Source organism: Pyrococcus woesei (assembly GCF_050496105.1).
Taxonomy (GTDB): Archaea; Methanobacteriota_B; Thermococci; order Thermococcales; family Thermococcaceae; genus Pyrococcus; species Pyrococcus furiosus.
Genome location: NZ_CP179867.1, coordinates 493880 through 551550, shown reverse-complemented (window position 1 = coordinate 551550; position 57671 = coordinate 493880). Strand labels below are relative to the sequence as shown.

The 57671-nt window shown below is 39.5% G+C and carries 49 protein-coding genes, 2 other RNA genes and 1 CRISPR repeat array (2 of these 52 running past the window's edge); of the genes, 33 read left to right on the top strand and 18 right to left on the bottom strand.

The window, feature by feature from the left end:
- Together ACMFNG_RS03175 and ACMFNG_RS03170 are read left to right on the top strand one after the other, a co-directional pair.
- Positions 1 to 227 carry the 3' portion of a DNA-directed RNA polymerase subunit L gene (locus ACMFNG_RS03175; protein ID WP_011011162.1) on the top strand. 61 nt of this gene lie to the left of the window's left edge, so 227 of the gene's 288 nt are visible here — the last part of the coding sequence; its start codon lies beyond the left edge, outside the window; it ends in the stop codon at positions 225 to 227.
- The gene (locus tag ACMFNG_RS03170; RefSeq protein ID WP_011011161.1) at positions 228 to 1133 is read left to right on the top strand and encodes a DNA cytosine methyltransferase; all 906 of its coding nucleotides are present in this window, start codon (positions 228 to 230) and stop codon (positions 1131 to 1133) included.
- Here ACMFNG_RS03170 and queC read toward each other — a convergent pair.
- A complete protein-coding gene (queC, locus tag ACMFNG_RS03165) occupies positions 1117 to 1839 on the bottom strand; it encodes a 7-cyano-7-deazaguanine synthase QueC (RefSeq protein WP_011011160.1) in 723 nt (240 codons plus the stop codon). The two genes, ACMFNG_RS03170 and queC, sit on opposite strands and share 17 nt — an antisense overlap.
- Before the next feature lie 55 nt (positions 1840 to 1894).
- On the opposite strand from queC, the gene ACMFNG_RS03160 reads away from it, so the two are divergent.
- The 13 genes from ACMFNG_RS03160 to cca all read left to right on the top strand — a co-directional run bounded on the left by ACMFNG_RS03160 (position 1895) and on the right by cca (position 16649).
- A complete protein-coding gene (locus tag ACMFNG_RS03160; protein ID WP_011011159.1) occupies positions 1895 to 2563 on the top strand; it encodes a hypothetical protein in 669 nt (222 codons plus the stop codon).
- Positions 2563 to 3531: an oligosaccharide repeat unit polymerase family protein gene (locus ACMFNG_RS03155; protein ID WP_011011158.1), complete on the top strand. Its 969-nt coding sequence runs from the start codon at positions 2563 to 2565 to the stop codon at positions 3529 to 3531. The genes ACMFNG_RS03160 and ACMFNG_RS03155 overlap by 1 nt, the downstream gene beginning before the upstream one ends.
- Entirely contained in the window at positions 3518 to 4552 is a 1035-nt protein-coding gene (locus ACMFNG_RS03150; RefSeq protein WP_011011157.1) for a hypothetical protein, read from the top strand. The genes ACMFNG_RS03155 and ACMFNG_RS03150 overlap by 14 nt, the downstream gene beginning before the upstream one ends.
- A complete protein-coding gene (locus tag ACMFNG_RS03145) occupies positions 4542 to 5927 on the top strand; it encodes an ArnT family glycosyltransferase (RefSeq protein ID WP_011011156.1) in 1386 nt (461 codons plus the stop codon). Before ACMFNG_RS03150 ends, ACMFNG_RS03145 begins: the two co-directional genes overlap by 11 nt.
- 123 nt (positions 5928 to 6050) lie before the next feature.
- Positions 6051 to 8504, top strand: coding sequence for a phosphoenolpyruvate synthase (gene ppsA, locus ACMFNG_RS03140; RefSeq protein WP_430515205.1), 2454 nt, complete (start codon positions 6051 to 6053; stop codon positions 8502 to 8504).
- Between the two features lie 64 nt (positions 8505 to 8568).
- On the top strand, positions 8569 to 9312 hold the full coding sequence (locus ACMFNG_RS03135) for an amidohydrolase family protein (RefSeq protein WP_430515204.1): 744 nt from the start codon (positions 8569 to 8571) through the stop codon (positions 9310 to 9312).
- Positions 9309 to 11051, top strand: a complete 1743-nt coding sequence (locus tag ACMFNG_RS03130; protein WP_430515203.1) for a radical SAM protein — start codon at positions 9309 to 9311, stop codon at positions 11049 to 11051. The genes ACMFNG_RS03135 and ACMFNG_RS03130 overlap by 4 nt, the downstream gene beginning before the upstream one ends.
- A 22-nt stretch (positions 11052 to 11073) precedes the next feature.
- A complete protein-coding gene (locus tag ACMFNG_RS03125; protein ID WP_430515202.1) occupies positions 11074 to 11649 on the top strand; it encodes a phosphatase PAP2 family protein in 576 nt (191 codons plus the stop codon).
- Between the two features lie 24 nt (positions 11650 to 11673).
- Positions 11674 to 12135, top strand: a complete 462-nt coding sequence (locus ACMFNG_RS03120) for a phosphoribosyltransferase (protein ID WP_430515201.1) — start codon at positions 11674 to 11676, stop codon at positions 12133 to 12135.
- A gap of 43 nt (positions 12136 to 12178) precedes the next feature.
- Positions 12179 to 12769 (top strand): MBL fold metallo-hydrolase, encoded by a 591-nt coding sequence (locus ACMFNG_RS03115; protein WP_430515200.1) that lies wholly within the window; start codon positions 12179 to 12181, stop codon positions 12767 to 12769.
- Complete coding sequence (locus tag ACMFNG_RS03110; RefSeq protein WP_430515199.1) at positions 12769 to 14463, top strand: hypothetical protein; 1695 nt, start codon at positions 12769 to 12771, stop codon at positions 14461 to 14463. The genes ACMFNG_RS03115 and ACMFNG_RS03110 overlap by 1 nt, the downstream gene beginning before the upstream one ends.
- Before the next feature lie 64 nt (positions 14464 to 14527).
- Positions 14528 to 15082 (top strand): RNA 2',3'-cyclic phosphodiesterase, encoded by a 555-nt coding sequence (gene thpR / locus ACMFNG_RS03105; RefSeq protein WP_430515198.1) that lies wholly within the window; start codon positions 14528 to 14530, stop codon positions 15080 to 15082.
- 205 nt (positions 15083 to 15287) lie between these two features.
- Complete coding sequence (gene cca, locus ACMFNG_RS03100) at positions 15288 to 16649, top strand: CCA tRNA nucleotidyltransferase (RefSeq protein ID WP_430515197.1); 1362 nt, start codon at positions 15288 to 15290, stop codon at positions 16647 to 16649.
- Here cca and ACMFNG_RS03095 read toward each other — a convergent pair.
- The gene (locus ACMFNG_RS03095) at positions 16630 to 17421 is read right to left on the bottom strand and encodes a class II glutamine amidotransferase (protein ID WP_430515256.1); all 792 of its coding nucleotides are present in this window, start codon (positions 17419 to 17421) and stop codon (positions 16630 to 16632) included. The two genes, cca and ACMFNG_RS03095, sit on opposite strands and share 20 nt — an antisense overlap.
- A gap of 54 nt (positions 17422 to 17475) precedes the next feature.
- On the opposite strand from ACMFNG_RS03095, the gene ACMFNG_RS03090 reads away from it, so the two are divergent.
- The 3 genes from ACMFNG_RS03090 (at position 17476) to ACMFNG_RS03080 (ending at position 24884) form a co-directional block, all read left to right on the top strand.
- Positions 17476 to 18813, top strand: coding sequence for a glycerate kinase type-2 family protein (locus tag ACMFNG_RS03090; protein WP_288072264.1), 1338 nt, complete (start codon positions 17476 to 17478; stop codon positions 18811 to 18813).
- Between the two features lie 411 nt (positions 18814 to 19224).
- Positions 19225 to 22292: a CRISPR direct-repeat array (repeat unit 30 nt; unit sequence CTTTCAATTCTATTTTAGTCTTATTGGAAC).
- A 521-nt stretch (positions 22293 to 22813) separates the two neighbouring features.
- Positions 22814 to 23521 carry a hypothetical protein gene (locus ACMFNG_RS03085; protein WP_014835495.1) on the top strand — a complete coding sequence of 236 codons (708 nt, stop codon included), beginning with the start codon at positions 22814 to 22816 and terminating at the stop codon, positions 23519 to 23521.
- Complete coding sequence (locus tag ACMFNG_RS03080) at positions 23475 to 24884, top strand: DUF402 domain-containing protein (RefSeq protein ID WP_011011134.1); 1410 nt, start codon at positions 23475 to 23477, stop codon at positions 24882 to 24884. Before ACMFNG_RS03085 ends, ACMFNG_RS03080 begins: the two co-directional genes overlap by 47 nt.
- Here the strand turns inward: ACMFNG_RS03080 and radB are convergent.
- From radB to ACMFNG_RS03050, 6 genes are all read right to left on the bottom strand, one after another.
- A complete protein-coding gene (gene radB, locus ACMFNG_RS03075) occupies positions 24881 to 25558 on the bottom strand; it encodes a DNA repair and recombination protein RadB (protein WP_014835496.1) in 678 nt (225 codons plus the stop codon). The two genes, ACMFNG_RS03080 and radB, sit on opposite strands and share 4 nt — an antisense overlap.
- 10 nt (positions 25559 to 25568) lie before the next feature.
- Positions 25569 to 26201, bottom strand: a complete 633-nt coding sequence (locus tag ACMFNG_RS03070; RefSeq protein WP_011011132.1) for an MBL fold metallo-hydrolase — start codon at positions 26199 to 26201, stop codon at positions 25569 to 25571.
- A gap of 51 nt (positions 26202 to 26252) precedes the next feature.
- A complete protein-coding gene (locus ACMFNG_RS03065) occupies positions 26253 to 30044 on the bottom strand; it encodes a DNA polymerase II large subunit (RefSeq protein ID WP_014835497.1) in 3792 nt (1263 codons plus the stop codon).
- A complete protein-coding gene (locus tag ACMFNG_RS03060) occupies positions 30044 to 31885 on the bottom strand; it encodes a DNA-directed DNA polymerase II small subunit (RefSeq protein WP_011011130.1) in 1842 nt (613 codons plus the stop codon). The genes ACMFNG_RS03065 and ACMFNG_RS03060 overlap by 1 nt, the downstream gene beginning before the upstream one ends.
- Positions 31885 to 33147 carry an ORC1-type DNA replication protein gene (locus ACMFNG_RS03055; RefSeq protein WP_430515196.1) on the bottom strand — a complete coding sequence of 421 codons (1263 nt, stop codon included), beginning with the start codon at positions 33145 to 33147 and terminating at the stop codon, positions 31885 to 31887. Before ACMFNG_RS03055 ends, ACMFNG_RS03060 begins: the two co-directional genes overlap by 1 nt.
- Before the next feature lie 881 nt (positions 33148 to 34028).
- Positions 34029 to 34802, bottom strand: a complete 774-nt coding sequence (locus ACMFNG_RS03050) for an S-methyl-5'-thioadenosine phosphorylase (protein WP_011011128.1) — start codon at positions 34800 to 34802, stop codon at positions 34029 to 34031.
- A gap of 101 nt (positions 34803 to 34903) precedes the next feature.
- Between ACMFNG_RS03050 and ACMFNG_RS03045 the strand changes: the two genes are divergently transcribed.
- Both ACMFNG_RS03045 and ACMFNG_RS03040 read left to right on the top strand, forming a co-directional pair.
- Positions 34904 to 35632, top strand: coding sequence for a proteasome assembly chaperone family protein (locus tag ACMFNG_RS03045; RefSeq protein ID WP_011011127.1), 729 nt, complete (start codon positions 34904 to 34906; stop codon positions 35630 to 35632).
- A 14-nt stretch (positions 35633 to 35646) separates the two neighbouring features.
- Complete coding sequence (locus tag ACMFNG_RS03040; RefSeq protein WP_011011126.1) at positions 35647 to 36033, top strand: DUF473 domain-containing protein; 387 nt, start codon at positions 35647 to 35649, stop codon at positions 36031 to 36033.
- Here the strand turns inward: ACMFNG_RS03040 and nucS are convergent.
- Positions 36020 to 36778 (bottom strand): endonuclease NucS, encoded by a 759-nt coding sequence (gene nucS, locus ACMFNG_RS03035; protein ID WP_048192937.1) that lies wholly within the window; start codon positions 36776 to 36778, stop codon positions 36020 to 36022. The two genes, ACMFNG_RS03040 and nucS, sit on opposite strands and share 14 nt — an antisense overlap.
- Before the next feature lie 65 nt (positions 36779 to 36843).
- Here nucS and ACMFNG_RS03030 point away from each other — a divergent pair, with 65 nt between their 5' ends.
- Positions 36844 to 37638 carry a DUF63 family protein gene (locus tag ACMFNG_RS03030; protein ID WP_014835499.1) on the top strand — a complete coding sequence of 265 codons (795 nt, stop codon included), beginning with the start codon at positions 36844 to 36846 and terminating at the stop codon, positions 37636 to 37638.
- Positions 37631 to 37686, top strand: an RNA gene (locus ACMFNG_RS03025) — C/D box small nucleolar RNA. Before ACMFNG_RS03030 ends, ACMFNG_RS03025 begins: the two co-directional genes overlap by 8 nt.
- A 2-nt stretch (positions 37687 to 37688) precedes the next feature.
- Here ACMFNG_RS03025 and ACMFNG_RS03020 read toward each other — a convergent pair.
- The 7 genes from ACMFNG_RS03020 to ACMFNG_RS02990 form a co-directional block, all read right to left on the bottom strand.
- Positions 37689 to 38678 (bottom strand): pyridoxal-phosphate dependent enzyme, encoded by a 990-nt coding sequence (locus tag ACMFNG_RS03020; RefSeq protein WP_011011122.1) that lies wholly within the window; start codon positions 38676 to 38678, stop codon positions 37689 to 37691.
- A 29-nt stretch (positions 38679 to 38707) separates the two neighbouring features.
- Positions 38708 to 39022, bottom strand: an RNA gene (gene ffs / locus ACMFNG_RS03015) — signal recognition particle sRNA.
- 57 nt (positions 39023 to 39079) lie between these two features.
- Entirely contained in the window at positions 39080 to 39781 is a 702-nt protein-coding gene (locus tag ACMFNG_RS03010) for an IS6-like element ISPfu1 family transposase (protein WP_011011522.1), read from the bottom strand.
- Positions 39782 to 40153: 372 nt separating this feature from the next.
- Positions 40154 to 40846, bottom strand: a complete 693-nt coding sequence (locus ACMFNG_RS03005; RefSeq protein WP_011011121.1) for a ThiF family adenylyltransferase — start codon at positions 40844 to 40846, stop codon at positions 40154 to 40156.
- Positions 40836 to 41330, bottom strand: a complete 495-nt coding sequence (locus tag ACMFNG_RS03000; RefSeq protein WP_011011120.1) for an HIT family protein — start codon at positions 41328 to 41330, stop codon at positions 40836 to 40838. Before ACMFNG_RS03000 ends, ACMFNG_RS03005 begins: the two co-directional genes overlap by 11 nt.
- Before the next feature lie 102 nt (positions 41331 to 41432).
- The gene (locus ACMFNG_RS02995; protein ID WP_011011119.1) at positions 41433 to 42920 is read right to left on the bottom strand and encodes an AAA family ATPase; all 1488 of its coding nucleotides are present in this window, start codon (positions 42918 to 42920) and stop codon (positions 41433 to 41435) included.
- Positions 42921 to 43083: 163 nt separating this feature from the next.
- Positions 43084 to 44076 (bottom strand): ABC transporter ATP-binding protein, encoded by a 993-nt coding sequence (locus ACMFNG_RS02990; RefSeq protein WP_011011118.1) that lies wholly within the window; start codon positions 44074 to 44076, stop codon positions 43084 to 43086.
- A 176-nt stretch (positions 44077 to 44252) separates the two neighbouring features.
- On the opposite strand from ACMFNG_RS02990, the gene ACMFNG_RS02985 reads away from it, so the two are divergent.
- From ACMFNG_RS02985 to ACMFNG_RS02945, 9 genes are all read left to right on the top strand, one after another.
- Positions 44253 to 44411 (top strand): hypothetical protein, encoded by a 159-nt coding sequence (locus ACMFNG_RS02985; RefSeq protein WP_020953572.1) that lies wholly within the window; start codon positions 44253 to 44255, stop codon positions 44409 to 44411.
- A gap of 46 nt (positions 44412 to 44457) precedes the next feature.
- Positions 44458 to 45261, top strand: coding sequence for an ATP-binding cassette domain-containing protein (locus ACMFNG_RS02980; RefSeq protein ID WP_004068668.1), 804 nt, complete (start codon positions 44458 to 44460; stop codon positions 45259 to 45261).
- A gap of 164 nt (positions 45262 to 45425) precedes the next feature.
- Positions 45426 to 46031 (top strand): hypothetical protein, encoded by a 606-nt coding sequence (locus ACMFNG_RS02975; protein ID WP_223208989.1) that lies wholly within the window; start codon positions 45426 to 45428, stop codon positions 46029 to 46031.
- Positions 46032 to 46043: 12 nt separating this feature from the next.
- Positions 46044 to 47144: a ThiF family adenylyltransferase gene (locus tag ACMFNG_RS02970; RefSeq protein WP_004068674.1), complete on the top strand. Its 1101-nt coding sequence runs from the start codon at positions 46044 to 46046 to the stop codon at positions 47142 to 47144.
- Complete coding sequence (locus ACMFNG_RS02965) at positions 47141 to 48445, top strand: YcaO-like family protein (protein WP_004068676.1); 1305 nt, start codon at positions 47141 to 47143, stop codon at positions 48443 to 48445. Before ACMFNG_RS02970 ends, ACMFNG_RS02965 begins: the two co-directional genes overlap by 4 nt.
- An 11-nt stretch (positions 48446 to 48456) precedes the next feature.
- Positions 48457 to 49290, top strand: a complete 834-nt coding sequence (locus ACMFNG_RS02960; RefSeq protein WP_004068677.1) for a SagB/ThcOx family dehydrogenase — start codon at positions 48457 to 48459, stop codon at positions 49288 to 49290.
- A 164-nt stretch (positions 49291 to 49454) separates the two neighbouring features.
- Positions 49455 to 51224, top strand: coding sequence for a M1 family aminopeptidase (locus tag ACMFNG_RS02955; RefSeq protein ID WP_004068683.1), 1770 nt, complete (start codon positions 49455 to 49457; stop codon positions 51222 to 51224).
- Between the two features lie 566 nt (positions 51225 to 51790).
- Positions 51791 to 53140, top strand: coding sequence for a radical SAM protein (locus ACMFNG_RS02950; protein ID WP_430515195.1), 1350 nt, complete (start codon positions 51791 to 51793; stop codon positions 53138 to 53140).
- A 57-nt stretch (positions 53141 to 53197) separates the two neighbouring features.
- Complete coding sequence (locus tag ACMFNG_RS02945) at positions 53198 to 54952, top strand: M1 family aminopeptidase (protein WP_011013211.1); 1755 nt, start codon at positions 53198 to 53200, stop codon at positions 54950 to 54952.
- Positions 54953 to 54957: 5 nt separating this feature from the next.
- Here ACMFNG_RS02945 and ACMFNG_RS02940 read toward each other — a convergent pair whose 3' ends face one another.
- Together ACMFNG_RS02940 and ACMFNG_RS02935 are read right to left on the bottom strand one after the other, a co-directional pair.
- Positions 54958 to 55242 carry a helix-turn-helix transcriptional regulator gene (locus ACMFNG_RS02940; RefSeq protein WP_011013210.1) on the bottom strand — a complete coding sequence of 95 codons (285 nt, stop codon included), beginning with the start codon at positions 55240 to 55242 and terminating at the stop codon, positions 54958 to 54960.
- A gap of 3 nt (positions 55243 to 55245) precedes the next feature.
- Positions 55246 to 56061 carry an ABC transporter permease gene (locus tag ACMFNG_RS02935; protein ID WP_011013209.1) on the bottom strand — a complete coding sequence of 272 codons (816 nt, stop codon included), beginning with the start codon at positions 56059 to 56061 and terminating at the stop codon, positions 55246 to 55248.
- A gap of 369 nt (positions 56062 to 56430) precedes the next feature.
- Between ACMFNG_RS02935 and ACMFNG_RS02930 the strand changes: the two genes are divergently transcribed.
- Positions 56431 to 57024 (top strand): radical SAM protein, encoded by a 594-nt coding sequence (locus ACMFNG_RS02930; RefSeq protein ID WP_014835502.1) that lies wholly within the window; start codon positions 56431 to 56433, stop codon positions 57022 to 57024.
- 182 nt (positions 57025 to 57206) lie between these two features.
- Positions 57207 to 57671, top strand: the 5' portion of a protein-coding gene (locus tag ACMFNG_RS02925; protein ID WP_011013207.1) for an SPASM domain-containing protein. Its footprint extends 129 nt past the window's final position; only the first 465 of its 594 coding nucleotides appear in the window; its start codon is at positions 57207 to 57209; its stop codon lies beyond the right edge, outside the window.

Here is a 57671-nt window from a genome sequence, read left to right as displayed (position 1 = left end):
ACCATACATTTGCAAACTTATTGGTCGAGACCCTAAGAGAAAATCCACACGTAAAGTTCACAGCATACACAATAGAACACCCAATAACAATGGCAAGAAAGCCCAGGTTTAGGGTAGTTACCGATGGGGAAATAACGCCAGAAGAAGCCCTAGAAGAGGCAGCAAAGAAGATTTTTGAAAGAGCAAAAGAAGTTTTAGAGGCATGGGAGAAGGCGGTGAAGAGCTGAATGCCTTCTGTTATTGATCTTTTTGCTGGAGCTGGAGGCTTTTCTCTTGGATTTAAACTTGCTGGATTCAAAATTATCTCTGCAGTTGAAAATTTTAAGCCAAAAGCCAAGACTTACTCCTTTAATTTTCCCGAGGTTAAAGTGTACGTTTCCGATATAAAGGCTCTAAACCCCAAAGATTTTCCAAAAGCTGATGTTATAATTGGAGGGCCCCCTTGTGAGCCATTTACAGCTATAAATTCCAGAAGAATGGAGAATCCAAAGGATAGGCTGTACAGAGATCCAATAGGCAGGTTAGTTTTAGAATTCATACGGTTTGTAAAGGAAATAAAGCCAAAGGTCTTTGTGATGGAGAATGTCCCCCAGATTATGGAACTCGAAGATTACCTCATAAGAGAGTTCGACAAGGCCGGATATCCCATAGAATTTAACATTTTAAATGCCTTAGACTACGGAGTTCCACAAATTAGAAGAAGAGTCTTCATTTCTAACGTTAAGATAAGGCCAGATAAAGTTAAAGGGCCTAAGAAAGTGTGGGATGTACTTAAAGATGTTCCCTTTGATGCCCCCAACAACGAGCTATTCAATCCCCCCTCCAAAGTGGCAAGAAAAATTCCTTACCTAAAGTGGGGAGAAGGAGCACAGAGATTTGGAAGATTCATGAACTGGGTGAGGCTCCATCCCTACAAGTCAGCCCCGACGGTGAGAGGGAGTAGTAGATTCGTTCATCCGTTTGAAAATAGACCACTAACAGTCAGAGAACAGGCGAGGATAATGGGATTTCCAGACGATTTTGTATTCCTCGGTGGTAGGAACATACAGTTCGATAGCGTAGGAGAAGCTGTCCCACCACCACTGGCAAGGAGTATTGCAGAATTCTTGCTTAGGACTATATCCTGGGAGTAATTGCATAAACTGTTTTATCTTCTCCAATCCCCTCAATAAGACCCTTATGCCTTCTCACACAACTCTCACATTCTCCACAGTGAATTGGCCTTCCATCTTCAGTGAAACCCTTTGGGTTATAACAGGAGTTTGAGTACTCATACTTCGCATTTAGCTCTTTAAGCAACTTTGCAATTCCCCTCTTGTCCAAATCTATTAGAGGGGCAACAACTTTTACCGGATTTAGGGTTGCAAACCTTAGAGCCTCGTTTAACTTTTCCACGAATTCTCTCGAGTTGTCTGGAAATGTTGTAGCTTCCTCAGCATTGAACCCTACAATTATATCTCCCCCACCCAAGGCATCCAGGAGAGATGCAGCAACACTTATTAAAACAAGATTTCTTGCTGGAATCCAGACACTTCTTGCCGTTTCGCTCGCTTTCTCAATATCCTCCAGCTCTTCTGCAGTTACTCTTGGAACTTCTCCACCCACAAGAGAGCTACCCCTTATTTCCGAGAATTCCTTCAAAAAATCCAGCTTAACAATTTTTAACCTTACGTCTAACTCTTTTGAGAAGTACTCCGCTACCTTGTTTGTAACTCTTTCCTCGTTGCTTCCATAGTTTACGGTGAGCATAATGACCTCATCATACTGCTTTTTAGCCCAGTACAGGCATGCTGTACTATCCAATCCTCCAGAAAACAGAACAACTGCTCTTCGTTTCATGGCAATGATTAAGTTTTAATATCTTTTTATGCTTTTTCCATATAGGGGGTAGTAAATGGACAAGCTAACGAAAGTAGTTCTTATTGCCATAGTTATTATTGGAATAGTAGGAGTTGCCATAACGCTCTCGGTAAAGCACTATCAGGGTGGAGAGATTTACGAGGCTTCAAATGACGCTATGAATTATCTCGTGAGAGGATTTAACGTCACTATTAAAGTTGAAACTGTTGATGGAAAGATTATCTCAGGAGAATTATTTTCCGCTCAGGGATCAACGATCACGATTATTGTAAATGGAACTAGAGTAACAGTCGGGGGGCCAGCCGCCACAAAAGAAAATTTCAGGGCAAAGCATATAGAGGTAATAAAGAGGGGAAAAGTTTACGTCTATGAAGTCCCAGGAACTGAGGGAGAGGGATATGAGGAGTTCTCTAAATATATAAAGGAAGAAACGTACTCAGAGAGGTTCAGCGGAACTATATACGTTGAGAACATAAGCATAATAGAAATTGGGAAGCTAAAATACCTTGCCGATTACACAACTTATGGCTCAATAACAATAAATAAAATTTCTGGAAACAATGCAATTTTAACTGCCAGCATGGTTCCTGTAGAGATACTTAGAGACAACTTGAAAGGAAAGAGGGTATTTTTCTATGGGATCTTGCTTGTAAACTCCGAAAACAGGACACATAAGCTTACTTTAATAGAGGTGAGAAGCTAATGAGAGGACTGCCTCTAGCGATTCCAATTTTCCTCACGGCCTTTGTTTCCCTGGGATTGGCTAGGATTAAGACCATAGGGGTAGTTAGTTTATTTTCAATTCTGTTTGTCTATGGATATAACCTCGGAAGCAAGAAGGGTGGAAAACTTAAGCTGAATCCCATTAAGGAAGAAGTTTGGTGGGGATACATAGGATTAATCCTCTCCCTCCTGGCAATAGTTGCAAATCTCGTTAAAGTTGGAGACATACCAGTTTTCCATCCATATTTGAGAACCTCACTAAATCCAAAGCTAACAGCACTTACCTATCTCTTTGGAGTTCCCTCCTCAGTATACTTAGTTTTAAAGGGAAAAAAGATTGGATTCTCATTTCCTTTTCTAGTTGCTCTTTACGGATATAGAACTCCTATACTAACTTCAGCAATAGCCTTAGCCCTCCCATACTTGTATGAGATGAAAGAAGGAACTATAAAGAAAGGTCTCCTAGTGGGAGTTATAGGAGGCATAGTTGCGCTACTTCTCTCAATACTTAGGGGAAGCACAGAATTCCTAGTTCGAATTCAAGGGACAACTTCTGTTCTCGACGTTATAGTGAAAAGGTGTAGCCTAGTAGGGTTTTATCATGGAGAGCTACAATTTTCTGGAATAACCTCTTACTTAACTGGAGGACTAGGGCCCAGGATGCTGATCTCTAGATATTTAGGTGTTTCTGGAGTTACAACAACGGCAACTCTCATAGGAGGAATGTATCTAGATTTCGGAATCCTTTCGGGAATTGAAATGTTTTTCCTGGGAATGTATTATGGAGCCATGGAAAATTTGAAGTCAAATGTGGGGAGGGCCCTCTACTATTCTACCTTAGCCTACGGGATAGTTGGAGTTGAAACTGGAATTTTGGATCTTCCCGTTTATCTGATGTTTATTTTAGCCCTCATAGTTTTCTGGAGGGAAAGTCATGCTAAAGCTTGAGAAAACATTCATATTTTTTAACCTCCTATTTCTTCTTTCAGCTGTTATTGGGGAAGTTCTTTGTTTTCATGCCGTACCAAAAATCTTTCCACTTTTGTATGCCCTAGCGTTTATAGGAGCAATAATCTTGGGAATTAAGTCTAACTTTAATTTTCCCAGGTATGGATGGATAATTCTGAGTATTTTGGTTGGTATAAAGATAGGGCTTGAATGGATAGCTTTCATAGCTTTTGGAGCAATCTGTCTTCTCCTATTCTCAAAGAAAAAAATTCAAGAAAAAGACAAAATGCTCTTCACATTGTCTGTTCTCATTGCGATTATTCTCCCACTAATTCCAGCTTTCTATGGGATAGTCCCAATACTAGAGCCTCAAAAAAGGTTTGAGCCCCTTGCAATCTCTTACGTTCTCTCAGGCTATTCCTTAGCTCTCGCAATTTCAATTTACCCCTCTCTAACTTTACTAGTCCTAGGCATAATTATCTCGGCAATCTCAACCTTTAGAATCGTGGCCCTCTTAGTTTTATTGGCGTATGTCTATTCTACATATCCAAAGCTTAACAAAAAAGCATTGGTAATCGGGGGGATAGGTGTCATTGTAGCGTTTTTACTCAGGGGAATGGCCGAACCGAGTTACAACTTTATTCAAGGAGCTCTCTGCAGACCTGCCTTTACTTATCTCGTCTATGAAAGAATTTTCCACATAACGATGCCCTGGGGGAAGTTGCTTATCCTCCCCACACTAATCCCCGGATACAAGGTAGCCTCATTCTTTGGTACAAACGTTAGGTATACATACACAATTTATGGCCAGCCTGCATTTGATTTTGGAGTGCTTGGACTGCTAGAAGGTTTAATCTTGGGAGTTGCAATCAGGGAAGCTCGAGGAGTAAAGTGGGCTCATGCATTTTTACTCTCGATTTTAACAGTATTCATTGAGATAGGATTAGATGTACCTAAATTGACCACAATATTTTTATTGGCATTCATTAGTAAAGCTTTTGTGATGAAGAATGAAAGATAAGATAAGATTACTAGCGGTAGTAATCCCCCTGATAATAGGAATTTTAACGTTTCCCCCAAACTCAACGCTCACATATGATGGAGCCCTCTATATAAATATTGCAAGGAGCATTGCTCGGGGTGAGGGGTTTACTTATCAGGGCGTTTATATGATGTATAGGCCACCTCTGTATCCATATACTCTAAGTTTATTTTTCAAATTCCTTCCCTATGACTTCCACCTGCCTGCAAGTAGGATTATCTCCCTTCTGTTTTACACCCTAACAGCACTATTAACCTATGAAATTGGAAAGATGTTATTGGGAAGTAGAAAGTTTGGAATAATTGCATCACTTCTCTATGTCTTCAACCCTTTGGCATTTACAATGGCTAAGAGAACCCTCGTTCATTCTGAATTCACTTTCTTCTTTACGCTTTCCATGTACCTCTTTTATTTGGGGGAAAGAGAGAATAGGGAACTTTATACTGTTTTATCGTTTTTCTTCGCTGGACTGACAATATTAGCGAGATATACTGGACTAGTGATCCTGGGAGTTTTTGTTGTGTACCTATACCTAACAAGGGAGTGGAATTGGATAAAAGAGAGAAGGTATATAATCGGCCTCCTAATACTACTTCTTACTCTCTCTCCCTGGCTCTATCTTGGCCATCTCCACTATGGAGGAGCATTTAGGCCCTTTAAGATAGCCTCTAGAGTAGTGACACTTGACAAGCCAGTTTCGACTTTTGAATTCTTTGAACTACTTGTAAAGGACATAGGTTATATCCCCCTTTTCCTTTTGGCCCTGGGAATATTCTTCACAAAAAGAAATGAAAAAGGGTTGCTAGTTCTTTCCTGGTTTTTTGTGGGCTTAATGGGAATACTCACCGTGACACATAAAGAGACGAGATTTATAACATTTACAACCCCTGCTATGGCCCTAATAATGGCAAAAGGTATCCAAGGAGTTGTGGAAAAAACAAAGAACATTCCCCATAAGGCAATTTTTGAGGGTATTGGGGTAGGTGTCATTTTAATACTCTTATTCAATGCCTCATATAACTTGCAAGAATTTTGGAACAAAACTGGTAGAGGAGAGACAGAAGTTCTCTCCTGGGCTTCCAAGAATTATAACGCGAGAACGGTTCTAGTAACACCTTACCTATATACATATGCTGGCTATTTCTTCCCTGAGTCCAAAGTAGAAATGATAACGGAGAGAAACTACAACGAAGTTGTCGAAAAAATTAAACAAGGCTATTATGACCTCGTGATCATTAAGGGCGGGACTATAATTTTAGAAGGAGAGAGACTTAAAGGAGACGTCAACAATAGATATACATTAGTCAAAACATTTTACGATGGCTTGTACAAAATTTTTGAAAGGAATAGATAGTCAAATGCTCATCATTTAGTTTTATGACAATAATGAACATCAAACCCCTTCTTGATTCACGTTAATTTTAAATATAGCTCACCTTTATCACTCACGGTTATTTTAAGGCGGAGGTGAACTGAAATGGCATACAGATTCATAAAGTGGTTTGAGGAGCTAAGCAAAAATGATGTCCCACTTGTTGGTGGAAAGGGTGCAAATCTTGGTGAAATGACAAATGCTGGAATTCCAGTTCCACCAGGATTCTGTGTTACCGCTGAAGCCTACAAGTACTTTGTTGAAAACGTAAAGGTAAGTAAGGAAGACGTTAAGAGAATTCTCGGCGAAAAGGTTAACAAGGGAACAATTTCTGAGGTTCTTGCTCAGGCTCCCGACGAACCAAGACCCCTCCAGGACTGGATTATGGACATAATCAGCAAGACCGATGTTGATGATTCAAAGATGCTTCAAGAGAACACTGAGGCAATAAGGACCCTCATAAAGAGCCTTGACATGCCATCAGAGATAGCAGAGGAAATTAAGCAGGCTTACAAGGAGCTCAGCCAGAGATTCGGGCAGGAGGAAGTTTATGTTGCAGTTAGATCCTCCGCTACAGCAGAAGACCTACCAGAGGCTTCATTCGCTGGCCAGCAGGAGACATACTTGGACGTTCTCGGTGCTGACGACGTTATAGACAAGGTAAAGAGATGTTGGGCATCACTCTGGACAGCAAGAGCTACATTCTACAGAGCCAAGCAAGGATTTGACCACAGCAAGGTCTACCTCTCAGCTGTCGTCCAGAAGATGGTCAACAGTGAGAAGAGCGGTGTCATGTTCACAGCTAATCCAGTTACAAACAACAGAAATGAGATCATGATCAACGCCTCCTGGGGTCTCGGTGAGGCTGTAGTTAGCGGTGCAGTTACTCCAGATGAATACATCGTGGAAAAGGGAACCTGGAAGATTAAGGAGAAGGTCATAGCAAAGAAGGAAGTTATGGTCATAAGGAACCCAGAGACAGGTAGAGGAACCGTCATGGTCAAGGTTGCAGAGTACCTCGGCCCAGAGTGGGTTGAGAAGCAGGTATTAACCGATGAGCAGATAATTGAAGTCGCAAAGATGGGTCAGAAGATTGAGGACCACTACGGCTGGCCACAGGACATCGAGTGGGCTTACGACAAGGATGACGGCAAGCTCTACATCGTCCAGAGCAGGCCAATAACAACCCTCAAGGAAGAAGCAACTGCAGAAGAGGCCGAGGAGGTTGAAGAGGCAGAGGTCATCCTCAAGGGTCTTGGTGCTTCACCTGGAATTGGTGCAGGTAGAGTTGTTGTAATATTTGACGCAAGTGAGATCGACAAGGTCAAGGAAGGAGACATCTTAGTTACAACAATGACCAACCCAGACATGGTTCCAGCAATGAAGAGAGCAGCAGCAATAGTTACAGATGAGGGTGGAAGAACCAGCCACGCGGCAATAGTTTCAAGAGAGCTTGGAATTCCATGTGTAGTTGGAACCAAGGAAGCTACCAAGAAGCTCAAGACAGGAATGTACGTTACAGTTGATGGTACAAGAGGTCTAGTTTACAAGGGAATTGTAAAGAGCCTAGTCAAGAAGAAGGAAGAGGCCAAGGCTGAAGGAGGACAGGTGGTTGTTGCAGGAGCCCCACTAGTTACGGGAACAATGGTCAAGGTCAACGTATCAATGCCAGAGGTTGCTGAGAGGGCAGCTGCCACTGGAGCAGATGGTGTTGGACTATTGAGGGCCGAGCACATGATCCTAAGCATCGGCCAGCACCCAATCAAGTTCATCAAGGAAGGGAAGGAAGAAGAGCTAGTAGAGAAGCTTGCAGAGGGTATTGAGAAGGTTGCAGCAGCATTCTATCCAAGGCCAGTCTGGTACAGAACACTTGACGCTCCAACCAACGAGTTCAGAGAGATGCCTGGAGGAGAGGATGAGCCAGAAGAGAGGAACCCAATGCTTGGATGGAGAGGAATTAGAAGAGGTCTCGATCAACCAGAGCTACTAAGAGCTGAGTTCAAGGCCATCAAGAAGGTAGTGGAGAAGGGATACAACAACATTGGTGTAATGCTACCACTAGTCAGCCACCCAGAGCAGATAAGAGAAGCTAAGAGAATCGCAAGAGAGGTCGGCCTCGAGCCACACAAGGACGTTGCATGGGGTGTCATGATTGAGGTCCCAGCCGCAGCAATCATAATTGAGGACCTAATCAAGGAAGGAATCGACTTCGTCAGCTTTGGAACAAACGACCTAACCCAGTACACACTTGCAATTGACAGAGACAACGAGAGAGTTGCCAAGCTCTACGACGAGACCCACCCAGCTGTTCTTAAGCTCATTAAGCACGTCATTAAGGTATGTAAGAGGTACGGAGTCGAGACCAGCATCTGTGGACAGGCTGGAAGTGATCCAAAGATGGCAAGAATCTTGGTAAGACTTGGAATCGACAGCATCTCAGCCAACCCAGACGCAGTACAGCTAATCAGACAAGTAGTTGCACAAGAAGAGAGGAAGCTCATGCTAGAGGCAGCCAGGAAGAAACTCTTTGAAGAAGAGGAAGAAGAGGAACTCTTCTGAAGCCTTTCTCCTTTTCTTTAAAGTTTATATTACTTTTCTCCTGAAATCTCTCTGGTGTCAGCTAATGTGGAGAAGTGATGTTAAGTTAAACGCAGATAAGTTTAGAAAGATAGATGCCCACTCTCACATTCAAGTTCTTGGATATCCTTTCAACGTTTCCATAACCCCCGAGGAGTTCCTCTCGCTTATGGAAGCTTACAATATAGAGGTAGCAATAGTTAGCGACGTGGATAATGAGAACATAGCCAAAATCACCAAGGAATATCCAGACAAGCTTGTTGGAATTTACTGGGCCAATCCCAAGGATAAGAACTCCATAAAAGAGGCAAGAAAATTTCTCGAAAAGTTTGAATTTAGAGGAATAAAGCTCCATCCCCTCCTTAACATGTTCTCTCCCGCAGATCCCAGGGTTGAAGAAATTATGAGAACAGCGGAGGAGTTCAATGTTCATGTTCAGGTTCACTCAGGTCACCCCCCAACGTCCCTTCCGTGGCAGATTGAAGAGCTAGCCAGGAAGTTCCCTGAGGTTAAGATAGTGATGGTGCACATGGGGCATGGGAACGCCTATTACATCCAAGGAGCAATAGAGATAGCTAAGAGACATGAAAACGTATATTTGGAAACTTCCGGAATGCCAATGCCAAGCAAGATAGCTGAAGCTTACAAAGTAGCACCTAGAAGAGTTGTTTTTGGAATAGACTTACCCTGTCACCATCCAGTTGTCGAGATTGCTAAGGTTTTAACCTCAGGTTTAGATGAAAAGGGAATGCAGAGAGTGTTCTATGAAAATGCAAAGGTGTTGCTATGATAGTTGCAATAATTGACGGATACACAGATGAGCCTGCAGGTTTAGGCGTTCCCCCCTATTTAGGGCTTTATCCAAGATACGCTTATGGGGCGATAAAAAAAGCCAGGAAAGATGCTAATGTATTTTACCTTACAATCGATGATTTAAGGGCAACCTTTGAGGGAGAACAAGGAATAAAGACAAAGAACAAAACACCAAACTTTCCCAACGTTAAGAAGATCTTAGAGAAGGCAGAGGTTATTGTGTTTATAGGAGGACTCCACACTCCTGGGAAATATCTTTCCGCCGTCCCAGGAAGCGTTGAAGAGGTAAGCAAGTTTATCTCCTCATACAAAGCTGTGAAGATACTTGGCGGGCCTGCTTTTATGGGCTCCGCAAAGATGGGTGGGGTAAAGATAACAACGAAAGAACTAAGATTCGCAGAGGAAGTTTTTGATCACATCGTCTATGGGGATCTCGAGGCATTTCTATTTGACTACTTCTCTGGAAAGGATCTAAACCCCTTTAGGTTTAGGGACTATGAAGAGCTTCAGCCATACGCTTTGTTAGGGGCTGAAGTGGTTAAACAGTTCCCAGGATATCCGGAGTTTGTTCTGGTGGAGATTGAAACTCAGAGAGGTTGCCCAAAAGCCATGGGAATTGGAGGCTGTTCATTCTGTACCGAACCTGTGAGATATAGGGCCGTAGAAAACAGGCCCCAAGAATATGTCGCCCAGGAAGTTGAGGCATTTTACAATCTAGGAATTAGGCATTTTAGAATAGGACGGCAGAGTTGTATATTCTCCTATAAGGCCACTCCTAATGGTAGGGTTCCAATTCCAAACCCAGAGGAAGTGGAAAAACTCTTCAGAGCTGTAAGGTTAGTAGCCCCAAATGTAAAAACCCTCCACGTAGATAATGCAAACCCGGCAGTTATAGCAAATTATCCGGAAGAATCGAGGAGAATTGCAAAGGCGATAGTTAAGTATGGAACTCCAGGGAACGTAGTTGCCTTTGGACTAGAAACTGCAGATCCCAAAGTTGCAAGGATAAACAATCTAAACGCCACACCTGAAGAAACGTATGAAGCCGTTAAGATAATTAATGAAGTTGGGGGTAAAAGAGGATATAACGGACTACCATGGCTTCTCCCTGGGATAAACATCATTTTCGGACTTCCAGGGGAGACAAAAAAGACTTATGAGCTAACCTATGAATTTCTAAAAAAGATCCTTGATGATGGGTTGATGGTGAGGAGAATAAATATAAGACAGGTAGTAGTCTTCCCAGGAACGCCACTATGGAATATGAGAGATAAGGTGAAAACAGAGAAGCACAAAGCTTTGATAGAACACTATAGGCACAAAATAAGGCATGAGATAGATTTGCCGATGCTTAAAAGAGTAGTCCCAGTGGGAACAATCTTAAGGGATGTCAGAGCCGAGATTTATAGTGGAGAGCTTACGTTTGGGAGGCAATTTGGAAGCTATCCATTAATAGTAGGAATTCCGAAGAAAGTCGAGCTTAACAAATACTACGATGTTATGATAGTTGATCACGGGCTTAGAAGCGTTACTGGGATACCAGTCCCAATAGATATCAATAAGGAAAGCTCGAAAGTTTTGAAATGGCTCCCAGGAATCGGAAAGAAAACTCTTGTAAAAATATTAGCAAAAAGACCCTTCAAAAGCGAGGATGAGTTTTTGTCCCTTCTTCCAGAAAACTCTAGAGAAATGTATAGAGGAAAAATAAAGCTTTAAAGCTCCAAGGAGAAATACAAACATGCTCACAATACTTACAGCAATACTTTTGGCAATTTTTGTGCTGCAAGTCTTAGGATCATTTAGCGGAATAAATTCCCTAATAGATAGCTCAATCACTCTTCCAACGTACTTCCCCTTACTCCTAACAAGAACAGCAGATTCATTAAGTATTGCCGCCTTTGTGGGAATTATTGTAGCCTATGAAATGAAAAAGCATAGAAAAATTTCACTTGAGACCAAAATTCTCATTCTCTCTCTACTATTTGGAACGTTAATAGTTGGGGGACTGAAAGCAATCCTCCAAGTTCCAAGACCTGAAAATCCTGAAGTTAAGATTCCACTTACAAAAGCAATCCTCCAAGCAGATAAGTTTGCCTTCCCCTCTGGCCATACAGCTAGAGCCTCTATCTTCGCCACTTACCTATCTAAAAAACTTCCCAAATTTAGAGTACTCTGGTGGGCCTGGGCAGTTGGAATTGCCCTAACCAGACTTATACTCCACGTTCACTGGTTCAGCGATGTACTGTTTAGCCTTTTCCTTGGCCCCTGGGTATATCTTCTAACACAGCGCATCTTTTTTAAAGTGGAGAGGTGAAGGGCTAAGCAAGAGGTGAGAGAAATGGACAAGGTCTATCTTACCTGGTGGCAAGTGGATAGAGCTATCTTCGCACTCGCCCAAAAGCTGAGAGAGTACAAGCCAGATGTCATCGTAGGAATTGCAAGGGGAGGGCTAATTCCAGCAGTCAGGCTTAGCCATATCTTGGGCGATATTCCTCTCAAGGTAATAGACGTGAAGTTCTACAAAGGAGTTGGGGAAAGAGGAGAAAAACCAGTTATAATAATACCAATTCACGGAGACTTAAAAGACAAGAAAGTCGTTATTGTTGATGACGTAAGCGACACAGGAAAAACTCTTGAGGTTGTCATAAAGGAAGTCAAGAAGTTGGGGGCAAAGGAAGTTAAAGTTGCCTGCCTTGCAATGAAGCCTTGGACATCTGTAGTTCCAGACTACTACGTTTTTAGAACTGATAAGTGGATAGTTTTCCCATGGGAAGAGTTCCCTGTAATTGAAAGTGAGTAACCTTTTTGTTCTTTTTCTTCTAATTAATATTTGGTGAAACTCAATGATCTATAGGATTAGAGATGGCTTTGTTAATGTGTACATTATTGACAGAGGAGACCATCTTGTCCTCATAGACACGGGAATAGAGGGAACGTGTGAGAAGATACTAGAGAAAATCAAGGAGCTCAAAAAGCCCTTAAAAACAATTATAATTACCCATCACCACCTAGATCATACCGGCTCCCTTAAGTGCGTGAAAGACGCAACGGGAGCAAAAGTTGTAGCTCATAAAGAAGAGGTAAAATCTATAGAGGAGAGAACGGACGTTAAGGTCGACGTTCCCGTTAAAGATGGTGATGTTGTCGAAGGACTTAAGGTATTCCACAAACCTGGACACACGAAGGGAAGTATATGCTTGCTTGACGAAGAAAGCGGAGCCCTTTTTGTGGGGGATATAATAATTGAAAAAGGTGGAAAACTTTACGAAGTTCCACACCAATATTCAGAGGATCCCATGAGAAACAGAGAAAGTATCAAGGAAATTCTGAACATCGACTTTAAGTCAATTTATCCAGCTCATGGGGAACCGCTTCTAGAAAATGCAAAGGAGAGAGTTAAAGAATTAATAGAAGTTCTGGAGCAAGAAAAATGATGCTCACAGAATATCTCAACTCTTGGGAATTAAAAAAGGCCGAAGAAGAAGTAAAAAGGTCAGAAGATAAGTTAAAAGAACTCCTTTCAATAATTTCCCAGGCTGAGAATAGGGAAATCGTTTACAGGGGACTTATTGTCCTTGAAAATGTTCTCAAGCAAATGAACGATATTGAAAGATTAAGAGTTATAGAAGATGTTCTCCCTACACTAGTGGGGATTCTTGAAAATGAGAAAGATGAGAAAATCATCTTGAGAACTACAAAATGCCTAAACACTTTAATTGCAGGAATCCCCGTAACTCCCTGGTGCTTTGTGAGGCTTGGGCACGCAATCAAGGATATTATAAAATCCAAACCAAGTGAGATAATTCTCTTTGAGCTGGCCGAAGTAATAAAGTCTCTTAAGACATTTTCAAAGAGCCCTTCAGTTTACGATCTACTATCTAGGCTTCTGAAGTCCCGAAACATCCAGCTTAAAATCGTTGGCCTTAGACTCCTCCTCAATTTACCTCATGATGTAAAAGACATTTTAAGGGAAATTACGTTTATATTCCCAAGTAAAGACAAGTTTGTTCTTGAATTGGGTTTGGATATTTTGGAAGAGATATCAAAGGTCAAAGTAACTCAGGAAACTTTAGATTACTTCATAGCAATATTGTCTAGGATAAAAGATATAGCTCTCTCCGGCCCTCCCGAATTCCGCGAAAAGGCAAAGGTCGTAGTAGAGAGGATAGAAGATAACCTCAAAGAATACTACAAGAACAACCTAGAGGAAGCTAAAAGAAAAATAAATGAGCTTTTAAAAGAAGAAAAATTCTACGAGGCAATAGATCTTGCCCTTGCAATTGGAGACACATACATATTGAAGTGGCTAGCTGATGTTCTCGAAAAGCTCGAGAAAAAGACCGTTGAAATAAATGAAAGAGTAATTCCAAGGCCTAAGAGTGTAGGGCAAAAAGTTAGAACTGGAGATATGAAAACCTTGAGGCCAATAGTGTTAAAGGATCTAAAGCCGCCAAAAGAGGCATACAGCGAAGCCTTAGGAAGGGCTATAGAGAGTGAGGATATAGATAAAGTTATCTTACTGCTCACAAAAAATCCAGAGCTTTTATTTGATCTTATCAAGAAGTTAAAAAGTGAGAATAAATTTGAAAGAATGGACGCGCTTTGGGCAATTTTGAAAGCCATTGAATCCCTAGATGAGAAAAGACTAGAGATCTTTCAACTAGCAATACAGCCGTTGTTCGAAATAGCACAGAATGAAAGAAATAGGTGGGCAAGACTTAGGGCCATAAAAGCTTTGGCAAAGTTAGCGGCAAAGGCAAAGTTTGGAAAGGATATAGTTGAATACTTCATAAAGGATTTACATTCAGAAAACTTCGAAATGGCCCTTACATTCTTCAGCTATTACTTCCTTGAGAGATACGACGACCAGATTGCAGATATTGTGCTGAAAAGAATAGAAGAACTCGTAGAGAATGACCACATAACAGTTGAAATACTCTTAACTCTAGAATCACTTGTGGAGGTTATGCCTGAAAAAGAGCTTCCTAAGTTAAAAGGTATAGTAAAGAACTTGATAAGACTAAAGAAAGCTGAAAAAGTTTCTCAAGAACTTCAAAAGTCAATTCTCCATCTTTTAGATTTGGTAGCTGAAAGAATGAGAGGGGTTGTGACCTTGTCAAAATACTAAGGTTTTCAGAGTAGGGAATTAAAGGACTAAAAAAAGTTATAACTCCAAAAGACTACTCGCACACATGAGAGCGTTTATAGCTATAGATGTTAATGAGAGCGTTAGGGACTCACTAGTTAGAGCCCAAGACTACATAGGATCAAAAGAAGCTAAGATAAAGTTTGTGGAGAGGGAAAATTTCCACATAACGCTAAAATTTCTAGGGGAAATCACAGAAGAACAGGCAGAAGAAATCAAAAAAATCCTCGAGAAAATTGCCAAAAAGTACAAAAAGCACGAAGTCAATGTTAAAGGAATAGGGGTCTTCCCAAATCCCAACTATGTGAGAGTCATTTGGGCTGGAATTAAAAATGATGAGATAATAAAGAAGATCGCCAAGGAAATCGACGAGGAGCTTGCAAAACTTGGCTTTAAAAAGGAAAATAATTTTGTGGCTCACATAACTATAGGGAGAGTGAAGTTCGTTAAAGACAAGCTTGGCCTGGCCATGAAGCTTAAGGAACTTGCTAATGAAGACTTTGGTTCCTTTGTAGTTGAAGCCATCGAGCTAAAAAAGAGCACTCTAACTCCCAAAGGGCCGATATATGAGACTCTCGCAAGATTCGAGTTAAGTGAATAAAAAGAAATTTTAATCATTCTCATTTTTGTTCTAACAAATACCTAGTTCCAATGAAGTATGTATAGCGAATAACTCACATCTTCTTTCTCAGTATCATATGAACCTAAATTAACACGGGAGTTGGGCAATTTCTAACAAGAACACCGTGAAAATATTGAGATCATAAAACAAAAGAGTAAAATACTTCCTGGGGGCATGTACAAACATGGATATTGAAGACGTCATTGAAGAAGTTCTCCAGAAAATAGTCCCTAGCGAGGAGGAAAAGAGATTCATCAAAACACTTATGGAGGAGATTAAGGAAAAGGCAAAAGAGACAATTGAAGAACTCAATCTCAACGCCAAGCCATACTTTGTTGGTTCTTTGGCAAAGGACACTTATCTAGCTGGGGACCACGATGTAGACCTCTTCATTGCATTTCCACTAGATACAGGCCTAGAAGAGCTTAAGGAGAAGGGATTAGAAATCGGAAAAGCCCTAGGGAATAAACTTGGGAAGTATGAAATAGCCTACGCAGAGCATCCTTACGTTAGAGCAAAATATAAAGGAGTTAAGGTGGATATAGTTCCATGCTACGACGTTAAAAGCTGGAAAGATGTAAGAACGGCAGTTGATAGGTCAATACTACATACAAAATGGGTTCTTGAAAATTTACATGGAAGAAACAACGAGGTAAGACTTTTCAAACGCTTCTTAAAGGGAATAAATGCTTATGGGAGCGAAATATATGTGAGAGGATTCTCAGGTTATCTTGCCGAAATACTGATCATAGAATTTGGGTCATTTCTAAGTGTGCTAGAGAAGGCAGATTTCATGCTCAGAAAGAAGATTATTGACCCCAAGGAGTGGATAAAGAAGGAAAGTGAAATAGCTATGAAAACCATAAAAAGGGAAGTCGAAGAGGATAAACCTCTAATAGTTATAGATCCTGTTGACCCAAGGAGAAACGTTGCAGCCAATTTAAGCTGGGAGAGATTTGGGCTCTTCTATTTTTCCTCCATACAATTCTTAAAGAAACCATCCCTGGAATTTTTCTTCCCAACTAAGAAGGGAGAGGATTACAGAGAAGAACTTAGAAGAAAGGGGACACACATAATTACCCTGCTCTTCACACCCCCGGATCTCGTGGATGATCTTTTACTCCCCCAAGTTGAGAAAACAGCCAAGGGCCTAGCAAAAGCTCTAGAAATTGAGGGTTTCAAAGTATTTGGCGTTGATTATGGAAGGAACTTCATATTTTTAGAAGTTGACAGGGTAGAAAAACCCAGGATTGAGATAAAGAAGGGCCCCCTCTACTTTACTTCTCACGGAAGAAGGTTTTACGAGAAGAACGAGAGAGTGTGGATAGAGGGAAAGGATTTAATGGCCGAGAAGAAAGTTAGTGGGTTTATAGTGGAAGTCCTCGAAGAGATATTCAAAAAGGGCCAGTTTTCAGCTGGAAAGAACGTGAAAGAAGCAATAACAAGTTCGGATATATTAATAGACTTTGTACCAAAGTCCCTGTCAAATGAAGCCTATCTATTCCTCTCTAGGGAAAAGTTCAGCGTTAAAAGGAATACTTCTTAACCTCAAACTCTTTTTCTTTTAAGCTAACCTCTAGAGAAAAGATGGTGGCATTGGGAACTTCATCCACTGGGAAATATGTGTAAAGCTCCAGCGTGGAGGACGCCAAGACGAACAAATCAAAGTCTGGAAAGGTTATCAATCTCATATAATCCCTCTCTGCCTTGTTTTCTAGAAATTCTTCTCTCATGTACGCCACTCCAATAACCTTTAATCTCCCAGGGGAAGCCAAGATTATTCCAACATTTAGAGAGGTATTAACAACTTCCTTCAGAGCTGAGATAGCTTTAACTATCTCTTCATCTTCCTGGGAAGTTACGAAAAGAGAAACATACATTCCAGCAACGTAGGAATCAGAAACATCCAAAAACTTCTCTTTTGGAAGCTTTAGGGCGTCTAAAAGCATTGACTTGTTTAGATCCCCATTGTGCATGAAATAGAGCTGATAGCCATGAGGACTTCCAAATGAAAAGGGCTGGGCGTTGAACGTTTCCACACTTCCCTGACTAGCAGCCCTAGAATGAGCCATCAAAACTGAGAAACCAGAGATATTCTTCTTTAACTCATCAACTTCCTCATCCTCAAATACGGGTTTTTTCGACTTATAGTGCTTAACGTAATCCTCAGTTATTAAAACATAACCCCAGCCATCTTTGTGGCTTTTCCCCTTTCCCCTAGCCTCTTTATAGGGATCATTTTCAGAGGCCCTAACAAAGGCCTCAATCCAAGGAACTATTCTCTGACCCTCCCCGACAGCAAGAAGAATTCTGCACATTGAATCCACCATATTAATATTTTTCTACAACCTTATATTTTTATGGTGAGTGAAATGAACAGGGAGGACCTACTCTCCCAGGGAGATGTTAGGACAAAAGAAATAGCACTTGCAATGATGGAAGAAGCAATAAAGAGCGCGGATCCTTATGAGGCCGTAAAGAGAGTACTCAGAATTGAGGGGGATAAGCTCATAGTTAACGGAAAAGAGTTTCAAATAAAAGGAGATATTTACGTGTTGGCCTTTGGGAAGGCCGCATGTTCAATGGCAAAGGCCGTGGAAGAGATTTTAGGAGATAGGATAAGGGAAGGAATAGCGGTAACAAAGTACGGCTACTCCCTACCTCTAAAGAAGATAAGGGTCATTGAAGCAGGACACCCAATTCCAGATGAAAACTCAGTGAAAGGGGCTAAGCTTGGAGTTGAACTCGCGAAAAAGGTGAAAGAAAACGATATTCTATTGGTTCTGATTTCTGGAGGAGGGTCGGCCTTGTTCACACTCCCCGAAGATGGAATAAGCCTCGAGGACAAGATCAAGACAAATGAGCTCCTCCTCAAGAGTGGGGCGAAGATATATGAAATAAACACAGTTAGAAAGCACATCTCAAAGGTTAAAGGAGGAAAACTGGCAAAGCTCGTCAAAGGAACACTGATAAGCTTGATTGTTTCAGATGTTGTAGGTGATCCCCTGGAAGCAATAGCCTCTGGGCCAACGGTGAAAGACCCAACAACGTTTAGGGATGCATATAGGATCCTCAAGCTCTACAACCTTTGGGATAAGATTCCAGAGAGCGTGAGGAGATATATAGAGCTTGGTCTTGAGGGGAAGGTTGAAGAGACATTAAAGGAGGATTTGCCAAATGTTCACAACTTTCTCATTGCCAGTAACGCGTTGGCCTGCGAAGCCGTTGAAAGAAAGGCTAAAGAGCTTGGCTTAAATGCTTATATACTAACAACAACACTTGAGGGGGAGGCCAGAGAAGTGGGGATTGCTCTTGGTTCTATAATCGAAGAGGTTTACCACAGAAACAGACCCTTCAAGAGGCCATGTGTTCTAATTGCTGGAGGTGAAACTACAGTTACAATACAGGGGGAAGCTGGGCTTGGTGGGCCTAACCAGGAGCTTGCCCTAAGTATAGCGAGGAAGATAGCAGGGCTTAGAGGAGTTGCCGTGCTGGTCATAGATACCGACGGAACTGACGGGCCCACAGATGCTGCTGGAGGATTGGTAGATAGCTACACATTGGAGGTTCTTAAAAAAGAGAACATTGACGTTGAGGAATACTTAAAGAGACACAACGCCTATGAGGCGCTGAAGAGGGCGAAGGCTCTTGTTATAACTGGGCCCACGAGAACGAACGTTAATTCCATGATGATTGCCGTGATTCTTTAGATCTTTAGAATTTTTCTAATTTCTAGTTTAAAAATTTTTATTAGAAACAATTTTAAACAAAGAATAGAAAAATATCTCGTATTTTCATTAATTTAAAAACTCGTGTTAAAAACATCGAACACATATCTTATCAGACCTCACATTCAAATATCCGAGCATGTGTCTCTTCCACCTTTGAAAAATAAATGTGCTTTTTCAATTTTATTTTTGGTCTTATTGGAACCGTAGATTTCTTTTGGCCAGTGTATCAAGGCCAACCGTCTTTCAATTCTATTTTAGTCTTATTGGAACAATTGTGGAAGTTCCATCTCAGATTAAATCAGATGTGGGGGCCTCTCTTTCAATTCTATTTTAGTTCTTATTGGAACCATGCCCCGAGCCCCCGGCTCGGGGCACTCATCTTGGAAACTCCTTTCAATTCTATTTTAGTCTTATTGGAACAATATCATTGAGAACTATATAAGAGATAACGATGTCGCTTTCAATTCTATTTTAGTCTTATTGGAACTCACCGCTAACGTGGCGAATTGCTAAAGCTGTCCTTTCTTTCAATTCTATTTTAGTCTTATTGGAACCTACTATACGGTCGGAGTTAAAAAGGTTGAAGTTTTCTTTCAATTCTATTTTAGTCTTATTGGAACTGAGGAGATAACAGGGATGTCAATAAGATTAAACGTACTTTCAATTCTATTTTAGTCTTATTGGAACATAATACGGCTTTTGCTAGGCTCTCTTTGGTTATGCTCTTTCAATTCTATTTTAGTCTTATTGGAACTAACGTTAATGTTGAGGAGATAACAGGGATATCTGTGCTTTCAATTCTATTTTAGTCTTATTGGAACCTCAATCTCAATGTTATATGCTTCAATCCTCTTCTCGCTTTCAATTCTATTTTAGTCTTATTGGAACACGTGTTTACTATAATTGAAAGCTTCGTAAAAGAAGCTTTCAATTCTATTTTAGTCTTATTGGAACTTTCAACGTTCGAGAGCATTAATTTCGAAGAATACAACTTTCAATTCTATTTTAGTCTTATTGGAACCGAAAAACTTATAAACCACGTAATTATAAATTATAAACTTTCAATTCTATTTTAGTCTTATTGGAACGTTTGACATGTGGGCTACTATTTACTATAACCAGCTTCTTTCAATTCTATTTTAGTCTTATTGGAACATCCTTCACCGCCCCCCTCACTGCTAATTACGTAATACTTTCAATTCTATTTTAGTCTTATTGGAACCTCAAACCACTCGTTTCATTCTATATGTCTTTAGTTCCTTTCAATTCTATTTTAGTCTTATTGGAACTGACTGAAATCCCAGTAGACGGACTTGTAGTATCGCCTTTCAATTCTATTTTAGTCTTATTGGAACAATGTTTTTGATGTTCGATGAAGAGTTAGTACCAACTCTTTCAATTCTATTTTAGTCTTATTGGAACACTCCTGGCTCAATCTCCACAATGACTTTTGAGCCCTTCTTTCAATTCTATTTTAGTCTTATTGGAACAGTTTATCGGCTGGGCTGGTTGCCCTTTTGGTTATAGTCTTTCAATTCTATTTTAGTCTTATTGGAACCTCATCGTAGTAGATGTTAGAACTTGAAAAGTAGTATCTTTCAATTCTATTTTAGTCTTATTGGAACGCAATAAAGCTGAGGAGCATCGCATTGAAAATTTTATCTTTCAATTCTATTTTAGTCTTATTGGAACGGTTGGGAATCTTGAAGAGTTGGCTCATTGGCTCGATGCTTTCAATTCTATTTTAGTCTTATTGGAACAGGGAGTTCCAAGGAGACTTAGTGATAGCACTGAAAAATACTTTCAATTCTATTTTAGTCTTATTGGAACCCTGCTCGACGACTACAAGATGCAGGTGGAAAAGTACACTTTCAATTCTATTTTAGTCTTATTGGAACAAGGTAAGTTGGATTTTCAAGCCGCCTTTATACATCACTTTCAATTCTATTTTAGTCTTATTGGAACTCTGGGCAAGAGGTTGGGGCTTGATGTCGTCCTCGAGTTCACTTTCAATTCTATTTTAGTCTTATTGGAACCCGAGCTGATGCAGGAAAAGTTTGAGAGGCCAGAAGTACTTTCAATTCTATTTTAGTCTTATTGGAACCTCGTGATGACTCCACCCACCTTGATGTAGCCGTTCCCCTTTCAATTCTATTTTAGTCTTATTGGAACGAAGCCAAAGAGACTCCTGCAGCGCTAAATATAATCTTTCAATTCTATTTTAGTCTTATTGGAACTTCTGTGATGGATTATCAGCAAATAGAGCGAGATCGTTCGTAACTTTCAATTCTATTTTAGTCTTATTGGAACATAGTTTCTGTCGACATCATAACTAACTCTAAGACATTCTTTCAATTCTATTTTAGTCTTATTGGAACTCGTTGATCAAAGACCTGTAAGTCATATAGTCCTTGCTTTCAATTCTATTTTAGTCTTATTGGAACTCAGAAACCCAATCGTCCAGAAGAAGCTTGGCCTCTTTCTTTCAATTCTATTTTAGTCTTATTGGAACTTTTACGGGGGTAGGCAAGTTGTCATCATTGGAAAGACTTTCAATTCTATTTTAGTCTTATTGGAACTGGCGATAGAGACATACAGAGTGAGGGAGTATTTCAACTTTCAATTCTATTTTAGTCTTATTGGAACACTGTCTTCACATATGCTGTTCTCAACTACTTTGCAGCTTTCAATTCTATTTTAGTCTTATTGGAACCTGGCCAGATCAAGTTACTTAGAGCAAAAAATGAATCATACTACTTTCAATTCTATTTTAGTCTTATTGGAACGTGGAAGTAGAAGTATTAGGGCATGTCTTTCATTTGCTTTCAATTCTATTTTAGTCTTATTGGAACTTTATCCTGAACACGCTCGGATATATCGAGATATCCGTCTTTCAATTCTATTTTAGTCTTATTGGAACCCTATCTCGGACGTCGCACACTTGGGAGAGTTATCAGGCTTTCAATTCTATTTTAGTCTTATTGGAACCTGAACGGTGAAAGCGCCGTTTACTCGACGATCCTCACTTTCAATTCTATTTTAGTCTTATTGGAACTCGCGGAGACGAACCAGGCACTGGCCAGCGTTCCTCCTTTCAATTCTATTTTAGTCTTATTGGAACTTTCATATTTTGACAATTTAAAGGAGAGTGGATAGGACTTTCAATTCTATTTTAGTCTTATTGGAACTGCCGCGATCCTCGGTGCACTCGCCTTGAGGGGAGGTCTTTCAATTCTATTTTAGTCTTATTGGAACACGTCTCTTACAGCGAACCGAATCCAGTCACTTACACTCTTTCAATTCTATTTTAGTCTTATTGGAACAGCAAACGTTGAGATCCAAAACGCACAGCTTAACGTGCTTTCAATTCTATTTTAGTCTTATTGGAACATCCAAAAGCGCTTATACCAGCTCGGCTATCCGACTGACTTTCAATTCTATTTTAGTCTTATTGGAACAGGGGGCTTTTTCGCCCCAATACTCCTACGGAGTAACTATATCACTCGAATTTATAACCTTTACGGGGCATCCAACTTACCCAGCAACCCCCCATTTATAAACAAACCAACGCCCCCTGAGACCCTAAATCAAAAATACTCCCAGGGTAACCCTGGGAAAAATCAACCCTTTTCACACCCTATCCCAGAGGAATACCTAACTAACTCAACCAAGCAAACTCCTACCTAATTATAATAATCCAACAGAATCTCTCAAACTTCTTACAAAAATCTATATTTAGCATGCTATTCAAAAAATTTCGAAAAACTTTCGTAACAAATAAGTAGCAAAACTGTAACATGCTGCAAATAATAACTTCAAGTTACTAAATTAAATCCTAACCCCTTAAAAACCTTTATTTCAAGAATAAAGCTCAAAGAAAACCAAGAATCAAAAAATAAGCCCAAACATCGTGTACCGAAAAATCTTCAATATAACTATCCTTAAATATTCCCTGGAAGATATATTATGGGGATATAAAATGCTATCTGAGAAGGTCAAAGAACTCCAAAGTCTCCATAGGGACTTTGAAGATTTAATCCCCCGACTTCTTCTCGAAAAGGACATAAAAGACATCTGCAGATCAGCTTATGAAATTGAAAACAAGAAAATTAGGATTCTTTTTGACCTCTTGAGTGAGAGCCCAAAAATCGGAAGAGAGTTTGAAAATCTCGTCAAGGAGATGCTTAGATTAGAATCCAGGATGAAGGGAATAATAGAAGACATAATAAGGAACATGGAAGATCCCGATGTTTACATCAAAACTCTTGCAAACTTCAACAGAAACTATGACTACCTCGTAACAGAAAATCTCAGTTCTCTCCTTCTCTATGCAGAATTTTCAGATCTTCTCCAAAAAGAGGGGGGAATCCCAGAACCGATTCTTAACAGGATAATGAAAGCCGAGGAAGTAAGTGAAAAAATTGGAGTTTTGGTAAAATTCTTAAGCATACTCTACAATAAGCCATCGGCACTTTTCAAGGTGGAAACCTCCTTAAGGAGTCTTAATCAGCTTGGGCTTAGATGGGTTGAAATAAGGCATTTGGAGAGAGAAACTGGTATCAAGAGAGAAGAACTGGAAGAGATCCTAGAGGGACTCACGCTCATTGGAGTCGTGGAAAAGATGAATAGGGGTGGTGAAAGTGTCTACAGAATCAGAAATAGCGGTGAGGATAAGGGGAATATATAGCACGGCCCTAACAAAGCTCCTAATGGACAGGGGTTTCAAGATAGTACAGCCAAGCGACGTGATAGCTGAGAGGTTTGGAATTGAGAAGAGCTATGAGGACTTTGACGTCGACATCTACGACAAAAACCACGGTGTGACAATCGTTGGAACCAAAGTGGAGGCGGTGAAGAAGGTCTTTGAGGAGGAGTTTATTGACGTCTTTTTTAGAAAGCTCCCCTATAAGCTCCATGGAATTTACAAGGGGCTTGTGGTGAAAAGAGATGACAGGTTTGTTTATGTAGATATTGGGAATGTTATTGGAACGGTTCTCATAGAGGAGCTTCCAGATGCTGCCGAAGGGGATGAAGTTGTTGTTCAAGTGAAGAAGCACAACGTCCTCCCACACCTAAGCACCTTAATAACAATCCCGGGTGACTATGCAGTGCTGATTCCAAAGCCCATAGGAGTTCAGAGACACGTGAAGATTTCCAGAAAGATAAAGGATCCCGAGGAAAGGGAAAGGTTGAGAATCCTGGGACTAAGTGTTGATCTTGGAGAGTGGGGTGTTCTCTGGAGAACTGCTGCCGCTTACAAGGATTGGAACACGTTAAGGGATGAACTAGTGAGGCTTTCAAAAATTGCAGATAAGCTGAAGGAGGCAGAGAAGTTCTCAGCTCCAGCAGAGATAATAGAGGGGAGGGAAATTTACGAGATTGAATTCGGTGGTGGAGTCAAGAAAAAGCTTGATGAGATTAGGAATGAAGTTGTTCCCACAATTGAAGGGCACCACCAGTTCAAGTCCTACGACCCAGAGTTTACATTAGCTGTAGATGTCGCAGAGGGGATTCTGGCAAAACTCCCGTCCCAGAGGCAGAAGATAAGTAAAGGATTTCTAGAAGCTATAATTACCAGTAAAGGACCAAAGGTTGGTTGGATATTCACGCTGAACCACGTGAAACCTGATGGGCAGATAATAAAGATTGGCCCAGGGGAAGTAATAGAGGTATCCACGGATCCTTTAAAAGTGACAATAAAGAGATATCTAAGGCCAGGAAAGTTCTATGATGGACTGGAAGTGCCAATAGAGAGTGGAGATTACGCAATAACTGAAATAGAGGCTGGAAAGTGGTGGTTTGTTCACAGATACTATGATAAAGATGGCAACCTTAAGGGAGAGTTCTACAACATCAACACCCCTGTGGAGATCTATCCAGATAAGGCAAGATATGTGGATCTAGAGGTCGACATAGTGAGGTGGCCAGACGGAAAGAAGGAGATCATAGATAAGGAGAAGCTAAAGGAACACTACGAGGAGGGAATTATTAGTGAGAAGCTCTATAAGGCAACGCTGAGGATTGCCCAGGAGGTCTACGACAGGCTCTAATCTTCGTTTTTTACATCCTCCAATCCTTTATCTGTTATTTTGAAGTATACCATCCCACCCTCTGGCCTAAACCTATGCCTTTCCAGAACTGCAATTCTCACTCCAACCCTAAGCCTTTCAAAGCGGAGGATGTCCTTTGTTTTGTACCCCAGGGTGTGCTCAGCTATTGGTTTAAGAATTCCTGAGTTTGAATCGTAATAAACTTGATTGACAACTATAACGGCAACGTTTTTTCTTCTGGCAATCCACTGAAGAACTTGGAGTTGCTTGGAAAGTTCTCCATACTCTCTACTCCCCTCCGCTCTATAATGGGCCGTAAAGGAGTCGACCACAACTAAAGAAAACTTTTCATTCACGATATTTTTCAACCTCGCAATTACCTGTCTTTGCTCGTTTAAATCCATAGGTTCGAATATCACGAACTTTTCAAGTGCTTTCTCCACATCCAAGTTCCTTGATTCTGCCATTTGAGCTAACCTTTCGGGGGAGAATCCCCCCTCAGTATCAACATAAGCCACTTTTCCCTCATTCAATAATCCAACCTGCATTGCAAAAGTTGTCTTCCCGGTGGCAAATGGCCCGTAAACTTGGAGTATTACTCCCTTAGCAACTCCACCACCTAAAAGCTCATCTAACCCCTTGACTCCAGTGGTTAAGAGCTCAGTATTTAGCATTGAAACACCTTCAGATTTCAAAACCCTCATAGGGCTTAAGATCCTTTACTAAAACCCATATGCGCCTTTTTTGGAGCTCCTTCTTGAACTCTTCAGGATCGGCCTCGCTGTACGTTCCATAGTGCATTGGAACTGCTATCCTGGGCCTTATCATCTCCACTATATCCGCAGCCTCCCTTACACTAGCGGTGGACTTCCCACCTATTGGAACCAAAAGAACATCAACCTTTCCCCTCAACTCTGTAAAAGCTGGACTGTAGTATGTATCTCCCAAGTGAGCCACTCTTTTGCTTCCTTCAATTAGATATCCCAGGGGATACTGGCTTGTTGGATGCTCTGTGAAAAATGCCCTAACCCTAATATCTCCCAGCTCGATTTCCTGTCCCACCTCTATCTCTCTGACCTTTGTTAGCCCATCACTTATTGCCATGAGATAAACTGTTTTCGGCCCTATAACCTCGGCATCACTGAGCTTTGCTATTAGTGGGGTCTTACCGTAGTGATCCATGTGCTCGTGGGTAACTAGAATGTAATCGACCTTGCCTATTCTGTCTTCATCAACGTCTGGGTATGGATCGATTAGTATCTTAGTCCCCCTATCCTCCACCAAGAAGCAGGCATGACCACACCACACAATCTTCATTCTCTAAGCCACCTGGGAATTTATTCTCAAGAAAGAACTTAAAAGTTGTGGTCAGCGTTTGGAGAAGAAGTCGTCCAAGCTTATAACTTTCTTCTTTTTAGGCTTTTCCTTTGCCTTTTTCTCCTTCTTCTCTATTTTCTTCCCATTATTTCCAGAGGAATTAAAGTTCTCAAGCAGGCCTCCTTGAACTGTTTCCCCCGTTCTTTCCTTGATCATTTTCATACAGATGTCGTTTGGATCTACAATGAGCGTTAACTGGGCTTCTGGGAATAAGTACTCAAAGAGTGAATCAATATCCTTCTCCGTCAAGCATATTCTCTGCCTTGTATATGGCTTTACGTTGTAGTTAGCTACGAGCATCTTGGCAGTCCCCAAGTACTTTTCAATGGCTCCTTTGCTAACTGTCAGCACTATCTTTCCTCCACAGACTGGGCATTTTCCATCCAAGGGCGGCCTTCTGTACTTTGTGTTACACTTCACACAGCGAAATTCTTGTCTAGTAAAGCTCCTTAGGTTACCCCTCAAGTCGGGAATTAAGTGGGAGTTGAGGATTGTTTCAGCAACATAGTGTTGATCCACAGCTCTAATTCTCTCTGCCAATGTCAATTGCCTCTTCACTTTCTCCTCCATATCTCCCAACTGCTTGTAGAGGCTCATCTTTGGTCCTAGAGCTATGTCGTCGGTATCGTGGGTGAACTTTATTCCGTAATACATTTCAGGCTTTCCTAATCTATCTTCAACTCTCTCTATAACTCCCACAAGTTCCTTTGGTGATTTAAGCTCGTAAGTTGCTTCATAGAACTCTAATGGATAGTATCTAACGACATCCATGTTGTGCACTTCACTGTCCACCTCTCTTGGATCAAGCCTCGTGGTTATGACAAGAGGAGCGTCCATTTTTCCTCCTCTTTTTTCGGGGAGGTAGTATCTGGAGAAGTTCAATAGGGCATCAAGGAGTAGCATTACACTATCCTCATCTCCATCACAGTTCCTTCTCTTGGCCGCATGGAAGTAGGGGTGAGCGTAGCCAACCAGAGCATCTACAAAGCCTATTATCCTCCCCACGATTCCGGCTGAAGTGTGAGGGGCCAATCCTATCACTAGGTGACCAATTAAATCCTCCATTTTTTCGGCGTTGTAGAACCTGGGAAGTCCGTAGAACTTCTCAAGAAGATCATCAACAAACCTGGCCACTCTTAAGAGGTACTTGCCAGCCTCCTTTGAGAGGATTACATCTTGGGGCTTAAGCTCAACTATCTGGTCTTCACTCACCAGAGGTTTCCCTTCGAAGTCATGGGTGTAGCCAAGCTCTCTCAGCTTTTCCACTGAAACTCCTATCTCCCTAGGCCTAAAGTGAGTTATTGGAGCATCTGTGGCATCAAATCTTATGGTTCCATCCTTAAAGACGTAAACTTCATTTTTTGCTCTCAAAAGACCTTTCTCCAGCGGCTCTGCAATCTTCCAGCCAGAAGTCATTCCCATTACGCCCTTAAGCTTGTCAACTCCATAAACCTTCACGTTTTCCATGGCCCTGTTTAAGAGCTCTGAGGGCTTTATCTTCCTCTTTGTGAATGGCTTTAGCTTCACATTGCACTTTGGACATGAATACGAGTACCCCTCAGCCTGGGAATTGGTGTATTCAGCCCCACACTTGGGACATGTCCATATCAACTCTTTCCTAATCCCACACTCGGGACAGAGAGTTTCAGGCCCTACATGGCCACACTTCGGACACTTGAAGAAAGCAATCTCAACTTCAGCTATTTTTCCCTCTTCAGCAGCCTTCTTTATATCTCTGCTAGAACCCCCTGCCAAGCCAATTGGGAAGAGGACTTGAACAGGTGGCTTCATTTTTCTTTCTTTTGCCTTCTCTGGCCTTCCCATTCTTGCCCCTATCCAGCTTATTCCCCTGTCCCTGAGCTTTATCTGATTGTTCTCGTTAATGATGTCTATTACAGTGTAGAAGGGCTTGGCCTTAAACTCCCATTCAAGATTGCCCAATGGAGTGAGAAGAGCTGCACTCCACGGATAATCAACCACTACAATCCCTTCTCTTACCGTATGAGGAAGTCCCAGGAGCTCTAGGGTTCTCTTAAGACTTCCCAGGTCGTCCAGGCTAATTTCAATTTTCTTTGCAAACTTTATACCTCTGAAAGTGCCCCATTCTATGGTGGCCTTGTCTTTTAATACTCCCCAAAGTCTTTCAACATCTTTAGGATTTACAGTATTCCAATAAAGGGTGTAGTATGGGTGGAGAGGAATTTCCAGGATTTCCGAGAAGTGTATGGCTAGCTCCACGGGAGGCTTAACCCTTAGAGGATCGTAAAGCATCTTAGCCAAGAATTCTGGGTCAACTTCAAGGTACTCTGCTGCTTCCTCAACGCTCTCCCTGGGATTTTCCTCAAAGGGTCTAAGCTCAACTTCATATGCCTCATTAACGGCCTTTACGAACTCTTGGATCCACCACTCCTCTACATAGTTTGCAGGAAGGAGAGTTTGATTGTTCTCCACAAAGTCTCCAAAGGCTATGATTGCATCTCCCAAATAAAGTATCTCTTCGACTTCATCCCTTATTTTGAGGGCCAAGTTGTAATCATCAACCCTAACAACACTCCCATCCTTTAGCTTAACAATCGGCCCTTCAGCGGTTGTTGCTGGAGTCACTACTGCACCTTTCCCAGGCCTCTCGGTTTTCATTTGAGTTCCAATGGCCAAGAACTCGTCAACCAAAACCATTGTTGCTGGATTTATGCTCCATGTTGCAAATCCACTCACCCTACTTCTACCATATCTAAGCCTAAATCCCCCATTTTCCGAGGGTCCAGCGAATAACGGCCTCCCACCAATTATTTCCTTTGCATACTTTTCGCTTGGGGCAATCTCAGCCCTAAATTTCTCATAGAGCTTGTAGTAGAATCCCTTCTCTACCTCCACCCTTGTTTCAACTTTTGACTCCTCGGCTTTACTTTCACTCTCTTCGATTTCTTCACCTTTTTCTTTAGCCTCTACAAACTCTTTAAGCCACTCCCATCCATCAATCCCCATCTTGTCAATGTATTTCACGAGCTTTTTAGCCTTCTGGAGAACACCCTCCGCCAAAACTAGGATCGCTCCTCCTCTCAGCTGATTTGTCTCAACTCCCTCTACATCTCTATGGGAAACCTCCACATCGTCAGTGGCTTCACCAGTGATTTCTATGGGAATATTCCTCATTGCTAATCTCACTTCATCAGGTGAGGGATGATATTGAAGCCTTGAAACAGCTCTATGATAGAGGTCAACTTCCTCAACCATTCTCTCTATATGCTTCCCACTTGGCTTAAACCTATCAAGGCCAAGCTTTCGCCTAACGTAATCACCAACAAGTACACTGAGAGCTTGAGCAGTTCCACCAGAACTCCTAATTGGCCCAGCATAGTAAAGGGCGAGGTATTCAGAGTTATCAGCCCAGGTGTTTCGCTTGATTTTAACATCAGCTATACCCTCAAGTGGAGCAGAAACAATACCCTCAGTTAATATTGCCAAGGCTGTCCTTACAGCCTGTTCAGCGTACTTCTCTTTACTTCCAAAATCACCAAATTTGCCCTCAATTATCTCATCAACTATCTTTAAAGCAACAATTTCCTTATCATACTCTTTTAAAAGCTCCCTAATTCTCTGAGCAACTCCGGGAGGGCCAACTAAGCTCTCAACTCTTCCAGCCATGTCTGTAGCCTGGGGAATCTCAACATCGGTTGAGGGGTCTTTACCCTGACTCCTAGCCTTCTTAGCAATCTCGTAAGCTTTGTCAATTTCCCTTTGAAGCATCTCAAAATACTCCTCAATTTCCTTTGGAAGCTCCATCAGCACCACCCACTAAAGTCCAAAACCTTGACAACTTTTGCAGTATCAATATCAACAACGGGAACCTTTGCAGGCGTTGGAACTATGTTCACCATCTTCTGGAACTCGGTCTGAGCCTGCCAGGTGGCGGAGTTAACCAGCTGAACTCCCCTATAAACTACCGCATCGTAAACGTGAACGTGACCCATGTGAACTACATCAGGAACTTCTTCTATAACAAGCAAATCTTCTGGATCAGGAGCTATTGGAACCTTTCCTCCAAACATTGGAGCTACATGCCTCATCTTCAATAGTTCAACCATTGGGAGGCCGGGCTTGTGATGGGTCAACCCAGGAACACTTCCAACGACATCCTCTATCCCCCTACCATGAGCTATCAGAAAGTCCCTACCATGTAGTCTTATTACAGCAGGATTGCTTATTATCACGGCGTTCTTGAGCTTGTATATAGGTTTTGCATACTCTTTGTAGAATTCTGGTTGGGGAATAGCTTGCCTAGCAGCATCGTGGTTTCCTGGGGCAATGAACATTGTTATGTGCTTAGGAACGTGAGAGAGAAGGTTTGCGAGGGCCTCATACTGGTCGAATATATCTGGAATCGTCAAGTCGGCATACTGGCCCGGATAAACGCCAACACCATCAACAACATCTCCTGCAATGATTAGATACTTAACCCTACTCACGATTTCTTCCTCTTCCTTAGTTTCAACGTTTCCATTGAGCCACTCTAAGAACTTTATGAAGGCATTTTCGCAGAACTCTTTACTTCCGACGTGTATATCACTTATGAGAATAGCATAAACTTTCTCTTCCAGTGGAGGCTTTTGTCTCCTATAGAGGGGAACGTCTGGAAGGTAAAACTTGTTGGCGTACAAAATTCCCCTCTTTGAATACACCCCCTTAAAAGCGACGACGGCATCTGGAAGAACCTTAAATGCCTCCCTATAATCTTCCGAATCTTTCGGCAAGAAAACTTTAACCTTTCCTGTGAGATCTTCTATTTCAAATATCAATCCTTTATTCACTTCCCTCTTGGAATTGACAAGCCCTATTATTGTCACGGTTTCATCTTCCTTCACATACTTCAGCTTCCCAATATCAACAACATTGTCCAATTCAGGATTTTCCCTTAGTATTTTCCTTAACTTCTTCAACCTACTCCTGAAGAGAGAAGCATAAGCTTCAACAATTATTTCACCTTCCTTCCCATTACCGTTCTTTACCTTAGGAGGCTTCAGCTTTACATTCCTAACATCGAAGACAACATCATAATCTTCCTTTATTTCCACATAATTGAAGTCGGGGTTCATGGGTATTGTCAGATCTTCATACTTCGAGTACTCCTTCTCCTCAACCTCTATTTCTTCTGGAGCATATACCATTGGATAGCCATATTTGTCAAAGACAATTGCCTCTCCACCATTGTCATTTCCATTAGAAACTAACTCTTCATTTGCCCCAATTTCCTCAATTCCAATGCTATTGAGCTCCTCTTCAAGTGGTTCACTTCCAGTGGAAATAAAACTCTCTCCTTCTTTAATCTCCTGGGAAATTTCTTCTTTAGTCCCAAAAGACTCTTCATAAGACTGCTCTTTTTGGGACTCTCCAGTGGAAACAAAACCCCCCTTTGTTTCCACTGGAAGAATTGGTTCAAGGCCTTTAACTTTAAGGAATTCTGTTGCTAAAGCATCAGTAATTATGTAGCTCTCTCTTGATCTTGCAAATTTTACCAGCTCCACAATTGAGAATTCACCTTTTTCATAGTATTCTCTCAAGAGATAGTAGGCAGAGGGAGTTATTAGATAGTTAGCTTTTAGAAGTGATTTTACAAATTCATCCATTAGATCAACCTCCTCTGCTCACTCTTAAGGGAAATTGTGAGGAGGGGCTGAATAGAGTAATCATATCTCAGCACATTTCTTATCTTATATGAGGTAACGTTAAGCCTTATTTCCTTTGTCCTCCCATATCTCCCCTTACTAACAACTTTTGCATTTATTATTCCAAGCATGTCAAGCTCATTAATTAGATCACTTATCCTTCTTTGGGTGAGAGGTTCCAAGTCAATGTACTCGCACAATTCCCTATAAACAGCGTAAACATCCCCAGTATTTGCTGGTAAATCGCCGTTTTCGTCCAAAAGAACTATGGCATAGAGGAGAACTTTTGACTGAAGGGGTAGAGTTTTTATTACCTCCTCCATCATGTCCTGTTCAATCTTTTCCTGGGCTTTCCAAACATGCTTTTCAGTTACTTTACTTGCCCCTTCTCTTTCCGCTATTTCCCCTGCAACTCTTAGAAGGTCAAGTGCCTTTCTTGCATCTCCATGCTCTCTAGCAGCTAATGCTGCACAGAGGGGAATCACACCTTCGTCTAAAACCCCAGGATAAAAGGCCTCTTCAGCTCTTTGGGTCAGTATATCCCTAAGCTGATTTGCATCATAGGGTGGGAATACCACCTCTTCCTCACTCAAACTTGAGAGAACTCTTGGATCTAGATACTCTTTAAATTTAAGGTCGTTTGATATACCAATTACACTCACTTTAGCCCTTTTAAGTTCAGTATTTATTCTTGTTAATGAATAGAGAACCTCATCACCACTCTTCTTTACCAACTTGTCAATTTCATCCAACACAATTATCACAAACCTCTCCTTCATATCTATAACCTGCTTAAGCTTTGCGTAAACTTCATCGGTAGGCCAACCTACCATTGGAACTTCAATCCCAGTCTCATCTTTGAAGTAGTTAACTATGTTAGCAAGAACTCTATAGTGAGTATCGACAATCTCACAATTAATGTAGATCACATCAACTGGAATGTTGTATTTTTCAGATATTCTTTTCAGCTCTTCAGTTACAAATTTTACAGTTACAGTCTTTCCAGTTCCAGTCTTCCCATAAACGAATATGTTTGATGGAGTTTCTCCTCTGAGAACTGGTACTAAAATTTGGGCGAGAGTTTCTATTTGCTCATGTCTGTGAGGTAGATCCTTGGGAATATAGCTATGCCTAAGGACATCTTTGTTTTTGAATATCTTCCTAGCTCGGAGCAACTTTTCGAATAGCTCGTCAAGCTTTATTTGATGTTCACCTTCGTTCATTGATGACCCTCCATTGGAAATTGTGCTCCTAGATTATTATAGATCAATTTTCCAGAGGAAACATAACACATGTTGTTAATTTTTCCCCCATCCATATAACTAAATGTAATAATTTAGTTATGATAAATGCCATAGATATATAGTATCTCCATTGGAAATAGAGGAAACATTGGAAAGGCAACTATTCCTTTAACTGTTGAGTTTTTATCCTTTGCTTGACAAAAACATGTCAATATTTTCCAGTGGAAGTTCCACACCCAGCCCAAAACTTCCACAGGAAATGAGATAAGCGAATGAACATCTTTGGACATTTGATGTTTACATATTTCTACAGGAACTTCAGATTTCCTGTGGAGACAAAATGAACATTTATGGTCATTAAAATTTGTTCATTATTGCACCTTTTAGTTCATTAGATTAATCTAATTTGTTTAACATTTTCCAATTATTAAACAGAAGTGAAGTCCCCCAGAGTTTCATTTCCACTGGAGCCGGGCGGCAAACACCAGAAAAAATAAATTTTTTCTGGTGACAAACACTCTCCCATATTAAGTAGACTGCATATTTAAATATTTTTCTTTGAACGTATTTATAACAGAAAGCAGAAAATAATGAAAGTTTTTTCATTTTTTTACAAGTTATTATGGCTAATTACTGAATAAATGTTCATTAGATAAATGTAAAATTCTTTATAAGTTTTGCGTTGGCTTATGTAATACTCGTGAAAATTGCTTACCTTTCAAAACCTGGTTCCAGTGGAAATGAAACTCTGGGGGGTTTTTAAGATCAACATAGAAACGTTTCTATATTTTGCTGAAAAATTTAGCATCCCAGGTGGTTTGCAGCTACAAAGTTACAAAGTAAATAGGAGATAAAAAAGTTCACACAAACATCGTCTTGAGAACATCTGCACAACCACATTTTCTCTCTTCTGGAATCTTTGGAATTGCTCTTTTTAAAAGCTTTTGGACTTTCTCTTCGTTCTCCTTCATGACTCTAAGAACTTCTTGAGCATCAACTGGCTTTTCGGCCCAAACATCGTAGTCAGTTACCGTTGAAATGTTTACGTAACACATTCCCAACTCTCTAGCCAAGTTGACCTCTGGAACTAGAGTCATTCCTATAACATCTGCAAACTGTCTGAACATTCTTGACTCGGCCCTAGTTGAGAACCTCGGTCCTTCTATACAGATGTACGTTCCCTTTTCATGAACGGGCAGGTTGAGCTCCTTTGCAGTCTCGATGAAAATTCTTCTTAGCTCTGGACAGAATGGATCGGCCATACTGATGTGAGCAACTCTTGGTCCATTGTAGAATGTGTATTCCCTCTTCTTTGTGAAGTCAATGAATTGGTCGATTATAACTATGTCTCCAGGTTTGTATTCCTCCTTTAGAGAACCCACGGCGTTTACCGCTATGACCCTCTCAACTCCAAGCTCGTGAAGAGCCCATATATTGGCCCTGTAGGGGACTTCATGGGGTGGGAACTCATGGTACTTTCCGTGCCTGGGTATAAATGCAACTTCGACTCCCTCTATTTCCCCTATTTCCACTGGAGCTGAGGGTCTTCCATAGGGTGTGTGTACTTTAACTGTTTCCTTCGGTTCAAAAATTCCATAAACTCCAGAACCACCGATTATCCCTATCTTGGGCATAGTTATCACCGTCTTAATTGGTATTTAGGAGAATATAAGGGTTACTTTAAAGTCCAAAACTTTAATAACCTTTTGGAACTAAATTAACAATGGTGGGCGGTATGGAAGAGAAAAAGCCAGTTAATCTCGTTCTCCCTGAGGTCGAGAATGCGATTTTTATAGAGGGATACCCAGGGGTTGGACTAGTCGGGCATATTGCCGCTAATTTTTTAGCTAAGGAGCTCGACATGGATCTCATTGGTTACGTTGATAGCCTCTTTATCCCCCCCATGAGCCTCATCTTGGAGGGTAGGCCAACTCCTCCCCTTAGATTCTACGGAAAGAATAACATAATAATTGCAATTGCAGACATATTTCTTCCACCTACACTAGTTAACGAAATTGCAAAGGAGATCGTCAACTATCTCAAGAAGGTTAACGCAGAGAAAGTAATCTCTTTAGCAGGGATGGGAATTGGATTCTTTAAGGACACTTTTGAAGTGTGGGGCATTGGTGGAAGTGAGGAAGAAAACAAAGAATTGGAAAGCCTGGGAGTGAAGATCCTCAAGTATGGTTCAATAACTGGAATGAGTGGAAAATTGCTGTGGGAGGCCTCTAGAGCTGGACTCAAAAGCTATGTTCTACTTGGTGAGACTTTTGGGGATAGGCCTGATCCCAGGGCGGCAGCAAATGTTGTGGAGGTTTTGAATAAAATGCTTGGATTAAATGTATCAGTGGAGCCCTTACTTAAAGAGGCCGAAATGATAGAGGAGCAGCTTAGAAGGATGCACGAACAGATGGAAGAAGCTAGAAGGAAGATGGAGAGACAGTATGAGACCATGTACCTCTAGGCTGGGGTGGAAATATGGTGGTTGAAATTCCCCTATTATCGGGTATAGCGAGGAGAACTCTTGATGCCCTAATGAGAAATCCAATTAGAACAGTGGAAATTAGAAACGCTAGAAATTACATGACCCTTGAGAAAGTCAAAGAAGGGGATTTAGTTTTTCTAACCTATGAATCGTTGGAGGATGTAATGAGAGGGACTGAGGGAATAATTGCAATGGTTACAAGAATGGAAAAAAGTCACCAGAGAGTCCCCTGGGAGGAGAGCGATGAAAGGGAGATAAGTATTTGTAGGGTTCAGCTAAAGCTTGTAGGTTTGGGAAGAGTTGTGGAAGTTCAGGAAAAGAATGGGGTGGTTTTTGTTAAGGTTAGAGAAATGCTGCATCATGAAATCAGTATGGGTTGAGGAAGTCTAGAGTTTTTTGCTTTGAACTTTTCTTTTTACCTTTTTTAGGAGGTTCTAACTTTCTAAACTCTAGCCCAAGTTTCTCTAAAAGCTTTTTAGCTCCTTCCGTTAGAGAAGGTGCCACCAATATTCCTCTTACTTTATTTCCATGTTCTTCTTTTAGTGCATCTACGTACCTCTTTAACTGACTAACCGCGTGTAAATCGGCCCTCCTCCTTTTCAGTTCTAGAACTACTATATTTCCCTCTCTGTCCACGCCAAGTACATCAACTATTCCATGCTTTATTGGCTTCTCTCTAAACATTGGTTTAAATCCTTCCTCGATAACATTGGGATTTTGGAAAATGAGCTCAGCCATCTCTGCTTCACTTCCAGTTAGGGTTAGCTCCTCATAGTCCTCTGCCATGAAAAGAACTGCTGCATATGCTTCAATTATATCAACTTTGAGTGTTTCTTTTGGGTTCCTTCTAATGCTAATTAAGGAGTTTCCTTCCATTTTTACTTTACTCCCAGGGGGTTGCCAATTGACAGGCTCCCTTTTCTTCTTCTGGTGGATAAGGAAGCTTCCATCAGGCTTTATTATTATAATCCTGTCTCCTTCTCCAAGCTCACTCTTGGCCCTTCCCTCATAATAAACGGTACACCTAGCAAAAATTGTAAGTAACCCTTCCCTACTCTCTGCAACTTCCAATAACTCTTTTATCTCTTCAATCCTGGGATTTTCTTTTACTATTGCTTTCGTCATTTCCATGTTATCCTCGGATAGAAAGGTTAAAAATTAAGCTGTGGTGTTAGATAGTGGTGAAGTCAGTGGTTGATGTAAAGGAGTTTCTGTGGGAATATTTTATTAGACCGATGTATACGAGAGAGGGATATAACCCTATAAATACAGTCGTTTATGCCCTAATTTTTGGGTTTGCGGTAATCTACACGTACAAGTATATTATCAAGCCCCTTAAAATAAAAGTTGATGAGAGATTATTTCTTGCAGTAACTCCGATGACGATTTTTGGGGCTACTCTAAGAGCTTTGGTTGATGGTGGTGTTGTTGAGCCAAATCCTTGGATTCTGACTCCTGGGATATTCTTTACGGCATTTTTCCTTATCGTCCCCGTTCTAGTAGTTGATGTTAAAGGTAGGCTTTACCCCAAGCTTACAATTCTCTGGGGAAGTATATTGGCAGTTTATGTGAATTACCTATTATTTACCAACGCCAAGTGTTGGAAGCCTTATGAATTAACTTTGCTCCACACAGGTGTAAGCTTTGCTGTGGTTTTGGCTTTCTACAAGTTTAAGGGATTTGACAGACTTTATCTTTATCCCGTGTTGGCCCATTATTATGACATTGCCTCCACCGTTGTTGCAATTCACTTCTACAACTATAGGGAAGTGCACTGGGTGGAGCATCACCTTACAAGTATCTTCGGAGCTTATGTTTACTACCCATGGATAACTCTTATACTTGTGGCTGTATATTACATCTTAAAGTACTTCGTTCCAGATCAGGATGAGAGGAACTACTGGTATCTTGCAATCTACATCCTGGGACTTGGTCCTGCAATAAGGGATCCTGCCCAGATGGTGCTTCAAATTGTCTGTCGATGACGAAACCGGCACTATCTGAATGATGATGAGCACTCGGTTGTCTGAGACTACTAAAGGAATGAGAGTATCTTGTCCCCATAATGGAATGTTCCAGAGATTCCTCCGGTGTGAATAAACAGTATTTTCTCCCCTAATTCTCCTTTTTTAGCGAGATCAAGTAATCCGTAGAATGCTTTTCCAGTATAGACAGGGTCTAAGATTACCCCTTCTTTTGTTCCGACTAGCCTAATGGTTTCTGCAACTTCCCTTGTTATTTTTCCATATTCTCCAAAGCTGTAATCATAGAGCTCAATTTTTAGCTTTAAATTTTTCACTCCGATGAACTCTCCAGTTGCTTTTGCAAGTTCTTCCACTTTATTAACCATCGTCTCTCCAAACTTTCCAACTGCCATACCAATTGCCCTTGTTTCCTTCCTTAAAATTGCCAATCCTACAGATAGTCCAGCTAGTGTACCTCCGCTACCCGTTGCAACGACAATGCTGTCAAAGTTAACTCCAATTCTATTTCCCTGCTCTGCGATCTCTCCACTAGCTCTAACATAACCCAATGTTCCGACCGGAGAAGCTCCTCCGACAGGTATTATATATGGCTTTCTTCCCTTTTCTTCTAGTTCTTTGGCAACTTCCTCAGCATATTTCATAAGTTCAAAAGAATCTTTAGCTTCATAAACTCTCGTTTCTATCCCCATGATTTTGTCCAGCAGGTAGTTTCCCCTTAATTCTTCCTTTCCTCTTAAAACTAGAACTACATCAAACCCTAACTTTTTTGCTGCCAAGCCTGTTACAAACGCGTGGTTTGAGTGTACAGCACCTACAGTTATTATTACATCGGCTTTTCTTATTATTGCATCTCCCAGCAGGTATTCCAGTTTTCTAATTTTGTTCCCTCCGATTCCAAGCCCTGTGAGGTCGTCCCTTTTGACGTAAATATCAGCCCCTACAAGTTTGCTTATGTTAGGCAAATATTGAATTGGTGTTTCCCATGGGATTAATTCAACTCTAGGGAATTTTGATAGAAGAGATTGAACTTTTGGATGCATAGTTACCACCCATATAAAATTTCTAGCGGCGGCGGGCACGCCCGAGGGTGGGAACCCTCCACCGCTCCCATCCACCGAGGCCTATCTCATCCCCGCACCCCCGCGAGCGTGCTCCGTGGCCCCTACCGCTGCTCCCTTCCGGGCCTTGCGGGGTTCGGGGCCCAAAGGGGGTTAGCACGGCCCTTCAGCCGTGCCTCCCCCACCGGGCACCCCGCGGGACGAGGACTCATCGTTCGACCTCGGCTTCTGGGAGCGGCTTTGGGAACCGCCCCCCGGGCTTCGGCCCCGGCATATCGGCGGTTTCCGGTTACAGGGGACGCCGAACCCCCCGGCCTAGCCCGCCGCCACTCATACATTTTCTGAGGAGTATATAAACTTTTGGTGTTCCCACACTGATACTGTTAGGATAACTGGGGCATCACCTCCTGAAGCCATTCAGTAACATCACCAGGCGGATCACCAAAACTAGAATGAATTCTGACAAAATTATACCAGAAGGCAAACAGAAAAACAAACCTATGAACCCTCCTCCAGTCTTTACCCCTGAAATTATTCCAGAAACGCTTCGTCCTCTCCTTCAACGTCCTAAACCAGCGCTCAACACTGTTCCTCGGCCCGAAAGTCACATGCAGATAACCCAACCTCAAACTCTTAAAAGCAGACTTATACCAGCTCGCCCTGTCAACCAGAAAGACAGGCTGCCCTTCACACGACTTTAAAACAACCAGAATGAAATCCCTGGCAACCCACCAGTTTCTAACAGTCGTAATCCAGACTGCTAAAACTTCCTTGCTCTCAACGTCAATTGCAGCCCAGAGGTATCTTTTCTTCCCGTTGATTTTTATTACTGTTTCGTCAACTGCGATGAAGTTTCGCTGTTTTTTGACTGCGAGGATTTTTGGCTTGTAAACTGCTTCTGCGAGTTTTTGGACTGCCTCCCAGACTGTTACGTGACTGATTTTGAGTATTCTGGCGGTTTGCCGGTAACTGAGGCCTCGCAGGTATAATTCTACTCCCCTGATTTTCTTTTCTGGTGGGATTTTGTTGCGACGAAAGGGTTTTAAGGCTGAAACCACCCAGTAAATAATGGTTTCAGACTTCATGTTCCCCCTTCTTTTTCTAAAGTACTGCCAGTAACTTAAACCTGACACCCCACAGCTTATCCTAACAGTATCTCCCACACTTATGTTTTGGATTATCTTTCAAATACCCTTCTTATTTCCAGCTAGAAAATTGAAATTTATCCAAATTCTTTTTGATAAATCTTATAAAAACCAAACTTCTACCATGGTGGGCTAAAATAAGGCTTGGGTGGTAAAATATAGGTTGTGAGGTAAAATTTTGGGGAAGTTTCTCTTCTTTTTCTTTTTGGAAAGATTTTTCAAGTGCTATCAAGTATTTTCACTTAGGCGATGACGACTGAATCCAATGCTGAGCAAAGGCGATGATTGGCCCCAGAGTGGCTGAGCCCTAATTTAAATTTCGATTATTTCGTAGGTGTTGTTCGCCAAGTCTATAATCAAAAGCTTATTTGCAAGTGGCTCGCCATATCCTGTAATTAGCTTTATTACCTCACTTGCCTGGATAGTTCCTATTACTCCAGCGGTTGCCCCGACTATTGGGAATTTGCCCTTCTTTTTAACCTTGGGAAATATTTCTCTGAGTCTCTTTGTCTTTCCTGGGATTATTGTAGTTACTTGTCCATAAAACCCCTCTACGGCCCCGTGAACGAGGGGTATTCCCTTCTTGTGTGCAAAATCATCAAGTAAGTATCTTGTCTCAAAGTTATCCAGGCAATCAACGATTACATCAACCCCGGAGAGAACTTCGTCGATGTTCTCCTCACTTAACCTCCCAACAAATGTCTCAATTTTTATGTTCGAGTTGAACCTTTCAAGTTTCCACTTTGCGGATATTGGTTTGGGGTTTTTCTCAATATCCTCCTCCCAGTGGAGTATCTGTCTGTTTAAGTTGCTGAGCTCTGGAGTCTGCTCGTCTATTAAGAGAATTGTTCCAACTCCGGCAGCAGCTAGGTAATAGGCGACAGGGCTGCCTAGTCCTCCTACTCCAACAACAGCAACATTGGCTTTTTTCAGCTTTTCCTGTCCTTCAATGCCGAAGATCATTATCTGTCTGTCGTATCGCTCAAGCTCTCTTTCACTCAGCATTTTCTATCTCCTCTAAAGCTTTCTTGAGCTCTTCATATGCTTGCTCCAGTGACTCAGGAATTACTTTTGTGTCCGCTATTACTGGCATGAAGTTTGTATCTCCATTCCACCTGGGAACTATGTGAAGATGAACATGTCCATCAACTCCTGCCCCTGCAACCTTCCCTATGTTGAAGCCGAGGTTAAAGCCATCTGGCTTCATAACTTTCCTTATTGCCTTCATTATAAGTGCAGCGAGCTTCATTATTTCTAACATCTCCTCATCGGTTAGGTCCTCTACACTAGCAACGTGCCTGTAAGGAGCCACCATAACGTGCCCTGGGTTGTATGGGTAATTGTTCATTATGATGAACGCGTGCTTCCCCCTGTAGAGGATGAGCCTTTCCCTGTCCCTGTTCTCCCTGGGAAAGTCGCAGAATATGCAACCTTCATGCTTCGGTGCCCTTATGTACTCAATTCGCCATGGGGCCCACAGTATCTTCATCTCACCACCCGATTTTAGGAATATTATTTATTTTTAAAAGGATTTAGGCATGCTTCTCGATACAGCTCCTTGCATTTATTTACGCCTTTCGATTCTTATTTCTCATGAAATTCCCAAGTCTTTAGGCGTAAGCATCTTAACCCCTTCCTTCTCACATAGCTCTTTAGCCTTCTCGGTGAAGCCAGATCTTGAGAAGAAGAACATCGTCGCAGATCCAAACTCACCTTTGACTTTCCTGATGAAATCCTTCACATCTTTATAAGTTGCAGGTCTGTTCCTCCACTTGATCTCGAGCACGTAGACCCCATCTCTAAAGGCGACGCCATCAAACTCGACATCGCCCCTCCTATAGGGCTTGAAATCTATGTCAAAAATTTCCCTCATCCTCTCCCTGATCATTGCTTCCTTTGCAATTCCAAGCTCTTTCTTCGCCTTGAGGTACTTCTCTTCAAGCTCCCTAACTAACTCTTCCAAGAATCTCTCCCGCCTAAGCTCAAGCTCGGTGATGCCAAGGTAGGTCTTTGCAAGCCAAAAACGCATGAGCTTATCGGTGAAGTAATACCTCTCCCCCTGCTTTAATATTAGATCCGTCCTCAGAAGGAACTTTAGATAGTTCGACACCTCACCGCTGGGCTTGTTCAAGCGTCTTGCGATTTCTGAGAGCCTTAGACCTTCCTCTTGAGCCAGTATGAGTAGAATTTGCTTGTGTATCGGCCCTTTATAGGCCCTCGATAGTGACTCGTTGAAGAGATACTCAAGGTGCATGTAGATGTCACCCTTCTCGCTCAAGAGTTCGGTGAGAAAGGCATAGTAAACATCTCTACTCTTAACTTTCTCAAATCCCTCTTCAATTAGACGCCTACAGAGGGCCAAAACATAGAATGGATGCCCCTGAGTGAGTTTATATATCAACTCAAGCGCCGAGTGAGTTGCCTCTATTCCTGCCCTCTCCAACGTTGTCTTTGCGAGTTCTATTGTGTCCTCTTTTGGCAATCCTCTGAGATAAACTCGCTTAAACTGGCCAAAGAAAGGATTCTTTGGAGCTAAGATTTCTTCCATCATCCTCACGGCAGAACCAGAAATAAAGTACGCAATGTTTCTCTGCTTTTCCGTGACAGCACGCATCGTCTCTAGGAAGCCTTTGAAGTTAACGACTTCCTGGAACTCGTCCAATATGAAAACGGCCTTTTGCCCCGTTTTCTCTAAAATTGCCTCCTGCATTTCAAAGAGGGTCTCAAGAGTTCCATCTCTGATGGCCTTAACCTCTCTTTCAAGGTCAAGCTTTGCCGAAAGGATTAGTAGATCGTCCCACGTTAAGAGGTCACTCCTCTCAATGCTCATTCCCACAACTTTGGCGATCTCGTAGAGAAGTTCCCTCGTGTATGCAAAGATAAAAGACTCTAAGCTCCCGATGCGTTGTAGGTTCAAGTATGGAACCACTCCATTGACTTCCTCCTTGAATTTTAGAAGGAGCTCCGTCTTTCCGATTCTCCTCGGCCCAATAATTGCAACGTTAACCTTTTCTCCTCTTTTTAACGACTCGTAAGCGGAGTGTAGTATCTTCAATTCCGCCCTTCTATTTACGAACATGATACCACCTTATAGTTTTATGCATAAAACTGTAATGCATTAGAGTTTAATAGATTTTGTGGCTATATGAAGTAAAGGGAGCTTAAAGAGTGCCCGCAAAGATGAATGCTCAGCAAGAGTAAAAGAAAGAGTAATGGGGTTAAAGGTAGAATTAAAGATGCCATTAGCATTTTATAAGTTGAGTAAAGACATCCTCAAGACTTGCGGCTTCATTTTGCAGATCAACTACATTGTAATTTGCCAAGATCCTAAGAACTTCTCTAATGTGTTCCTCTTGGATATAGAGTTCTAGGTAAGTTAAACTATTTTGATTGTATATGTTAACCTTTTCTGCAATCCCCTCAAAATCATCAGTTTTAACCTTCCCCCTAACTTTGACTAAAAGCCTTCTCCTTGCTTTTAAAGCTTGAAATTTTTCGATTAGTTCTTTTGGTTTGCCTTCAGCGATTTTCTTTTTGTTGAAAATCAGGACTCTATCGCACAAGGTTTCGGCCTCCTTCAAGTTATGAGTAGTTAATATTATTGTAGTTCCAAAATCTCTGGATAGTTCTAAAATAGCATTCCAGACTTCCCTCCTTGTAAAAACATCAAGATAGACAGTTGGTTCATCCAGAATCAAAACTTCAGGCTGAATAATAAACGGTAGTGCGAGATAGACTTTCTGCCTCATTCCGGCGGAAAGCTTTTGATACCACTCATCCCTCTTATCCCTGAGATTCAAAAGCTCCAAAGCATAGTTAATCCTCTTTTCAGCTTCACCTTTAGGAATTCCCCAGAGTTCTGCAATAAATTTCAAGTTCTTCTCCACGCTTACACGCCATTGAAAGAGTCCAAACAAATTTCTCTCACCACCAAAAATTGTGAAAATCTTGCCCTTGATTTTATCATGCTCCTTCACTGAGTCGTAACCATTAATGTAAAGATTTCCTCGAGTTGGAATCACCAGAGCATTTGCAATCTTGCAAAAGGTAGTCTTCCCAGCACCATTAGGACCTAAAAGACCAAAAATCTCACCTTCTCTAACTTTGAAATTTAAATCAATTAGGGCTGGGATTTTCTCTCTGGGTTTTCCAAGAAAGTCTCTCAAACTCTTCAGGTCAAAGAGCGATTTTATTGGAGGGGGATAAAACTTAGTCAAGTTAACTGACTCAATCATTTTGCTCCCTTAGTTCCTTTGATGAAGTTACTTATAACTATTGCTCTTTTTTCTTTAATTACGGTTTCATGACATTTATAAAAAAGTTTCAAGGATTTTATAAATAAGTTGCAGTAAAACTTATTTATCGTTTCACTAAAAATGTAGATGAAAAACTTGTTGAGGGGTGAAAGTAGATGGTGGAAGGATTTAAATTTGAGATATTTGAGGAGTATGAAGAAGGGCCTATTTTAGAACCACTAGATGATGACGACCCGATCATAATAATAGCTTGCTGTTGTTGCGGAGGTGGAGGGGACAATTGGAAAATCTTCTCAACTAAACCCAATCCTTAGATTTTTAATTAATTTTTTTAAATTTTTTGATTTTTGGGTGGCCAAAATGTTAGTGGTTAAAGATCTAAATGTTGAATACGATAATGTGAAAGTTTTAAAGGGCATATCTTTTGCTTTAAATAGTGGAGAAAAAGCTATTATATTGGGAACTAATGGGGCTGGAAAAACTACACTATTAAAGTCACTACTGGGATTGATCCCTATTAAAAGTGGCAAAATTCAAATCTGTGGAAAGCCTTACGAGAAGGTAGTTGGAGAAAAGAAAGTCTCTACAAATCTAGAATCTGTTTACAAATTAGTGTATTCTATAAAGGTATCAGAATTAATTGATCTTTATTGTGATTTAAAGGAAATACCCTCTCAGCAAATTCTTAATTTTATAAAAGAAATGAAACTAGAGCATATTCTTGAAAAGAAATTTTACAATTTATCCAGCGGTGAGAAAAAATGCTTAACGAATCTCTTAGCGTTTTTCACAGATTCTAAACTAATATTGCTCGATGAACCTTTTGAGGGTCTCGATCCTTGGCGGACAAATAAAACAGTTGAAATCCTAAACTCTCTGAAATCATCTATCATCATGACAACCCATCGACTGGATATTCTGAGTAAATTTAGCACTTTTAAAGTATATTTCCTATTTAATGGTCACTTATATGGACCGATTAGGAGTGCATCTGACCTTGTTAATTGCTATGTAACATTTTCGGATATTGAAGAGGGTGAGTCAGATATAGTTCTTAGGATTCAGGGAGATAAGAAAAATGTTATTTTAACTAGGAGACCGATAGGACAAAAGATTTCAGATTATGCCAGTATAGATGAAATATATAGGGTGATGCTAGAATGACTAAGTATCTAAAGTACTTTATTATAAGCATGTTTAGAAGCAGAGGTCTAATCTTCTTTGGATTGTTCCTTATTTTGCTGTCCTTGATACCAAACATGTTATCTATATCGGATTCTGCACATTATAGTCTAAAAGTTTTAAACCATGCCAGTCGCTGGTATGGTTTGGCAATTCTGATTTCTTTTAGCATAGTAAGTGGGACACTAGCGCAGATGATTTATTTTAGCTCATCAGCGATTATATACCTTCACAGGCATTCAAAACTATCAATAAACAGATATTACTTTGAGAGCACATTGGGAGCGATGGTTATCTTTGGAATATACGCTCTTATAATACTATTTGCAACGATAGTTGGGTATTCATATGTTTCAAAAAATATTATATTTCCTAAAAAATTGCTAATGCTGGTTCTATTTACCATGCTAGCAGGCCTATTTTATTTTTCACTTTCATTTTCACTTCAGGCAATAGCAACCCTTCTTAAAAAAGCACATTTAATTGAGTATTTAGCCTACTTCCTAATATCCCTCACATTTCTTCTTGGATATCTTCAAGTTAATACGTCACTTGATGTTTCTTTACTAGTATTCCTTTCTCCGTTAAACAGTATCCTTAGCCTTCTTATATATGGCTACTCGGGGATTTTATCCTTTTCTGTAGAATTTCTGTTAGTAACTTCCCTGTTTTATATAACAGTGCTTCAGCTCATAAGTGTGTGGTCACTTAAAAGATTGAAAGAAGTCAGAATAGAGGATAAGTTGATTTAAGAGGTGGTAGAGATGGCAAATTCAAAAAGGAAGAATGCACGTATATGGTTTAACTGTGGTATTAATTTGATTTTCTCTGCTCCAAATGAACTTATATTTAGAGATGTTAATGGGAAATTAATTAGATTATATGGTAAAAATATTAGAACTATTTTTAATAAAATTAAAGAAATTTTAGATAATAATGAAATCTATTCAATTGCAGACTTACAAGAGTCCCTAGAAACAGAGTTTCCAGATAATAAAAACATTATTAAGGAAGTTGTTAACTATATGTTTAAGCAGGGCATTTTAATATATGAAAACAAAGATAGACTATTGCCCGAATTGTCTCTTGAGGAGCTAATTAGAATGCATGATCATATATGTTTTCTCAAAAGTCTAGGATATACAGACTACCAGAAACATCTAAAGAAGAGCAAGGTCTTGATAGTAGGTCTCGGCAAGTTGGGGGCTAATATTGCATATAACTTGTGTAATGTTGGTGTAGGTTCAGTTATTTTGTTTGATAGAACTTTTATTTCTCCAACCGAAATAAGTGATATTTACACTAAAGATGCAATAGGTATGAAGAAGGCAGATTATCTAAGAAAAAAACTAACTTCTATCTTTCCTGAAATAGAGGTGCAAAATTTACCAGATACTATAAACATTAGCAATTATCTAAATGATAGTGATTTTGATATTATAATAGTAAATTCAGAACATTTTAATATAAAATTACTTAGCGAGCTTAACGATCTCTTGTATAAAATTAGCACTCCTTACATGTACGCCTGGATAGAGGGGTCAAGGGGGTACATCGGTCCTCTTATTTATCCTCCAGATACTTCATGTTTCAACTGTTACTTAACATGGAGATTTTTTGGAACTTTTATGGAAGATAAAATAAAAGCTATAAATAATTATGGTTCTTCTGGTTATATATTTCCTCTAGATAAAATTATAGGAGCTCTTACAGTTCTTGAAGTTTGTAAAGCAATTGGTAGTTTAGGAACTCCATTATTTAATAAAATAATTTTGGTTGAGGTGCTCCCTACCCTCACGATTAGGTATATCCCTATTTTAAAGGATCCAAAATGTAATGTCTGTGAGGGGAGGTGGTTTAAATGAGGATAAATTGTCATGTTAGCAATATTGAAGTTTTTGAATTGTCTAATTATCCCCTTCCAGTCGAGAAAGTTATTATCTTTGAGCCTTATCATACGGATATAAATCTCTTTTTAGCCACTGTTATAGGAGATAAGAAGTATGTCAAAAGACTATTGGGATCTTGCTGGGACTATCCTTTTAGTGGTTCTGGAGTCGGGATAACTGAACGAGAAGCTGTTCTCCGTGCATTTGGAGAATATACAGAACGTTTTATTGGGATGTATTACCAGTTTATAGCTAGAGATAAAATGATCTTTGCTACTTATAGGGATTTAGATAAAATGGGACTTAATGCGCTCAGCCCACATAGTATACAATTGTTTCATAAAAGGCAATATCAGCAAAAAGACTTTCCATATTCTAAATTTTGTGAAGATAGTTTGATAAAGTGGATGCCAGGGAAATCATTAATTACAAACGAGGAAGTTTATGTTCCTGCATCTTTTGTATTTACTCCCTATATTCCCGAAAGGGGAGAGAATTTAATTAGTCCCTCTGTAACAACTGGGAGTGCTGCGCATAGTAATTTAACTCAGGCTATCATTAATGGTATATATGAGGTTATTGAGAGAGATACTGCTAGAATATATTGGTATGGGAACCTTAGATCAACCAAACTAAAAGTAGACAATAAAGACATTAAGGACTTTATAGATTTTATCAAAAATAAAAAAGATATAGAGGTAATAATCACATATATGGAAAATGATCTTAATATACCTACATTTATGGCATCAATAATAATTGGAAAAAATAATAGAAAGAGCGTTGTTACTGGTCTTTCTTCTAACATTAATCCAATTAATGGTTTAAAAAAAGCAATAACTGAGGCATTTCATACATATCTATGGAAACTACTAACACAACCAAGTCCAAAACAACAATTAGAAAATTTTACTGATCACGTAGCCTTATATTTAGATCCGAAAATGTACATCCATTTTATCGATTTTATAAATAGTAATGAAGAACTTTCATTACAGTCACTAATATTAGCCTCAGCAGTTTATTCCTTCGACTCCGCAGAGAGGCATCTTAACATGCTTATAAGACTTTTAAAAAACAAAGTGCTGGACTTAATCGTAGTTGATATCACTCCGGAAATTCTCAGGAAAACAGGTATTCATGTGGTTAAGGTAATAATCCCCCCACTGCTAAGTATCCTGGCGGGTCACATTCAGTATTTGGGTGATAAGCGATTGTATAACTTTTCAGGTCATTCTTATGAAGAGCTAAGGTGTATTCCTCATCCATATCCATAAGGTGATGCTGAATGGTTCATTATTTTGTGAAGGTAACAAAAAATCGTAAAAAATCTACCATATTAGATCTGGGGTTATTATTTCACAAGAACACAAGTATAAACCCCTCTAATGCCAAAGAAACAAGTGAGAGAATACAAAAGTTTTACAGAACAGTAAACATTGATGAATTTTTATTTCCATCTAAACAGTATGTAGATAGAACAAGAATAAAACTACCTAGAATTGATGTAACCAGCTTCTCTTATGATTTAGTACGGGCTATTGTAACTCGCAGATCTATCAGAACATTTTCATATGAACCAATTAAGTTGAATGAACTTTCTGTACTTCTTAAACTCTCAAGTGGCGTTGTTTTAATACAAGATGAAGAAAATCACTCCATTTATCATAGATCCTTTCCAACTGCAGGAGGGCTAAATTCTTGTCATGTATACTTGATATCGCTCAATGTAGATGACTTACCTTTTGGATCTTATTATTATGATCCTCTTACACATGAATTAATTAAAATTGAAGAGTATCAAATTTCACAAAAAAATGAATTTTTAGATACGTTGGTTAAGGTTCTTGGTAATCAAGAATGGATTAGAACTGCTGGTTTAATATTAATAATTACAGGGGATTACTCTAAAATAAGGTTGAAGTATGGAGACAGAGGATATAGATATTTACTCCTTGAAGCTGGCCATATTATGCAAAATTTTTATCTCATCGCATCTATGCTTAACTTAGGAGTATGTTCTATTGGTGGTTTTTACGACGATTATATTGCAAAATTAATCCATGTAGATAACACTAATGAACTAGTTTTGTATTTAGGAGGAATGGGTAAATTAGTGTGAAGATACTCAAAAATGATGCTTAAATGGACATGACAAATACCTCAAACATATTTTGAATTTATACCTTTACACTATGACTCAAAACAAGAAATTCACTTGAGTTAAATAGTGCAGGAGAGTATATTAGTGATAATAAAACTACTGTTTAGTGAGGGGGAATGCTGATGAAAAGAAAAGCACTTGCTGTATTCCTTATCTCTTTTCTTGTGCTTTCCGTGGGATATATTCTATGGAGTAATAACCCGGTCCCATCATCAAAACAAGAGAAATTGCAACTCTACATTGAGTATCCTTCAAAAGTCGAAGAAAAAAGTATATATGGAGCTTTTCCCTATTTTCTGACGAATTATTCTGTTATTGCAAACATAACTGTAATTACCCTCAATCATCACTTAAAAGTGAGGTGGGATTTTATAATCACGAATAGATCTGGAAATTATACTGTACTCTACATAAAGTCTCCAAATTTTGGTAGATTGAGTATGGTGGTTGAAGGAGTACAAGTAAACATATCGAAACTCTCTCGCTATTCACTACCTCAGTATTATGCTCAAGTAATACTTTTGAATGTAACATATCCAAAAGGCATTCCAATACATGGAACACTAGAGTATGAAACAACAATAAACTCCTCTTTTACTAAATACATACTTGGGGATTTTGTGAAATTTTCTCCAATTTATTATCCTGAGACATATCCTTCAACAATAGTTTTCTCAACTGAATGGCTTCTTCCAATATCATCTGTAGGAATTCTCGTTAACTCAAATTCCCTCTATAACCCGATTCCAGAAATATATAATCTCACCCTCATTTTACCTTCAAACTATATCGTGCTCTCTGATTATTATTTACCTAGAGTATGGCATAAAGATGAAAAATTAGTGGTGATGTTCAAAAATGTTAAACCTAATCCAACAAATTACCGGTTTATTTACATTTACAATCAAAACCTTTTTCAGAAAACCAAAATTACTATTAGAAATATTAAATTAATCATTTACAGCCCAAAGAATAATTACTTGAATGCTCAAGAACTCGCAAATATCACAGCACAAATAGTCTGGCACTATGTAGATCGCTTAAGTATACTTCCTTATCAAGAAATCAATGTATTTTTTAATCCGGACATTATCTTTGGAGAAGAGTTTGAATATTTCGGGAAAGGCATTATAATCGTCGGGTTTCGTGCACATCATGGATTTTTGAGAAATGAGGACATTTTACCAACAATTGCTCATGAGCTTGCCCACCTATGGTTTGGGAGTTATGTCCACTTTGGTCGGCTCGATGAAAGCCTCGCCACACTCATGGAATTTGATGTGAGTGAACTTACTGGTGAAAACTTGAAAGAAAGAGAAGATCGAGCAGTAAGGAATTTCAAACGTTACGGAATGCCTCTTGCCCAAGTTTACCAAGATGGAATACTTGACCCGCAAGTGAGACTTGGTGTTGAATATTATAAGGGTGCTTTTGTTTTTCGTTCTCTGCAGTTTGTTCTTGGTAATGAGACTTTCTTTGAAGGTTTAAGAGAGCTTTTGAGAGAGTGTCATGGTAAAGAGTGCAATTTAACTGATGTTCAAAATGTTTTCGAGAAAGTTAGCGGACAAGACTTAGACTGGTTTTTCAAAGAATGGTTTTATACTGCTAAGGTTCCTGATTATGAAGTAAAAAACCTAACTGTAACGCAGAAAAACAGTAAATATTCATTGACCTTTGAAATTGTCGATAAGAGTAATTTTACAATGCCCCTTGAGGTTGAGGTAATAACTCCAAAAGAAAAGCTCGTTAAAAAAGTCTGGATTAGAGGGGAAGCAAAGGTAAGTTTTGAACTAAATGATAAGCCCCTAAAGATAATCCTCGACCCAAACGAATGGATGGTAAATGAAAATAAAAAAGATAACGTTAAAGGAATAGAGATTATAATCGAGTGATGACTTTAACGTTTCTGTTTACTGCATTAACGTTCATCACTGCTCACTACTCATTATTAAAAATCAATGAAATTACTTATAAGCATTGCTCTTTTTTTCTTTAATTATGGTTTCATGCTATTTATAAAAAAGTTTCAAGAGTTTATAAATCAGTTGCAGTAAAACTTATTTATTGTTTCAACAAAAAATATAGGTGAAAAACTTGTTGGGGTGATTGAGGTGGAGTTTGAGATCATAGAAAAAGGTTCAGGAGAAGGAATTACTGGAAACCTCTCATGTACCTGTTATGGAGGATCGAGTCTTTGCGGAGATGATTGCAGTCTATATTGCCCAGGAGTTTGCATACCTAAGTGTATCGCCGTATTTATTCCAACGGGTTTCTGTATCGGAATAGATTGTGAGTGTAACCAGCAGTGCGAATATTGTGTCTGTTATTAACTACTAATCGTTTGTTTTTTGTTTTGTTATTTCTCAATTGAAGATGTGGAGGGAAATAGATGTCGTATAAATCCTCTAAATATAATTTGTTCATCGAAAGAAAACGAGAAGTTATATCATTTAACACATTGAGAAACATAATAGCTAAGTGTGATATTGAAACAAAAGAAATCTTGGAAAATGAAACGTTTAATAAATTGCCTCCAGACTTGTTAAATAAGATGATTTCTGAAGGAATAATAGTTAACAAAGAACTAAACGAGCTTAATATCATTAAACTTACAAGAATGATGTATTATGGACAACTTCTACATTATTTAAGTATTGGACTGACTTTAGTAATGACATATTCTTGTAATTTGAGATGTCCCTACTGTTATGAAGGAGATATAAAAAGCAAAGGTGGGTTATTAACCCGAGAGAAAATTGAGACAATACTCACTTTTGCAAGTGCTCATGCACAAGGAGACAAAAAACCAACAATCTCAGTTAGTTTCTATGGAGGAGAACCTCTTTTAAATTGGAAAGGATGTGAATATACACTACAAAGATTAGAAGAAATGAAAGAGAATAAAGAAATCCGTGATTATTCAGCAGGTTTTGTCACTAATGGAACACTAATTAATGAGGACATTGTTGACGCAATCAATAACTACAACGTATATTCAATGCAGATAACATTGGATGGTCCAAAAGAGATCCATGATAAAAGAAGAATAAAATCAAATGGAGAGGGAACATTTGATCAAATAATCGAAAATATAAAACTTTTAAATCGGAGAATAGCTAATAAAAACTTCCATTTGGCATTAAGAATAAATGTTGACAAAACAAACTATAAAAAAATCCCAGAATTGTTAGACTTCTTAAAGGATGAGGGTCTAGGAGGTATACCAATTTCCTATGGAATTGTGAGAGGAAATCTTCCTTATTGTAGTTCCAACTGCGGTGTTTACTTTTCTGGGAGCGATCTTCAGAAGTATCTCCCATATCTTTGGAAAGAAGCTTACAGGCGAGGATTCGAGGTTTGGACTAGACCTAACTTACGATTCATTTATTGCGGATATGACAATCCATTTGGATACGTTATTGACCCAGAATTAAAGGTATATCCGTGTTGGGAGATGGTTGGAATTGAGGATTATCAAATTGGGGAAATACAGAAAGATGGAACAATGAAAATTACTCCATTTTATTATGATGCGAAATCTAGGGATCCTACAGAATATGATGAGTGCAAGAATTGCAAACTTTTGCCAGTTTGCATGGGTGGATGTGCAATGGAGTCAATTCGAAAAAATGGACATCCCAATGGTCCAGGATGTGACATAAATAAATATATTTGGAAAGAAGGATTAAAATTTTATCTAATGAAGAAGTATCCCAACCTATTTAGCAAGGAAACTCTAATAGAGAACTTAGGGAGAGTTCCAAATAGAGATGAACAAACCAAAAATCGTATAATGTTCAATACTTAATACATTATTTATTTTTAATAATGATGACAATACATCGAAACAAAATGGTGGGAAGTTATGATGATTGGAAAAAAGGTGATTGTTATTTTCATTTCTTTTATCATCATACTCCCTAGTGGATGCCTCAGGATTCCAACTGAGCAGAAAACTTCTTCTCAAATGCAAGCAAATTCAGAACTACATGTTGAATATCCTTTACAAGCAGAAGCGCAAGTGATATACGAACCTGAAATAGATGATATTTTTAGGAGAATTTCAGTGGATTATTCTCTGGTTGGAAATGTAAGTACCTCAATTACACATCATCATTTAAGGCTGAAATGGGACTTCATGATCGTAAACAGAACCCAAGATAGTACAATAATTTACATATTAACCCCAAACTTTGGTAACTTGAATATCACATTTGAAGAACAGCAAGTTAATTTATCGAGACTCTCTTATTACTTATTGCCTGATTATAATGTCAAGATATTTCTCCTGAATTTAACATATTCAAAAGATAAACCACTCTTCGGAACACTGGAATATGAGACGACGATAGATTCTCTGTTTCTCTATTACGTAGCTCAATTTTCCAAGTCTTTTTATTATCCAGAAAACTATCCTTATGCAATATACTTTTCACCGAATTTCGTTTTCCCCGTATCTCCTGCAGGGATAATTGGGAAAGTTTCTCGGGGAAATATCGTTCTTGTTCTTCCTTCGAGGTATGCAGTAATCTCTGAGTACCCGTTAGAAGTAAACTCTAAGAATAATCAAACGATTATAATAATTGACAATTCCAAACCATGGGGTTCTGTGTATATTTATAAAAGAGGATTTTTCCAGGAAACTAAACTAACAATAGGGGACAACAATACTTGGTTAGTAATTTATGCTCCAAGCAATATGAGATTATATTCTAAGGAACTTACTAACGCTACTGTAAAAATAATTAAGCATTACATAGATAGATTGATGGATCCCCCTTATTCCGAAATCAACGTAATTTTTCATCCAGATCTTCCATTTGGAAATGGAGAGGAATTTGAGGATTCTGGAAAAGGAATTGCAATTGTTGGAATTCGAGATAGCAAAAGGATTGAAGACATTTTACCAACCCTTGCACATGAAGTTGCTCATCTGTGGTTTGGAAGTTATACTGATCTCACTCCAGGAATTGAGGAAGGTCTTGCTACATTCATGGGAAGTGATGCGGGATATCTCAGCTATAGCTTAGGTTACACAGAAAGGCAAATATTGAAATATTCTTCACAATACAGGAAACCATTGATTCAGGCCTATAAAGAAGTTATCTCCAATCCCCAAGTTAGGAATGCCATTAAATATTATAAGGGTGCTTTTGTCTTCCGCTCCCTACAATTCGTGCTCGGGAATGAGACTTTCTTTAAAGGGCTAAGGGAGCTTTTGAGGGAATGTCATGACAAAGAGTGCAATTTAACTGATGTTCAAGGTATTTTTGAAAAAGTCAGTGGACAAGATTTAGATTGGTTCTTCAAAGAATGGTTTTACACTGCAAAAGTTCCTAATTATTACGTGAGAAGCCTAAGCTTGGAGGAAAAGGATGGAGAGTATGCTCTGAGCTTTGAGATTGCAGATAAGAGTAACTTCACAATGCCACTTGAAGTTGAAGTAAAAACTCCAACAAAGAGTTTCATTAAGAAAATCTGGGTTAATGGGAGTGCAAGGGTAGAGTTTGAGCTTAATGAAAAGCCCACAGAGATAATTCTCGACCCAAACGAATGGATGGTGAATGAGAATAGAGAGTACATTGAGAGAGAAACTGGGATAATTATAGTTGTGAATTAACAATTTCACACTACCTTCACTATATAAGTTCTTCCATTTTTCTTCCTTTCTATTAGTCCCTTCTTTTCTAAGTTTTTAATAATCCTACAAGTCTTAACCCTCCCAAATATTTCAGCCAGCTTCTTTTGAGTAACTTCACCATTTCGAAGTATAAATTCTAGGACATCTCTTTCCAGCTTAGTTAATTCCACTTTATATGCGTGTTCAAGATCTATTTCTATTCTAATGAGCAATGTTAGTCTCCCATTCTCACATTCTGCTTTTAACAGATGAACCCTCGTCCCATTCACCCCCTATATGTGTCCTAATGTTCCTAGTTCTCTTGCCTTATTAAAGCCCCATGAGAACATTAAATAGCCTAAAACTAACATTACCACCGTTATAATTAGCATGCTTTGTAAACTTGGAAGGATTTCTGTTAATGAATAATCCCCACCCATTGTTAGTCTACCCATTCTGAGGATATATGTCTCTGGATGAATTTTTGATAAAGGTTGAATCCATTTCGGCAATGCCTCTGGTGGGAAGTATAAGCCACTTACAAGCTGGGCGGTGATGTTGAAAAACCAATTTAATGGATCCTGAGTCGCTTTGGTGGCAATTCTAAAGCCTGCGGAAAACATGTCAAGAGCAAAAATCAGCAAGATGCCACTCAAGATGACAATTACAACGCCAAGGTTAAGATGAATAGTTAACCCGAAAAAGATAACATAAACTGTAGCTATTATCAGAGTTAAGCCTAGGTTCCATAAAATTCGCCAGGCGTTGATTCCAATAAAAATGGCCGCTAAGGAAGCTGGTGAATTATACAACACTGGAAATACTCTTCCCAAAACAAATGAAGAGATGCTACCTCTCGGTAAAAACACGAGATTGTGAATTATTGAGCCAATTAAAAGATAATCGAGATAGTTTGCGGTGCCATATTGGGAGATGTCAGCGTTGATTGTAATTAGATTTGCAAAAATACCAATAAATAGGATATTTAAACTCAAACTTATAAATTGAAGAAACAAGTCAAACCTCCTTGAAAAGAAGACTTCTTTCTGAATGAAAATGAATGCTTTAATTACTTTAGCGTTTCTTGTTATCCTATCTACATTCATCATCTTACATCAGTTTAAAATTGGTGAAGTTACTTATAAGCATTGCTTCTTTTCCTTGATTATGATTTCATAACATTTATAAAAAAAGTTTCGAGAATTTATAAATCAGTTGCAGTAAAACTTATTTATCGTTTCACCGAAAAAATGAATGAAAAAACTTGAGGAGGCAGAAAAATGAAGTTTGAGGTATTATACCGAAAGAAGTTGATATTTGAATTTGTCCCTATTGAACCCGACTATCCTTGTGAGTGTGTAGGACCAGAGAATCTCTGTATGACAAAATGTGCCAGTATTGAACGCTGTATTTGCATGCCACCAGTACTATAATACATCATGCTGCACTTGGTTTAAAACTAAATGGGGGCTGTCTCTATGAAATATAAACCTTCTCGATATAATTTATTTTTTAAAATTGATAATAATAAATGGTTGCTTTATAATAGCCTTAGTGAAAGTGTAATTGAAGTAGATGATGAGACAAAACATCTTATTGAAAATATCGATAAACTTCATGATTTAAAAATCCCGAAAACTATGCTAAACCTGTTTCTTGAAACAAAAGTCATATTACCAAAAAATATTAATGAACTCAATATAGTAAGAGCAAGAAGAAAATTCTCATTCCTTAATGAAATTGGCAATGTTATAACTTTTACTCTCATAATGACATATAGGTGCAATTTAGCTTGTGTTTATTGTTATGAAGGGGATCTTAAACGTAGGAGCAGATATTTAACTAAAAAAGATATTGATATAATTTTTGATAAATTTTTATCAAAACTCTTAAAAATACGGCAGTACCCTACTACCCTCAATGTGAATTTATATGGAGGAGAACCTCTTTTGAATTGGGAAGGATGCAAATGTGTATTTAAAAAACTAGATTCTCTGAAAAAACGCGGCTTAATAAAAAATTATGTCCTTGCCATGGTCACAAACGGTACCTTGTTAGACGATGAAAAATAAATGAGATTATAAGATACAGATGTGGTCTGCAAATAACATTAGATGGACCAAAGGAAGTTCATGACGATAGAAGAAAATCTTTAGATGGTGCCGGCACTTTTGACACTATTATTGAAAATTTGAAAAAATTATCTAATTACAAAGGGTATGTTAGTCTTAGAATCAATGTAGATAAAAGCAATGTGGATAGTATTCCCCAGTTGCTTAGGTATTTAAAGGAAAATGAAATAACATTTCCTATTGCTTTTGGAATTATACGACCTGGACTAGTAGGGTTTTCAGACCCGAAGGATTTAGTTATATCTAAAGAAAGAGAAATATTTGACAAACTGTATTATTTGTACCAAAGTGCACAGAAGTACAATCTTCCAGTTCAGAAATCATATATTCTACCGCGTGGGAGAAGTATGTATTGCGGGCATGAAAATCCAAATGCGTATATAATTGACCCATATTTGGATGTATATTCCTGTTGGGAAATGATAGGAATCGAAAAATACAGGATTGGAAAAATAACCGAAGAGGGAGAATTTACTCCAACACCTTTCTACTATGAAGCTAGGGGAAGAGATGCTTTAGAATTTGAGAAGTGTAGAAATTGTAAACTTTTACCAATTTGTATGGGCGGTTGTGCGTTTGTGTCGATA

Excerpts from the sequence above, each read along its gene's own strand:
- ACMFNG_RS03170 (WP_011011161.1), top strand. The coding sequence starts at position 228 with ATGCCTTCTGTTATTGATCTTTTTGCTGGAGCTGGAGGCTTTTCTCTT.
- queC (WP_011011160.1), bottom strand. The coding sequence starts at position 1,839 with ATGAAACGAAGAGCAGTTGTTCTGTTTTCTGGAGGATTGGATAGTACA.
- ACMFNG_RS03160 (WP_011011159.1), top strand. The coding sequence starts at position 1,895 with ATGGACAAGCTAACGAAAGTAGTTCTTATTGCCATAGTTATTATTGGA.
- ACMFNG_RS03155 (WP_011011158.1), top strand. The coding sequence starts at position 2,563 with ATGAGAGGACTGCCTCTAGCGATTCCAATTTTCCTCACGGCCTTTGTT.
- ACMFNG_RS03150 (WP_011011157.1), top strand. The coding sequence starts at position 3,518 with ATGCTAAAGCTTGAGAAAACATTCATATTTTTTAACCTCCTATTTCTT.
- ACMFNG_RS03145 (WP_011011156.1), top strand. The coding sequence starts at position 4,542 with ATGAAAGATAAGATAAGATTACTAGCGGTAGTAATCCCCCTGATAATA.
- ppsA (WP_430515205.1), top strand. The coding sequence starts at position 6,051 with ATGGCATACAGATTCATAAAGTGGTTTGAGGAGCTAAGCAAAAATGAT.
- ACMFNG_RS03135 (WP_430515204.1), top strand. The coding sequence starts at position 8,569 with ATGTGGAGAAGTGATGTTAAGTTAAACGCAGATAAGTTTAGAAAGATA.
- ACMFNG_RS03130 (WP_430515203.1), top strand. The coding sequence starts at position 9,309 with ATGATAGTTGCAATAATTGACGGATACACAGATGAGCCTGCAGGTTTA.
- ACMFNG_RS03125 (WP_430515202.1), top strand. The coding sequence starts at position 11,074 with ATGCTCACAATACTTACAGCAATACTTTTGGCAATTTTTGTGCTGCAA.
- ACMFNG_RS03120 (WP_430515201.1), top strand. The coding sequence starts at position 11,674 with ATGGACAAGGTCTATCTTACCTGGTGGCAAGTGGATAGAGCTATCTTC.
- ACMFNG_RS03115 (WP_430515200.1), top strand. The coding sequence starts at position 12,179 with ATGATCTATAGGATTAGAGATGGCTTTGTTAATGTGTACATTATTGAC.
- ACMFNG_RS03110 (WP_430515199.1), top strand. The coding sequence starts at position 12,769 with ATGCTCACAGAATATCTCAACTCTTGGGAATTAAAAAAGGCCGAAGAA.
- thpR (WP_430515198.1), top strand. The coding sequence starts at position 14,528 with ATGAGAGCGTTTATAGCTATAGATGTTAATGAGAGCGTTAGGGACTCA.
- cca (WP_430515197.1), top strand. The coding sequence starts at position 15,288 with ATGGATATTGAAGACGTCATTGAAGAAGTTCTCCAGAAAATAGTCCCT.
- ACMFNG_RS03095 (WP_430515256.1), bottom strand. The coding sequence starts at position 17,421 with ATGTGCAGAATTCTTCTTGCTGTCGGGGAGGGTCAGAGAATAGTTCCT.
- ACMFNG_RS03090 (WP_288072264.1), top strand. The coding sequence starts at position 17,476 with ATGAACAGGGAGGACCTACTCTCCCAGGGAGATGTTAGGACAAAAGAA.
- ACMFNG_RS03085 (WP_014835495.1), top strand. The coding sequence starts at position 22,814 with ATGCTATCTGAGAAGGTCAAAGAACTCCAAAGTCTCCATAGGGACTTT.
- radB (WP_014835496.1), bottom strand. The coding sequence starts at position 25,558 with ATGCTAAATACTGAGCTCTTAACCACTGGAGTCAAGGGGTTAGATGAG.
- ACMFNG_RS03070 (WP_011011132.1), bottom strand. The coding sequence starts at position 26,201 with ATGAAGATTGTGTGGTGTGGTCATGCCTGCTTCTTGGTGGAGGATAGG.
- ACMFNG_RS03065 (WP_014835497.1), bottom strand. The coding sequence starts at position 30,044 with ATGGAGCTTCCAAAGGAAATTGAGGAGTATTTTGAGATGCTTCAAAGG.
- ACMFNG_RS03060 (WP_011011130.1), bottom strand. The coding sequence starts at position 31,885 with ATGGATGAATTTGTAAAATCACTTCTAAAAGCTAACTATCTAATAACT.
- ACMFNG_RS03055 (WP_430515196.1), bottom strand. The coding sequence starts at position 33,147 with ATGAACGAAGGTGAACATCAAATAAAGCTTGACGAGCTATTCGAAAAG.
- ACMFNG_RS03050 (WP_011011128.1), bottom strand. The coding sequence starts at position 34,802 with ATGCCCAAGATAGGGATAATCGGTGGTTCTGGAGTTTATGGAATTTTT.
- ACMFNG_RS03045 (WP_011011127.1), top strand. The coding sequence starts at position 34,904 with ATGGAAGAGAAAAAGCCAGTTAATCTCGTTCTCCCTGAGGTCGAGAAT.
- ACMFNG_RS03040 (WP_011011126.1), top strand. The coding sequence starts at position 35,647 with ATGGTGGTTGAAATTCCCCTATTATCGGGTATAGCGAGGAGAACTCTT.
- nucS (WP_048192937.1), bottom strand. The coding sequence starts at position 36,778 with ATGACGAAAGCAATAGTAAAAGAAAATCCCAGGATTGAAGAGATAAAA.
- ACMFNG_RS03020 (WP_011011122.1), bottom strand. The coding sequence starts at position 38,678 with ATGCATCCAAAAGTTCAATCTCTTCTATCAAAATTCCCTAGAGTTGAA.
- ACMFNG_RS03010 (WP_011011522.1), bottom strand. The coding sequence starts at position 39,781 with ATGAAGTCTGAAACCATTATTTACTGGGTGGTTTCAGCCTTAAAACCC.
- ACMFNG_RS03005 (WP_011011121.1), bottom strand. The coding sequence starts at position 40,846 with ATGCTGAGTGAAAGAGAGCTTGAGCGATACGACAGACAGATAATGATC.
- ACMFNG_RS03000 (WP_011011120.1), bottom strand. The coding sequence starts at position 41,330 with ATGAAGATACTGTGGGCCCCATGGCGAATTGAGTACATAAGGGCACCG.
- ACMFNG_RS02995 (WP_011011119.1), bottom strand. The coding sequence starts at position 42,920 with ATGTTCGTAAATAGAAGGGCGGAATTGAAGATACTACACTCCGCTTAC.
- ACMFNG_RS02990 (WP_011011118.1), bottom strand. The coding sequence starts at position 44,076 with ATGATTGAGTCAGTTAACTTGACTAAGTTTTATCCCCCTCCAATAAAA.
- ACMFNG_RS02985 (WP_020953572.1), top strand. The coding sequence starts at position 44,253 with ATGGTGGAAGGATTTAAATTTGAGATATTTGAGGAGTATGAAGAAGGG.
- ACMFNG_RS02980 (WP_004068668.1), top strand. The coding sequence starts at position 44,458 with ATGTTAGTGGTTAAAGATCTAAATGTTGAATACGATAATGTGAAAGTT.
- ACMFNG_RS02970 (WP_004068674.1), top strand. The coding sequence starts at position 46,044 with ATGGCAAATTCAAAAAGGAAGAATGCACGTATATGGTTTAACTGTGGT.
- ACMFNG_RS02965 (WP_004068676.1), top strand. The coding sequence starts at position 47,141 with ATGAGGATAAATTGTCATGTTAGCAATATTGAAGTTTTTGAATTGTCT.
- ACMFNG_RS02960 (WP_004068677.1), top strand. The coding sequence starts at position 48,457 with ATGGTTCATTATTTTGTGAAGGTAACAAAAAATCGTAAAAAATCTACC.
- ACMFNG_RS02955 (WP_004068683.1), top strand. The coding sequence starts at position 49,455 with ATGAAAAGAAAAGCACTTGCTGTATTCCTTATCTCTTTTCTTGTGCTT.
- ACMFNG_RS02945 (WP_011013211.1), top strand. The coding sequence starts at position 53,198 with ATGATGATTGGAAAAAAGGTGATTGTTATTTTCATTTCTTTTATCATC.
- ACMFNG_RS02935 (WP_011013209.1), bottom strand. The coding sequence starts at position 56,061 with ATGATGAATGTAGATAGGATAACAAGAAACGCTAAAGTAATTAAAGCA.
- ACMFNG_RS02930 (WP_014835502.1), top strand. The coding sequence starts at position 56,431 with ATGAAATATAAACCTTCTCGATATAATTTATTTTTTAAAATTGATAAT.